44 protein-coding genes are annotated in these 49,062 nt (G+C 68.6%); 12 read left to right on the forward strand and 32 right to left on the reverse strand.

Annotated features, from left to right (window positions below; all coding sequences use genetic code 11):
• Window positions 1–527: 527 nt before the first annotated feature.
• The 19 genes from tyrS to infC all read right to left on the reverse strand — a co-directional run bounded on the left by tyrS (window position 528) and on the right by infC (window position 20,981).
• A complete protein-coding gene (gene tyrS / locus LDQ05_RS09725; protein WP_226436734.1) occupies window positions 528–1,805 on the reverse strand; it encodes a tyrosine--tRNA ligase in 1,278 nt (425 codons plus the stop codon).
• Between the two features lie 7 nt (window positions 1,806–1,812).
• Window positions 1,813–2,430, reverse strand: a complete 618-nt coding sequence (locus LDQ05_RS09730; RefSeq protein WP_372461067.1) for a DNA-3-methyladenine glycosylase — start codon at window positions 2,428–2,430, stop codon at window positions 1,813–1,815.
• A gap of 19 nt (window positions 2,431–2,449) precedes the next feature.
• On the reverse strand, window positions 2,450–2,671 hold the full coding sequence (locus tag LDQ05_RS09735) for a Trm112 family protein (protein ID WP_226436737.1): 222 nt from the start codon (window positions 2,669–2,671) through the stop codon (window positions 2,450–2,452).
• A gap of 38 nt (window positions 2,672–2,709) precedes the next feature.
• Entirely contained in the window at window positions 2,710–5,673 is a 2,964-nt protein-coding gene (locus LDQ05_RS09740) for an AMP-binding protein (protein WP_226436787.1), read from the reverse strand.
• 135 nt (window positions 5,674–5,808) lie between these two features.
• Window positions 5,809–7,251 carry an argininosuccinate lyase gene (gene argH, locus LDQ05_RS09745; protein WP_226436739.1) on the reverse strand — a complete coding sequence of 481 codons (1,443 nt, stop codon included), beginning with the start codon at window positions 7,249–7,251 and terminating at the stop codon, window positions 5,809–5,811.
• A 2-nt stretch (window positions 7,252–7,253) separates the two neighbouring features.
• Window positions 7,254–8,453, reverse strand: a complete 1,200-nt coding sequence (locus LDQ05_RS09750) for an argininosuccinate synthase (RefSeq protein ID WP_226436740.1) — start codon at window positions 8,451–8,453, stop codon at window positions 7,254–7,256.
• Window positions 8,454–8,503: 50 nt separating this feature from the next.
• Window positions 8,504–9,013, reverse strand: a complete 510-nt coding sequence (locus LDQ05_RS09755; protein WP_226436741.1) for an arginine repressor — start codon at window positions 9,011–9,013, stop codon at window positions 8,504–8,506.
• Window positions 9,014–9,015: 2 nt separating this feature from the next.
• A complete protein-coding gene (argF, locus tag LDQ05_RS09760; protein WP_226436789.1) occupies window positions 9,016–9,945 on the reverse strand; it encodes an ornithine carbamoyltransferase in 930 nt (309 codons plus the stop codon).
• 2 nt (window positions 9,946–9,947) lie between these two features.
• On the reverse strand, window positions 9,948–11,153 hold the full coding sequence (locus LDQ05_RS09765; protein ID WP_226436742.1) for an acetylornithine transaminase: 1,206 nt from the start codon (window positions 11,151–11,153) through the stop codon (window positions 9,948–9,950).
• The gene (gene argB, locus LDQ05_RS09770; protein WP_226436744.1) at window positions 11,150–12,082 is read right to left on the reverse strand and encodes an acetylglutamate kinase; all 933 of its coding nucleotides are present in this window, start codon (window positions 12,080–12,082) and stop codon (window positions 11,150–11,152) included. The genes LDQ05_RS09765 and argB overlap by 4 nt, the downstream gene beginning before the upstream one ends.
• Window positions 12,079–13,335 carry a bifunctional glutamate N-acetyltransferase/amino-acid acetyltransferase ArgJ gene (gene argJ / locus LDQ05_RS09775; RefSeq protein WP_226436745.1) on the reverse strand — a complete coding sequence of 419 codons (1,257 nt, stop codon included), beginning with the start codon at window positions 13,333–13,335 and terminating at the stop codon, window positions 12,079–12,081. Before argJ ends, argB begins: the two co-directional genes overlap by 4 nt.
• Window positions 13,332–14,405, reverse strand: a complete 1,074-nt coding sequence (gene argC, locus LDQ05_RS09780; RefSeq protein ID WP_226436746.1) for an N-acetyl-gamma-glutamyl-phosphate reductase — start codon at window positions 14,403–14,405, stop codon at window positions 13,332–13,334. The genes argJ and argC overlap by 4 nt, the downstream gene beginning before the upstream one ends.
• Before the next feature lie 187 nt (window positions 14,406–14,592).
• Window positions 14,593–15,012, reverse strand: a complete 420-nt coding sequence (locus LDQ05_RS09785; protein WP_226436747.1) for a hypothetical protein — start codon at window positions 15,010–15,012, stop codon at window positions 14,593–14,595.
• Between the two features lie 39 nt (window positions 15,013–15,051).
• A complete protein-coding gene (pheT, locus tag LDQ05_RS09790) occupies window positions 15,052–17,538 on the reverse strand; it encodes a phenylalanine--tRNA ligase subunit beta (protein ID WP_226436748.1) in 2,487 nt (828 codons plus the stop codon).
• 56 nt (window positions 17,539–17,594) lie between these two features.
• Entirely contained in the window at window positions 17,595–18,665 is a 1,071-nt protein-coding gene (pheS, locus tag LDQ05_RS09795) for a phenylalanine--tRNA ligase subunit alpha (RefSeq protein ID WP_226436749.1), read from the reverse strand.
• Between the two features lie 81 nt (window positions 18,666–18,746).
• Window positions 18,747–19,559, reverse strand: a complete 813-nt coding sequence (locus tag LDQ05_RS09800; protein ID WP_226436750.1) for a TrmH family RNA methyltransferase — start codon at window positions 19,557–19,559, stop codon at window positions 18,747–18,749.
• 38 nt (window positions 19,560–19,597) lie between these two features.
• Entirely contained in the window at window positions 19,598–19,978 is a 381-nt protein-coding gene (gene rplT / locus LDQ05_RS09805; RefSeq protein WP_226436751.1) for a 50S ribosomal protein L20, read from the reverse strand.
• 68 nt (window positions 19,979–20,046) lie between these two features.
• The gene (gene rpmI, locus LDQ05_RS09810; protein WP_226436752.1) at window positions 20,047–20,241 is read right to left on the reverse strand and encodes a 50S ribosomal protein L35; all 195 of its coding nucleotides are present in this window, start codon (window positions 20,239–20,241) and stop codon (window positions 20,047–20,049) included.
• 65 nt (window positions 20,242–20,306) lie between these two features.
• The gene (gene infC / locus LDQ05_RS09815; protein ID WP_226436753.1) at window positions 20,307–20,981 is read right to left on the reverse strand and encodes a translation initiation factor IF-3; all 675 of its coding nucleotides are present in this window, start codon (window positions 20,979–20,981) and stop codon (window positions 20,307–20,309) included.
• 329 nt (window positions 20,982–21,310) lie between these two features.
• Here infC and LDQ05_RS09820 point away from each other — a divergent pair, with 329 nt between their 5' ends.
• Both LDQ05_RS09820 and LDQ05_RS09825 read left to right on the forward strand, forming a co-directional pair.
• Window positions 21,311–21,688 carry a DUF1844 domain-containing protein gene (locus tag LDQ05_RS09820; RefSeq protein WP_226436754.1) on the forward strand — a complete coding sequence of 126 codons (378 nt, stop codon included), beginning with the start codon at window positions 21,311–21,313 and terminating at the stop codon, window positions 21,686–21,688.
• 47 nt (window positions 21,689–21,735) lie between these two features.
• A complete protein-coding gene (locus LDQ05_RS09825; protein ID WP_226436755.1) occupies window positions 21,736–22,227 on the forward strand; it encodes an RrF2 family transcriptional regulator in 492 nt (163 codons plus the stop codon).
• On the opposite strand, the gene LDQ05_RS09830 is transcribed toward LDQ05_RS09825, so the two are convergent.
• The 3 genes from LDQ05_RS09830 to uvrA form a co-directional block, all read right to left on the reverse strand.
• Entirely contained in the window at window positions 22,200–23,303 is a 1,104-nt protein-coding gene (locus LDQ05_RS09830) for a TIGR04053 family radical SAM/SPASM domain-containing protein (RefSeq protein WP_226436756.1), read from the reverse strand. The two genes, LDQ05_RS09825 and LDQ05_RS09830, sit on opposite strands and share 28 nt — an antisense overlap.
• A gap of 32 nt (window positions 23,304–23,335) precedes the next feature.
• Entirely contained in the window at window positions 23,336–24,787 is a 1,452-nt protein-coding gene (gene hemG / locus LDQ05_RS09835) for a protoporphyrinogen oxidase (RefSeq protein WP_226436757.1), read from the reverse strand.
• 97 nt (window positions 24,788–24,884) lie between these two features.
• On the reverse strand, window positions 24,885–27,923 hold the full coding sequence (uvrA, locus tag LDQ05_RS09840) for an excinuclease ABC subunit UvrA (RefSeq protein WP_226436759.1): 3,039 nt from the start codon (window positions 27,921–27,923) through the stop codon (window positions 24,885–24,887).
• 122 nt (window positions 27,924–28,045) lie between these two features.
• On the opposite strand from uvrA, the gene LDQ05_RS09845 reads away from it, so the two are divergent.
• The 4 genes from LDQ05_RS09845 to LDQ05_RS09860 all read left to right on the forward strand — a co-directional run bounded on the left by LDQ05_RS09845 (window position 28,046) and on the right by LDQ05_RS09860 (window position 32,809).
• Window positions 28,046–28,735 (forward strand): MBL fold metallo-hydrolase, encoded by a 690-nt coding sequence (locus LDQ05_RS09845; RefSeq protein ID WP_226436760.1) that lies wholly within the window; start codon window positions 28,046–28,048, stop codon window positions 28,733–28,735.
• A 270-nt stretch (window positions 28,736–29,005) separates the two neighbouring features.
• Window positions 29,006–29,917, forward strand: coding sequence for a DoxX family protein (locus LDQ05_RS09850; protein WP_226436762.1), 912 nt, complete (start codon window positions 29,006–29,008; stop codon window positions 29,915–29,917).
• A gap of 124 nt (window positions 29,918–30,041) precedes the next feature.
• Window positions 30,042–32,393: a HelD family protein gene (locus LDQ05_RS09855; protein WP_372461066.1), complete on the forward strand. Its 2,352-nt coding sequence runs from the start codon at window positions 30,042–30,044 to the stop codon at window positions 32,391–32,393.
• 8 nt (window positions 32,394–32,401) lie between these two features.
• Complete coding sequence (locus LDQ05_RS09860; protein WP_226436763.1) at window positions 32,402–32,809, forward strand: DUF732 domain-containing protein; 408 nt, start codon at window positions 32,402–32,404, stop codon at window positions 32,807–32,809.
• A gap of 18 nt (window positions 32,810–32,827) precedes the next feature.
• Here LDQ05_RS09860 and LDQ05_RS09865 read toward each other — a convergent pair whose 3' ends face one another.
• Both LDQ05_RS09865 and uvrB read right to left on the reverse strand, forming a co-directional pair.
• Window positions 32,828–33,280 (reverse strand): universal stress protein, encoded by a 453-nt coding sequence (locus LDQ05_RS09865; protein WP_226436764.1) that lies wholly within the window; start codon window positions 33,278–33,280, stop codon window positions 32,828–32,830.
• 206 nt (window positions 33,281–33,486) lie between these two features.
• Entirely contained in the window at window positions 33,487–35,646 is a 2,160-nt protein-coding gene (gene uvrB / locus LDQ05_RS09870) for an excinuclease ABC subunit UvrB (RefSeq protein ID WP_226436765.1), read from the reverse strand.
• An 85-nt stretch (window positions 35,647–35,731) separates the two neighbouring features.
• On the opposite strand from uvrB, the gene LDQ05_RS09875 reads away from it, so the two are divergent.
• Window positions 35,732–36,244, forward strand: a complete 513-nt coding sequence (locus LDQ05_RS09875) for a ribonuclease FAU-1 family protein (protein ID WP_226436767.1) — start codon at window positions 35,732–35,734, stop codon at window positions 36,242–36,244.
• 36 nt (window positions 36,245–36,280) lie between these two features.
• On the opposite strand, the gene LDQ05_RS09880 is transcribed toward LDQ05_RS09875, so the two are convergent.
• From LDQ05_RS09880 to coaE, 3 genes are all read right to left on the reverse strand, one after another.
• Window positions 36,281–36,934, reverse strand: a complete 654-nt coding sequence (locus tag LDQ05_RS09880) for a CE1759 family FMN reductase (RefSeq protein ID WP_226436769.1) — start codon at window positions 36,932–36,934, stop codon at window positions 36,281–36,283.
• A complete protein-coding gene (locus LDQ05_RS09885; RefSeq protein WP_226436770.1) occupies window positions 36,931–38,067 on the reverse strand; it encodes an LLM class flavin-dependent oxidoreductase in 1,137 nt (378 codons plus the stop codon). The genes LDQ05_RS09880 and LDQ05_RS09885 overlap by 4 nt, the downstream gene beginning before the upstream one ends.
• A gap of 95 nt (window positions 38,068–38,162) precedes the next feature.
• Complete coding sequence (coaE, locus tag LDQ05_RS09890; protein ID WP_226436772.1) at window positions 38,163–39,380, reverse strand: dephospho-CoA kinase; 1,218 nt, start codon at window positions 39,378–39,380, stop codon at window positions 38,163–38,165.
• A 210-nt stretch (window positions 39,381–39,590) separates the two neighbouring features.
• Between coaE and LDQ05_RS09895 the strand changes: the two genes are divergently transcribed.
• Window positions 39,591–39,803 carry a hypothetical protein gene (locus LDQ05_RS09895; RefSeq protein WP_226436773.1) on the forward strand — a complete coding sequence of 71 codons (213 nt, stop codon included), beginning with the start codon at window positions 39,591–39,593 and terminating at the stop codon, window positions 39,801–39,803.
• Between the two features lie 260 nt (window positions 39,804–40,063).
• Here the strand turns inward: LDQ05_RS09895 and rpsA are convergent, their stop codons facing one another.
• Window positions 40,064–41,524: a 30S ribosomal protein S1 gene (gene rpsA, locus LDQ05_RS09900; protein ID WP_226436774.1), complete on the reverse strand. Its 1,461-nt coding sequence runs from the start codon at window positions 41,522–41,524 to the stop codon at window positions 40,064–40,066.
• Window positions 41,525–41,845: 321 nt separating this feature from the next.
• On the opposite strand from rpsA, the gene LDQ05_RS09905 reads away from it, so the two are divergent.
• Window positions 41,846–42,709: a class I SAM-dependent methyltransferase gene (locus tag LDQ05_RS09905; protein WP_226436776.1), complete on the forward strand. Its 864-nt coding sequence runs from the start codon at window positions 41,846–41,848 to the stop codon at window positions 42,707–42,709.
• A 125-nt stretch (window positions 42,710–42,834) separates the two neighbouring features.
• On the opposite strand, the gene LDQ05_RS09910 is transcribed toward LDQ05_RS09905, so the two are convergent.
• From LDQ05_RS09910 to LDQ05_RS09925, 4 genes are all read right to left on the reverse strand, one after another.
• Window positions 42,835–43,590 carry an amino acid ABC transporter ATP-binding protein gene (locus LDQ05_RS09910; protein WP_226436792.1) on the reverse strand — a complete coding sequence of 252 codons (756 nt, stop codon included), beginning with the start codon at window positions 43,588–43,590 and terminating at the stop codon, window positions 42,835–42,837.
• Window positions 43,591–43,619: 29 nt separating this feature from the next.
• Window positions 43,620–44,597: an amino acid ABC transporter permease gene (locus tag LDQ05_RS09915; protein ID WP_226436778.1), complete on the reverse strand. Its 978-nt coding sequence runs from the start codon at window positions 44,595–44,597 to the stop codon at window positions 43,620–43,622.
• 13 nt (window positions 44,598–44,610) lie between these two features.
• Window positions 44,611–45,495 (reverse strand): ABC transporter substrate-binding protein, encoded by an 885-nt coding sequence (locus LDQ05_RS09920; RefSeq protein ID WP_372461068.1) that lies wholly within the window; start codon window positions 45,493–45,495, stop codon window positions 44,611–44,613.
• Window positions 45,496–45,604: 109 nt separating this feature from the next.
• Window positions 45,605–46,711 (reverse strand): isocitrate/isopropylmalate dehydrogenase family protein, encoded by a 1,107-nt coding sequence (locus LDQ05_RS09925; protein WP_226436780.1) that lies wholly within the window; start codon window positions 46,709–46,711, stop codon window positions 45,605–45,607.
• Window positions 46,712–46,730: 19 nt separating this feature from the next.
• Here LDQ05_RS09925 and LDQ05_RS09930 point away from each other — a divergent pair, with 19 nt between their 5' ends.
• From LDQ05_RS09930 to trxA, 3 genes are all read left to right on the forward strand, one after another.
• Complete coding sequence (locus tag LDQ05_RS09930; protein ID WP_226436781.1) at window positions 46,731–47,273, forward strand: 2'-5' RNA ligase family protein; 543 nt, start codon at window positions 46,731–46,733, stop codon at window positions 47,271–47,273.
• Between the two features lie 213 nt (window positions 47,274–47,486).
• Window positions 47,487–48,479 carry a GlxA family transcriptional regulator gene (locus LDQ05_RS09935; protein ID WP_226436783.1) on the forward strand — a complete coding sequence of 331 codons (993 nt, stop codon included), beginning with the start codon at window positions 47,487–47,489 and terminating at the stop codon, window positions 48,477–48,479.
• An 80-nt stretch (window positions 48,480–48,559) separates the two neighbouring features.
• A complete protein-coding gene (gene trxA, locus LDQ05_RS09940) occupies window positions 48,560–48,928 on the forward strand; it encodes a thioredoxin (protein ID WP_226436785.1) in 369 nt (122 codons plus the stop codon).
• Window positions 48,929–49,062: the final 134 nt, after the last annotated feature.

Genomic DNA, 49,062 nt, shown 5'->3' on the forward strand with positions numbered 1-49,062 from the left:
AAAGACTCTCGATCAACACCCCGAAGGGCCGATCAGTCATAGACAAAAGAGCCGAATCACTAGCATAAAAACTCAAACTAGCAAAAACACTGACCATCACAGACGGAAGAATGTGACAGTCAGCAACAACCACCCACAAAAGTGGGGTGGTCGCACCAAATAATATTGGCACTGACATTCATCGGCACACTGTTGAGTTCTCAAAGAACACGCACACACCATCACGTTCCGAACCGCATGTTCGAACCGCTCCGGGGCAACCGTTCCAATCTAGCACAGTCGATCTGCGAGGCGCAAAGTCACTCGCGCCACACTCGATTCGACCTTGTTCTCCCGACCTGAACAGTACTGCATCCCCGATTCTCTCGTTTCGGGGTGTCCGTCCCTGTCGCTCGAACGACGACAAAGTTACGCCGCCGCTACCGGGAGGTCAAATCGCCTGGTCAAAGACCCGAACAACGATCCGAGCGGCATCGGACCCGAATGGCCCGACCGCGAATCCTCCCGGCACCGGCTCCGTGGCCCGGTCAGGTCCGCAGGACACGCACCCCGGCGAAGTTGCGCTTGCCTCGACGCACGACGAGCCACCGCCCATGGAGTAGATCGGCGTCGGCCGGCGTCCACTCCTCGTCACCGATACGCGCGTTGTTGACCGATGCCCCGCCTTCCTTGACCGTGCGGCGGGCCGCTCCCCTGCTCTCGCACAGTCCGGTGGCTACGAGCAGGTCCACGATCGACGACGGCTCACCCGGATGGATATCGACCACCGACGCCTCGGTGACGGCGGCCGCGAGTGTCGCCTCGTCGAGATCCGCCAGTTCGCCCCTGCCGAACAACGCGCGGCTGGCGAGTTCGACGGCGCGGGTGTTCGCCTCACCGTGCACCAGCGTGGTCATCTCGGCGGCGAGGCGTTTCTGCGCTTCCCTCGCGTGCGGACGTTCGGCCGTCGCGGTCTCCAGCGCTGCCAGCTCGTCCCGATCGAGGAAGGTGAACCACCGCAGGTACTTGATCACGTCGGCGTCCGCGGCGTTGACGAAGTACTGGTACCACGCATACGGGCTGGTCATCTCCGGATCCAGCCACAGGCTTCCACCACCGGTCGATTTCCCGAACTTCTTGCCGTCGGACGACGTCACGAGCGGAACCGTCAATGCGTGCACGGACGCACCGTCGGTGCGTCGGTTCAGTTCGACGCCGGCGATGATGTTCCCCCATTGGTCGGATCCCCCGACCTGGAGCACGCAGCCGTGCCGACGTCGCAGCTCGACGAAGTCGTTGGCCTGCAACAACATGTAGCTGAACTCCGTGTACGACATCCCGTCCGCCTCGAGGCGACGCTTGACGGTGTCGCGCGCGAGCATGACGTTGACGGAGAAGTGTTTGCCGATGCCCCGCAGGAAGTCGATGGCGCTCAGCTGCCCCGTCCAGTCCAGGTTGTTCGCGACGACCGCGCCTGTCGGGGAATCGTCGACATCGACGAAGCGCTCGAGCTGACCGCGGATCCGGTCCGCCCAGTCCGCAACGGTGTCGGCCGAGTTCATCGTCCGCTCGCCGACGTCGCGCGGGTCGCCGATCATTCCTGTCGCTCCACCGGCCAGCACGATCGGCCGGTGCCCGGCACGTTGGAACCGTTTGAGCGCGAGCAGGGGGACGAGGTGACCGGCATGCAGACTCGGTCCGGTCGGATCGAATCCGGTATACAGCGTGACCGGGCCCGCATCGAGCTCTCGTCGCAACGCGTCGAGGTCGGTCGATTGGGCGATGAGCCCACGCCAGGTCAGTTCGTCGAGAATATGCTCAGTCACTCCCCGATCATCCCACCCCACCGGATACCGCCGGTGCCCGCGGGCTCCTCCGGTATGCGGAGACACCGGCCGCGCCGGTGATCCACAGCCGCCACGGGCGCTCCGCGGCGACGCTGACGCCGACGCGTGGTCCGCAGCTCACCGGGTCGGTGGTGGCGTCGAGTGTCAGCTCGACATCGGCGCCGGCGGCGAAGACGTCCAGGCCGTTGTCGGCGAGTGTGAGACCCAACGCGGCGGCGAGATTGCCTGGTCCGCGCGCCAGGTTCGAGGCCGGTGTCCCCGCGGTTCTCCTGGTCCGGGCGACGGCGGCTCCGTCGAGGACTTCGGCGCCGCGGAGCAGCACGGCGGCGGCGACCCCGTCGGGACCGACGGAGATGTTCGCGCAGTGGTGGATTCCGTAGCTGCGGTACACGTACAGATGACCGACCGGCCCGTACATCACGCGATTGCGATCGGTGGGACCCCGATACGAGTGCGCCGCGGGATCGGGCCAGGGCCCGTCCTCCGGTCCGCCGTACGCCTCGACCTCGGTCACGCGGACCACCACATCGCGCGCCGCGATGCGGGCTCCGAGAAGGGCGTGTGCCGCCTCGAGGGGAGTGAGAGCGGCCAGGTCTTCCGGCATCATCGGGGACGGGCGCCGCTCAGTTCTGTGTCCACCCCGCCGATCCGCGCGCGACGAAGTCCTCGTGCTCCGCATCCGAGACGTCGCGGGCATCGTCGACGAGCAGCACGGGGATGCCGTTCTCGATGGGGTACGCCCTCCGGAGTCGGGGGTTGTACAGCACCGTGTCGTCTACGAGCAGCAGCGGCCCCTTGTCCTGCGGGCACGCCAGGATGCTCAACAACGTGGGATCGACGGCCACGGATGTCCTCTCGACAGGGGGAAACGAACGAGCCCACACTACCGCGCGGCCGGCCCCGCATGGTCCGAGCCCGCCGTCCAGGCTGCTGCGACGGCCTTGGTGAACCGCTTGTAGGTTCCCGTCTCCCGGTCGGCATACCAGGACCGCGCGCTGGGCTTGGGCAGCCCCCGGGAACGCAACGCGTCCACGATCGGCCGATACGACGGACTCAGCGTGATCTGCGGGACGACGTGCACGAGGTCCGGGCGTTCGTCCGCGGGCACCGCATCGAGCGCCGCGGTGATCTCCGCGGCCGTGGGGGCACGGTTTCCTCGCAGGGTCACTGCCGCCACCGCGATGTCCGTCTCGCCCACCGCGACGCCGTAGGAGACAACGAGGTCGATGCGCGGGAGCATTCCGAGGACGTCGACGACCGGCATCGTGAACACCGGTCCGTGTTCGGTGACGACGACGGTGCGCTTGTTGTCGAGCAGCCAGTAGTCCCCGTCGGAATCGCGGCGGAAGAGGTTCTCCGTGGGTACCCACACGTCACCGGGTTCGAAGACGCTGCGCATCACACCCGTCAACGCTTCGGTGGATGCGCTGGGCCTGCCGAGCAACAGTCCGACCTCGTCGTCGGCACAGTCACGCACGAAACCGCGCTCGTCCTCGAGCAGTCGCCCCGCGGCGGGGTCGTACGCGGCGAGTCGAATGTCGACGCTGCCGGGCAGCGGCCGTCCCTTCGCACCGATCTTGGCGCCCGACACGTTCGCGAGGACGACGTCACCCTCGGTCGATGCGTAGAACTCGAGGATCCGGGCCGGGGCGAACTGTTCCATCGTTCGTCGCCACAGTCCGGGGGTCATTCCGGACCCGATGAACAGGCGCACGGGGTGGCTGGCGTCGACGTGCAGCGACGGGCTGTCGAGGATCTCCCGCATCATCGACCAGGTGTAGGTGACCACGGTGACCCCGTAGCGGTGGATCTCGTCGCTGAATCGAGTGGGGTCGAGTTCCCGAGACAGAGCGATCCGTGCACCGCCGGCGAGCGCGCCACCGAGACTCACCAACAGTCCCGACGAGTGGTGCAGCGGGGCAAGGCAGTACATGGTGTCGCCGCGCCCCAGCGCCGCGGCGGTCGCGGTGCCGAACGCGGACAGCGCCCAGCGGTAGTTCGTGATCCGCTTCATCTCGAGGGTGCGTCCGCTTCCGGTGAACAGCACGAAGGCCAGTTCGCGGGCGAGACCCGGGTCGCGCACGTACCACCCGGGGAGTTGGACGCCGGTGAGGTCGTACCGTTCGAGATCGACGACGTCGGCCTCGGGATCGACGTCCAGATCTCGGACATCGCCTCCGCCGAGGACGAAGACCGGCAGCCCCGTTGCGGTGGCGGTGTCGAGGTGTTCCGGGTCGGTGATGATCTTCTCGACGTCACCGAGGTGCAGGGTTTCGGGCAGGTCCGCGCCCGGCGCGAGCAGTACCGACACACCCCCGATGCGGGACACCGCCGCGACCGCCGCCATCGCGCTGGGTCGGGTTCCCATGAGGATCCCGACGTGCATGGCGGGCCGGACACCGTTGTCGACGAGGCCGAGCACGACCCGATCGATCCTGTTGTCGACCTGTCGATAGGTGTAGACCCGGTCGTCGAAGATGAAGACCTCGCGCTGCGCCCCCTTGCGCAGCTGCTCCGACAGGAGTGCACCGACCGAGATTCTGGTCCGCGGCTGGATCTGCCCGAGACGCGCGAGTCGCGGAAGCGCCCGCGCGGCTTCCTCGGAGATGTCCCGCGCGCCGCGCACGCTTCCCGCCGCGATCTGCGCGAGGCCACGCCCGATGTCGGTGCCGACCTCGGCGATGGTGGCCGCAGCGTGCGTCAGTCGGTTCCCGAAACTCACTCCGCTCTCGTCGTCGCGGTGCGGGTCCGGTGGGAGCATGGGGTGGACGCCGACGGGGCGGTCGCCGAGGCCTTCGCGCCACTGCACCCACTCCGCGACCGCGGGCCACGTCTGCTCCCCTGCCACCGTGCCCACGACCAACCCGAAATGGCCTGCTCTGAGGGAGTATTCGTAGGTCTCGGCGCGGGGAGCGGCCCGCCGGATACCGCGGACCGCGAGCGGCTGCCCGATGTCGTCGACCTCGCCGACGAACGCGAGGATCGGGCAGGTGATCTCCGCCAGGCTCACCGGGCGGTCGTTGATGACGAACCCTCCGTTGACCATCCGGTTGTGGGCGATGAACTGTCGTAGCAGTTCGGCGACGGCCGGGCCCGACCACGCGACCCAGCCCTCCGTGTCGAGGAATCGTCGTTGGGGTTCGCGCGGCAGCAATGCCTCTCGGTCGTGGAGTTGCAGCAGGAAGTCGATGCGGGAGCGGACCGTCTTGACCGGGTCGAGAAACTGGAAGCCGGTCCGGGCCATCCACCCGGAGATCGCGAGTCTGTTGAAGACGTGATCGGCCAGGAAGTCCGCGGATCTGGATGCCACGACGTCGGGAATTCCGAACGGAAGCGCCGCGAGGGTGTCGACGGGACTTCCGAAGGTGATGAGGCTGGCGATATCGCGGCTGCGTCGGTACGCCGCGACCTGGTAGCAGAACATCCCGCCCTGCGAGTACCCCGAGAGGTGGATGTCACGACCGGTGTACTCGTGGACGAGGTCGATGATCTCGTCGAGCGCGACGATGTGGTCGGTGAGGGTGCGGCCCCACCCGCCCTCTTCGCGATCCGGTGATCCGAAGTCCACGACCCACGGGTCGAGGCCCATCGCGTGGAGCATGCCCACCGCACCGGTGTCGCGGGTGACGTCGTAGACGTTCGCCGACATCATCATCGGCGGTACCAGAACGACGGGTGCACCGACCGCATCGGCGTCGACGTCGGGGAAGTATCTGCGCAGGCGGTACATCGGTGTGCGTTCGACGATCTGGAACGGGGACCGTGTCGATCCGGTCTCGAGGCCTCCGAACCGGATCACCTCCAGTCCGTTCTGCGCGGTCGCCACCACTCGCCGCAGTGTTCCCATCACCGTCCCACCGCTCAGTGCCACCAGCCGCACCCCTCCACGCGTTCCGCTCTCCATCTGCCTGTCGTTCTACCGACCGGGCCGGTTCCCAGACTGCCACATTCGGGAACCGGCTCGGACGTAGTACCGGTGAGCTCAGCCGCGGATCCAGGAACGCAGCGTCGACGAGTTGCTGCGCACCCGGTGGAGTTGCTCTGCGACGCGCACCCCGGCGGTACCTCCGCGCGCGTTGCGGGAGGCGACGGATCCCTCCACGGTGAGGACCTCGCGCACCTGCGGTGTCAGCGCGGGATCGACCGCGGCGAGTTCCTCGTCGGTGAGGTCCTCGAGACCCACCCCGCGTGATTCCGCGGCCCGCACGCAGGCGCCCGCAGCTTCGTGCGCGACCCGGAACGGCACGCCCTGACGGACCATCCACTCGGCGATGTCGGTCGCAAGGGTGAATCCTGCGGGCGCCAGTTCGGCCATCCGGTCGGTGTGGAACGTCAGGGTCGACACCAGCCCGCTGATCGCGGGCAACAACAGTTCGAGTTGCGCGACCGAGTCGAAGACCGGTTCCTTGTCCTCCTGCAGGTCACGGTTGTACGCGAGCGGTTGCGCCTTGAGGGTCGCGAGGAGCCCGGTGAGGTTCCCGATGATCCGGCCCGCTTTGCCGCGGGTCAGTTCGGAGACGTCGGGGTTCTTCTTCTGCGGCATGATCGACGAGCCTGTCGACCATTCGTCGGCGAGCGTGACGTACCCGAATTCCGGTGTGCTCCAGAGGATCACCTCTTCGGCCATGCGGGAGAGGTCCACCCCGATCTGCGCGAGCACGTACGCGGCTTCGGCAGCGAAGTCGCGAGAGCTGGTCGCGTCGATCGAGTTGTCGGCGGCCGAGTCGAAGCCGAGGTCCGCCGCGATGGCGTCGGGGTCGAGCCCGAGGGAGGATCCGGCGAGCGCACCGGACCCGTACGGGGAGACCGCCGCCCGCTTGTCGAAGTCGCGGAGCCGGTCGACGTCGCGCAGCAGCGGATGTGCGTGCGCGAGGAGGTGGTGCGCGAGCAGCACGGGTTGCGCGGCCTGCAGGTGGGTCTTGCCGGGCATGATCGCGTCCGGGTGCGCGGCAGCCTGCCCGGCGATGGCGTCGACGACGTCGAGGACGCCGTCGCCGATCGTCCGGACGGCGTCGCGCAGCCACATGCGGAACAGCGTGGCGACCTGATCGTTGCGCGACCGTCCCGCGCGCAGGCGCCCACCGACCTCGGGACCGACACGCTCGATGAGACCGCGTTCGAGGGCGCCGTGGACGTCCTCGTCGGAATCGGCGGGAGCGAAGGCGCCGGAAGCGACGTCGTCGGCCAACCGACCGAGACCGTCGAGCATGGTGGTGAGGTCGTCGTCGCTGAGCAGTCCCGCCCGGTGCAGAACCTTCGCGTGGGCGCGGGAGGCACGCACGTCGTACGGGGCCAGCGCCCAGTCGAAGTGGGTGGACTTGCTCAGCGCGGCCATGGCGGCGGCCGGTCCGGATGCGAACCGGCCGCCCCACAGGGCCCCTTCGTTGGTGCCCTGGGTTCGGGCACCGCCGTCATGGCTGCCCATGCCTACAGACCCAGATCGCGCTTGGCGGCGACCTTCGAGGACAGCCCGTGGATCTGGACGAAGCCCTTGGCGTTGGACTGGTCGAAGCTGTCACCCTCGTCGTAGGTGGCGAGGTTGAAGTCGTACAGCGATTCGGGGCTGCGCCGACCGTTGACGGTGATGTGCCCGCCGTGCATCGACATGCGGATGTCGCCGGTGACGCGTTCCTGGGTCTGTGCGACGAACGCGTCGAGCGCGTACTTCAGCGGTGAGAACCACAGGCCGTCGTACACGAGCTCGCTCCACCGCTCCTCGACGCGCCGCTTGTAGCGGCCGAGTTCGCGTTCGAGCGTGACGTGCTCGAGTTCCTGGTGCGCGGTGATCAGTGCGATCGCGCCCGGAGCCTCGTAGATCTCGCGGCTCTTGATGCCGACGAGGCGATCCTCGACCATGTCGAGGCGGCCGACTCCCTGCGCGCCGGCGCGCTTGTTGAGTTGCTGGATCGCTTCGAGGACGGTGACGTGTTTGCCGTCGATCGCGACGGGCTTGCCGGCCTCGAAGCTGATGATCAGCTCGTCGGGGGCCTGCCAGTTCAGGGTGGGGTCCTCGGTGTAGTCGTAGACGTCCTTCGTCGGGGCGTTCCACAGGTCCTCGAGGAATCCGGTCTCCACGGCACGTCCCCACACGTTCTGGTCGATGGAGAACGGCGACTTCTTGGTGACGTTGATCGGCAGTCCGTGCTCACCGGCGAACGCGATGGCCTTTTCGCGGGTCCACGCGTAGTCGCGGACGGGTGCGATGACCTGGAGGTCGGGGGCGAGGGCGCCGAAGCCGACCTCGAAGCGCACCTGGTCGTTGCCCTTGCCGGTGCAACCGTGGGAGACGATGGTGCCGCCGTGTTCGCGGGCGGCCTGCACGATGTGCTTGACGATCAGCGGGCGGCTGATGGCCGAGACCAGCGGGTAGCGATCCATGTACAGGGCATTGGCCTGGACGGTGGGCAGGCAGTACTCGTTGGCGAACTCGTCCTTGGCGTCGACGACGATCGCTTCGACGGCTCCGCAGTCGAGGGCGCGCTGACGCACGACCTCCATGTCCTCGCCGCCCTGGCCGAGATCGATGGCGACGGCGACGACCTCCTTGCCGGTCTCCTTGCCGATCCAGCTGATGGCGACGGAGGTGTCCAGCCCGCCCGAGTAGGCGAGTACGACGCGATCGGCCATTGTGATGATGCTCCTTCGTGCTTGTTCGCAGTGCGTCTGTCTGTGGTGGGTCAGGCGAGTGATTCTATTCTCGCTGCGAGTTCTGCCCCTGTGGTCGGTTCGCGGGCGATGACCGCGATGGTGTCGTCTCCCGCGATGGTGCCGACCACCTCCGGTAATGATGCACGATCGAGCGCGCTGGCCAGATAGTGCGCTGCGCCCGGGGGTGTGCGCAGCACGGCGATGTTGCCGCTCGCGTCGGTGGAGACGAGCAGTTCGCCGAGCAGTTTGGAGAGCCGGTCGGTACCGCCGGTGATCCCGCGCACGGGGTTGCCGTCCTCGGGAACGACGTACACACCGGCGCCGCCGTCGGCCGCGCGCAGCTTGACGGCACCGAGTTCTTCGAGGTCCCGGGAGAGGGTGGCGGTGGACACCTCGATGCCGTCGGCGGCGAGCAGCGCGGCGAGTTCGGTGTGGCTGCGCACCGGGCGGCTGGCGAGCACCGAGACGATGCGCGCCTGCCGTGCGGCCCGGGTGGGGACGCCGGCGCGGTCGTCGGTGTGCCCGGCCGTGGTGTTCACGGTCAGCTCCCGCTCTTCTCGAGCAGCCACACGAGCAGTGCCTTCTGTGCGTGCAACCGGTTCTCGGCCTCGTCCCACACGACGGAGCGATCACCGTCGATGACGTCGGCGGTGATCTCTTTGCCGCGGTATGCGGGCAAGCAGTGCAGGACGATCGAGTCGGGATCCGACAGCGCGAGCAGTTCGTCGTTCAGTTGGAACGGACGGAACGCGGCCTCCCGATCGAGTCCGTCGTTCTCCTGTCCCATCGACACCCAGGTGTCGGTGACGAGCACGTCGGCGCCGGTGGCCCCGGCGCGCGGGTCGTCGGTGACGGTGACGCTGCCGCCGGTCTGCTCGGCGCGGGCACGGGAATCGGCCACGACCTGCGGGTCCGGGGTGAAACCGGCCGGTGCGGCGATCGTCACGTGCAGCCCGGCCGTGACACCGCCGAGCATCAGCGAGTGCGCCATGTTGTTGGCTCCGTCACCGAGGTAGGTCATCCGCAGTCCGGCGGTGCGGCCCTTGTGTTCGCGGATGGTCTGCAGGTCGGCGAGGACCTGGCACGGGTGGAAGGTGTCGGTGAGCGCGTTGACCACGGGTACGGCGGAGTGGGCGGCGAGGGTATCGACGCGGTCCTGTCCGTAGGTGCGCCACACGACCGCCTTCGTGAACCGGGAGAACATGCGGGCGGTGTCGGCGAGGGATTCTCCCTTGCCGATCTGGGTGGAGCCGGCGTCGACGACGATCGGGTGTCCTCCGAGCTGGGCGATGCCCGCGTCGAACGAGAATCGGGTGCGGGTGGAGGTCTTGTCGAACAGCACGGCGACGCTGTACGGGCCTTCGAGCGGGCGGCGTACGAGCGGATTCTTCTTCAGCTCGGCGGCGAGTTCGAGGACCTCGGTCTGCTCGGCCGGGGTGAGGTCGTCGTCGCGCAGGAAATGTCGGACCATGGTCACTTTCCTCCTGCCTGTGCGGGGTCGGATTCGACTGCGGTGTCGAGGATCGCGGGCAGTGCCGTCACGAACGTCTCGGCCTGTTCCTCGGTGAGGATCAGCGGCGGTGCGAGACGGATCACGCCGGGGGCTGCGGCGTTGACGAGGAAACCGGCGTCGCGGGCCGCGGTCTCGACCGCGGCGGCCTTCTCGGCGGTCAGAACGATGCCGCGCAGCAGTCCGGATCCGCGGACGTGGTCGACGAGCGGGTGTCCGAGTTCCTCGATGCCTGCGGCAAGGGACTTGCCGACGGACTCGACGTGATCGACGAGGTTCTGCTCGTCGATCACCCGCAGCACTGCCAGCGCGGCCGCCGCACACACCGGATTGCCACCGAAGGTGGTGCCGTGTTTCCCGGGCCGGAACAGGTCCGCGGCGGGTCCGGTCGCGATCACCGCGCCGATCGGCAGTCCCCCGCCGAGGCCCTTCGCGAGGGTCATCACGTCGGGGACGATCCCGGCTGCCTGGTGGGCGAAGAAGGTGCCGGTGCGGGCGACTCCGGTCTGGACTTCGTCGAGCACCAGCAACGCGCCGCGTTCCGCGGTGATGCGCCGAGCAGCGGCGAGGTAGCCGTCGGGGGGCACGACGACACCGGACTCGCCCATGATCGGTTCGAGGAACACCGCGGCGGTGTTCTCGTCGACGGCCGCGTCGAGAGCGTCGAGGTCACCGTAGGGGACGAATTCGACACCGGCGGGCATCGGTTCGAAGGGTGCGCGTTTGTCTGGTTGCCCGGTGAGGGCGAGCGCCCCCATGGTCCGTCCGTGGAACGCCTTCTCCGCGGCGATGATCTTGGGCCGGCCGGTGAGCCGCGCGATCTTGAACGCGGCCTCGTTGGCCTCGGTGCCGGAGTTGCAGAAGAACACCCGGCCGTCGTGCCCGAAGTGCGCGAGCAGCCGTTCGGCGAGATCCAGGACGGGCGGTGAGGCATAGAGATTGGAGACGTGACCGAGCCGGTTCAGCTGGGCCGTGACGGCCTCGATGATCGCCGGGTGCCGGTGGCCGAGGCTGTTGACGGCGATACCGCCGAGCAGGTCGAGGTACTCCCGGCCGTCGGCGTCCGTCAGGACGGCTCCGTCACCGGCGACCAGGGCCAGTTTCGGCACACCGTAGTTGTGCATGAGCTTGTCCGCCCAGCGCTGCTGGAGGTCAGAGGTGCCGGTCATGCGTGTCCTTCCTCACCGGGCACGACCATCGTGCCGACGCCTTCCTCGGTGAACAGTTCGAGCAGTACGGAGTGCGGCTGTCGGCCGTCGATGACGTGGGCGGTGGGTACGCCACCGACCACGGCCCGCAGGCACGCTTCCATCTTCGGGACCATCCCCGCGTCGAGGGACGGCAGCAGCGCGGTGAGCGCCGCCGTGTCGATCTCGGAGGTGAGCGAGCTGCGATCGGGCCAGTCGGTGTAGAGCCCTTCGACGTCGGTGAGCACGACGAGTTTCTCGGCGCCCAGGGCCTCGGCGAGCGCCGCCGCCGCGGTGTCGGCGTTGATGTTGTGCACGACCCCGTCCGCGTCGGGAGCGATCGTCGACACGACCGGGATACGTCCGGCGGCGATGAGGTCGAGGACTGCGGCGGGGTCGACGCTGGTGACGTCGCCGACGAGCCCGATGTCGGTGTCGGAGCCGTCGACGACGACGGTGCGGCGGGTCGCGGTGAACAGTCCGGCGTCCTCACCGGAGATGCCGACGGCGTACGGGCCGTGACTGTTGATCAGACCGACGAGTTCACGTCCGACCTGGCCGAACAGGACCATGCGGACGACGTCCATCACCTCGGGGGTGGTGACGCGGAAGCCTCCGCGGAACTCACCTTCCATCCCGAGGCGCTTCAGCATCGCATTGATCTGGGGTCCGCCGCCGTGCACGACGACGGGATGGATGCCGACGGTGCGCAGAAACGCCATGTCGGCGGCGAAGGCCGCTTTGAGGGTGTCGTCGACCATGGCGTTGCCGCCGTATTTGACGACGACGACCTTGTCGCGGAACTTCTGCAGCCACGGCAGCGCCTCTGCGAGAACGAACGCCTTCTGGTGGGACGTCAGTGCTGCGATCACGTCGTCGGTCACGTGTCCTCCCGATGCCCGGCCGGTCATGACGAGTACGCCGAGTTCTCTTCGACGTAGGCGTGCGACAGGTCGGTGGTGCGGATCGACACCTCTGCGTCGCCGACGGCGAGATCGATGTCGAGAGCGATGTCGATGCCGGTGAGGTCGACGTCGCGGGCACCGGGTGCGCCGGCCCCGTCGATGCACACCGGGCTGCCGTTGAAGGAGACGGCGATCCTGTCGGGGTCGAGCGTGATCGGCGCGACACCGATCGCCGCGAGGACCCGGCCCCAGTTGGGGTCGGATCCGAACAGCGCGGTCTTGACGAGGCTGTCGCGGGCGACGGTCCGCGCTCCGATCAGCGCGTCGTCCTCGCTGGCCGCACCCCGCACGGTGACGGTGACCCGCTTCGTGACACCTTCCGCGTCCGCCATCATCTGAGCAGCGAGGTCGTCGCACACGGCGAGGACCGCGGCGTCGAGTTCGTCCTGGGAGACCGAGATTCCGCTGGCACCGGACGCGAGGAGCAGCACCGTGTCGTTGGTGGAGGTGGCACCGTCGATGTCGAGGCGGTCGAAGGTGAGCCGGGTGGCGTTGCGCAGCGCCTGGTCGAGTTGCTCACCGGAGGCGACGACATCGGTGGTGACCACGCAGAGCATGGTGGCCAGGGCCGGGGCGAGCATCCCGGCGCCCTTGGCCATCCCACCGACGTTCCATTTGTCGGTGTGGTGCAGCGCCGCCTGTTTCGGGACGGTATCGGTGGTCATGATGGCGTACGCCGCGTCGGTGCCACCGGAGATGCCGCCGGCGAGTTCGTGCACGATCTCCTCGACACCGGCGAGGACCTTGTCCATGGGCAGCCGGTCGCCGATCAGTCCGGTGGAGCACACCGCGACCTCCCCGGCGCCGGTTTCGGTGCCCCAGTTGCTCAGGGCCGCGGCGACGGCCTCGGCGGTTGCGTGGGTGTCCTGGAAGCCGCCGGGCCCGGTGCAGGCGTTGGCGCCACCGGAGTTGAGGATCACGGCACGCAACGCGTGGGAGGTGAGGACCTGCTGCGACCACAGCACCGGGGCCGCTTTGACCTTGTTGGTGGTGAACACGCCGGCCGCGGTCAGCTCCGGTCCCTCGTTGAACACGAGGGCGAGGTCGGACCTGCCGCCGGTCTTGATGCCCGCGGGGATCCCTGCGGCACGGAACCCGGCGGGGCCGGTCACGCCCTGGGTGCGGACGAGCCGACCGCCGGCGACCTCGACGGCGTCCGCGTAGACGTGCTCGGCGTGCTTGTCGGTGTTGTCGGTCACGGTGCCACTCCCACGGCGGGCAGGCCGGCGGTCTCGGGGAGACCGACGGCGAGGTTCATGGACTGGACGGCACCGCCGGCGGTGCCCTTGGTGAGATTGTCGATTGCGGCGATCGCGACGAGCATTCCGGCGTCGGTGTCGACGGTGACGGCGACCTGCGCGACGTTGGATCCGACCACGGCACCGGTCGCGGGCAACACGCCCTCGGGCAGCAGCTGCACGAACGGTTCGTCGGCGTATGCCTTCTCGTAGACCGCGCGGATCTCGTCGACACCGGCTCCGGTGCGCGCGGTGCAGGTCGCGAGGATGCCTCGGGGCATCGGCGCGAGAACCGGGGTGAACGACACCGATACGGGCGCGCCGGCGAGGGCGGCGAGGTTCTGGGCGATCTCCGGAGTGTGCCGGTGGGCACCGGCGATGCCGTAGGCCCGCACCGAGCCCATGACCTCGGAGCCGAGCAGGTCCACCCGCGGCGACTTGCCGGCACCGGAGGTCCCGGACACGGCGACGACCTGCACGGCCGGTTCGACCAGCCCGGCCGCGACCGCCGGAGCGAGCGCGAGCGTCGCCGACGTCGGATAGCAGCCGGGCACCGCGATCCGGGTGGCACCGGCGAGCAGGTCTCGCTTGCCGGGCATCTCCGGCAGCCCGTACGGCCAGGTTCCGGCGTGCTCGCTGCCGTACCACCGCGTCCAGTCGTCGGCGTTCTCGAGTCGGAAGTCGGCGCCGCAGTCGATGACGACCGTGGTGTCGGGGAGTTGCTCGGCGAGGGCGGCGGAGTGCCCGTGCGGCAGACCGAGGAAGACGACGTCGTGCCCGGCCAGCGACTCGAGGTCGGTGGGCGCGAGCACTCGATCGGCGAGCGGATGCAGGTGCGGATGGAATTCGCGCAGTGACGCACCGGCGTTTCCGCCGGCGGTGAGCGCGCCGATCACCAGCGAACCGTCCTGGTGAGCGGGGTGCGCAAGGAGCAGACGCAGAACTTCGCCGCCCGCATAGCCGCTGGCTCCCGCCACCGCGACCCGGAGCGGCGACTGCGGAGTCGCCGTGAATGCCGGTGAGTTACCCATGCGATTGATTATGCACCGTCGTGCAAACTAATTCACCCTGGGGTTCGTTTCCCGCCTCCGGCGGCCCGAGCGAATGTATCGCTCGCTCGACTCGATCGACTGAGCGATACATTCGCTCGGCGGCGGGCGGAGCCCGAGGGCGACGGGCACAGCGGGACCGGCCGGCGGGACCGGCCGGCGGGGCGGGTCAGCGACCCATCGAACGGCGGATCTCGGCGAGTTTGTCCGCGGCAGCCTTCTTGCGGTCCTCGTACTGCTCCTCGAGGGTCCGGCCCGATTCCGACTCGCGTGCCAGCTCCTCGGATCCGATGGCCGTTCCCACGCGGCGCTCGATCTTCTCCCGCACCGAATCGAAGGTCGGTACACCCGACGCGGTGTAGCCGGTGACCTCCTCGATCGTCGGCGTCACCGGCCCCGGTCCGACACCGGTGATGTCGGGCTCGGGACTCGGTTCGGGAACGATCGGCGGCACATCCGGAATGTCGGGGGCCGGGGGTACGTCCGGCACCGACGGCGTCTCCGGACCCGCCGGCGTCACGTCGGGGACCGGTTCATCAGGCCGGTCCGGATCCGGCTCCCGGCCCGGGGTCGACTCGTCCGTGGTCATGACCCCAGGCTACGTCCCCGCGACCATCCGACGCACCCGTCAGCTCCGCAACTCCGCGCCCACCGCTGCTGCCGCAGCCGCCACGGCGGCATCGCGCGCCTCGCTCGCTTCGTCCTCGGTCAGCGTCCGGTCGTAGGCGCGGAACCGCAGCGCGAACGCCAGGGACTTGCGCCCCTCCCCCACCTGCGCGCCGGTGAACACGTCGAACAGACGAACGTCCTCGAGCAACTCACCGCCGCCGCCCCGCAACGCGGACTCCACGCTCGCGGCGGGAACGTCGTCGGCGACGACCACCGCGACGTCCTGCAACACCGCGGGGAAGGGCGACACCACCGGCGCGGGCAACGATTCGACGATCGGCAACGCATCGAGATCCAGTTCGTACGCGCAGGTGCGCGGCGGAAGCCCGGCACGTTCGAGGACCGCCGGGTGCAGTTCCCCCGCGTGCCCCACGACGGCACCGTCGACGAGCAGTTCTGCGCAGCGTCCCGGATGCCACGGCAGGTACTGCGCGGCCCGGCGTTCGAGGGACACCCCGGCCGCACGTGCGACGACATCGGCCGCGGCGAACGCGTCCGCCGCTTCCACCGCCCGACCGGCACCCCACGGACCGGACGGCTCACGCAGCCCGGTCAGCACACCACCGATGTGGACGGGCTGCGCCGGGAGGGACGCGTCGAGTCGCGCGATCTCGTCGTCCGTGGGACGCCGGTCGACGGGCAGCGCATCGACGCGACCCGTGTCGGGGCCCGGACACACCACCTGCGCGATCGAGAACAGCGACAGATCGCGCTGACCACGGGACACATTGCGGGCGAGCACCTCGAGCAGTCCGGGCACGAGGGTGGTCGCCAGTTCGGGACGGTCGGATTCGAGCGGGTTGAGGACACGGGTGGTGCTCCGGCGTGGATCGTCCGCGTCCAGCCCCCACGTGTCGAACACTCCGGCGGGCAGGAACACCGGGGCGAGCACCTCGACGTGTCCATCGTTCGCGAGCGACCGGCCGACCGCGCGACGTCGTTTCTGGCTCGGGGTCAACCCCCGGCCTGCCGGGGCCGCGGGCAGCACCGACGGGATCAGATCGAGCCCTTCGAGACGCAGCACCTCCTCGACGAGGTCGGCGGGCTGGGTCAGGTCGGGACGCCAGGTCGGTGGTGTCACCACGAGCTGACCGTGTCCGTCGTCGCCGACTCCCACCTCGACGGCGCATCCGATCTGGGTGAGGCGGCGGGCGGCGGTACCGTTCGCGTAGGCGACACCGGCCACCCGGTCCGGCAGATCGATGTCCATGTGGATCGACGGCATCGAGGTGGGCACCGCGATATCCGTCAGGGTGGGCTCCACTCGGCCCCCGGCGATCGAGGTGAGCAACGCTGCGGCGCGGTCGAGCGCGGGCAGCGCCACTTCCGGGTCGACGGTGCGTTCGAATCGCTTGCCCGCTTCGCTGGTCAGCTTGTGCCGGCGGTTGCCGCGGAACACCGCAAGCGGATCCCAGGTGGCCGCCTCGAGCAGCACGTCGACGGTGTCGTCGCCGACCTCGGTGGTGGCACCGCCCATGATTCCGGCCAGCGAGATCACACCGCTGTCGTCGGTGATGACGACATCCTCCGGATCGAGGACACGTTCGACACCGTCGAGGGTGGTGAGCTTCTCGCCCGCCTTCGCACGGCGGATCACGAGTTCACCCTGCAGCGTCGCCGCGTCGAAGGCGTGCAGCGGCTGGCCGAGTTCGAGCATCACGTAGTTGGTGACGTCCACGGCCGGGGAGATCGGGCGGACACCGGCGGTGAGCAGGCGGCGCTGCAACCACCACGGCGACACGGCCTTCGGGTCGATCCCGGTGACCTTGCGCGCCGCGAACCGGATCGCGCCCGATTCGGGTTCGAGCCGGATCGGGTACGCCTCACCACCGTCGGACGGCAGCGGTGCGACCAGCGCGGGGTCGGTGAACTCGAGGTCGAATCCGCAGGCGAGTTCGCGGGTGAGGCCGCGGACGGAGAAGCAGTAGCCGCGATCGGGTGTGATGTTCAGTTCGATCAGGGTGTCGCCGAGACCCAGCAGGTCGTTGGCGTCGTCACCGGGCTGCGCCGACCCCGGTTCGAGGACCAGGATGCCGGAATGATCGTGGCCGATGCCCAGTTCGGCAACGGAGCAGATCATGCCGTCGGAGATCTTCCCGTAGGTCTTGCGGGAGGCGATCGCGAACCCACCGGGCAGGACCGCGCCGGGCAGCGCGGCGACGATCAGGTCGCCTTCGGCGAAGTTGCGGGCACCGCACACGATTCCGCGGGGTTCGGCCTCCCCCACCTCGACCCGGCAGAACCGGATGGGCTTCTTGAAGCCTTCGAGTTCGGTGATCTCTGCAACCCGGCCGACGACCAGGTGTTCGACGCGGGCCGGGGTCTCGATGTCCTCGACCTCGAGACCGACCCGGACGAATCCCGCGTCGAGTTCCTCCGCGGTCACGTTCCACCCCGGGGTGGAACGCTGCAGGATCTCCGCCAGCCAGGATTGCGCTACTCGCACGTGAGCTCAGCTTTCTCGTTCGATGTCGGTCTTCGGCAGGTGTCGGTGTCCGGCGGTCAGCCGGCAGTGCCGAACGGCAGGGTGAACCGGATGTCACCCTCGACGATGTCGCGCATGTCGGAGATGCCGTTGCGGAACTGCAGGGTGCGTTCGAGGCCCATCCCGAAGGCGAAACCGCTGTACTCGTCGGGGTCGATGCCGGAAGCGCGAAGCACGTTCGGGTTGACCATGCCGCAGCCACCCCATTCGACCCAGCCGGCGCCACCCTTCTTGTTCGGGAACCACACGTCCACCTCGGCCGACGGTTCGGTGAACGGGAAGTAGTTGGGCCGCATCCGCGTGGTGGTCTCGGGGCCGAACAGGGCGCGGGCGAACGCGTCGAGGGTTCCCTTCAGATGCGCCATGGTCAGGCCCTTGTCGATCGCGAGCCCCTCGATCTGCGAGAACACGGGCGTGTGGGTGGCGTCGAGTTCGTCGGTCCGGAAGGTCCGCCCGGGGCACACCACGTAGATCGGGATGTCGCGCGAGAGCATCGTGCGGACCTGAACCGGCGAGGTGTGGGTGCGCAACACCTGCCGGGACCCCTCCGGCGCGACGTGGAAGGTGTCCTGCATCGTGCGGGCCGGATGGTCGGGCAGGAAGTTGAGAGCGTCGAAGTTGTAGTGCTCGGTCTCGACCTCGGGGCCTTCGGCGATCTCCCAGCCCATCGCGACGAACACGTCGGACACCTGGTCGGAGATGATGCTGATCGGATGCCGTGCGCCGAGCGCGCGCCGGCCCGCGGGCAGGGTGACGTCGATCGCCTCGGCGACGAGTACGGCGGCGTCGCGTTCGGCCTGCAGTCGTTCCTTGCGGGCGTCGAACGCGGCCTGCACGGCACCGCGATGCGCGTTGACACGCTTGCCGGCGTCGGCACGCTCGGGACCGGGCAGGGATCCGAGCGCCCGCTTCGCGAGCGACACCGGAGCCCGATCGCCGAGGTGATCGATCTTGGCCTGCGCGAGCGAGTCGAGATCGGTGGCGGCGTCGAACGCGGCGAGGGCGGCCTTCTCGGCCGCGGCGAGTGCGTCCTCGGTCAGGGCGCTGGGATCGACTGCCGGCGGGGTGCCGCCCTCTTTCTTGGCCACGACCGGTGCAACTCCTTCTTCGTGCGAACGGATCTTCGTCGGTGGGTGACGTCGGGTGCGGCGCAGGCCGCACCCGAAATCCTATGCGATGGGGCCGGGTGCCCTGTGCTGCACCCGGGCGCTGGCATACAGGCAGATCGCGGCGGCGGTCGCGAGGTTCAGCGATTCGGCACGGCCACGGATGGGGATGCGCACCCGATGGTCGGCACGCGCGGCGATCTCCGGGTCGAGTCCGTGCGCCTCGTTACCGAACAGCCACGCCGTGGGTGCGGCGAGCAGGTCGTCGGCGTCGTCGAGGTCGACGTCCCCGTCGGCGGCGGTCGCGAGGATCTGCACGCCGGCGTCCCGGACGGTGTCGAGAACCAGACCCGTGTCACGCTCGCGGGCCAGCGGCAGGTGGAACACGCTGCCGGCCGACGATCGCACACACTTGCCGTTGTGCGGGTCGACGCTGTCGCCGGCGAGGACGACCGCATCGGCACCGACGGCGTCGGCGACCCGGATGACGGTGCCGGCGTTACCCGGTTCCCCGATCCCCACGGGGACGGCGAGAAGCCGCGGATTCGCACTCAACGCGACGTCGAGGGTGACGTCCACGGTGTCGCAGACCGCGACGAGCCCCGGCGGGGTGACCGTGTCGGACAGGCGCGCCGCGGCACGGTCGGTGACCGTCGACACGCGGACACCGAGGTCACGGGCCCGAGCAACGACGTCGCGGTACCGGTCGGCGGCAGCCGCCGTGACGAACACTTCGTGGACGGTGGCGGAGCCGAGCGCCTCGCCGACGGAGTTCTCTCCCTCGGCAAGGAACCGTCCCGCCTTGCGGCGGTCGGCGGCGCGGAGCAGTTTGACAGCGGAAACGACCCGCGGTGTGCGCTCGGTGAGCGTGTCCACGGGCCGTTCCTGTGCTGTGTCGTCGTTCAGCGTCGCGCTCAGGCAGCGGGAGCGTTGACGTCGGCCGGCAGCGCGGCCTTGGCCACGGCCACCAGGCCGGCGAACGCCTCGGCGTCGGACACGGCGATCTCCGCGAGGTTCTTACGGTCCACCTCGACACCGGCGGCCTTCAGGCCCTGGATGAACCGGTTGTAGGTGATGTCGTTGGCGCGGGCCGCGGCGTTGATGCGGCTGATCCACAGCTTGCGGAAGTCCCCCTTGCGGGCGCGACGGTCGCGGTAGGCGTAGGTCAGCGAGTGAAGCTGCTGCTCCTTGGCCTTGCGGTACAGGCGCGAGCGCTGCCCGCGGTAGCCCTTGGAGGCCTCGAGAATCGAACGGCGCTTCTTCTGGGCGTTGACGGCCCTCTTCACGCGTGCCACTGGTATGTCCTGTCAGGTTCGGGGGACGAGATGCGTCGTCGTCCCCGGGGTGGATCGGTCGGGAATGCTCAGATGTCGAGCAGGCGCTTGATGCGGGGCACGTCGGCGGCGGCGACCTCGGCCTTGCCGTCGAGGCGACGGGTCACGCGCGAGGACTTGTGCTCGAGCAGGTGGCGGCGACCGGCCTTCTGGCGCAGGATCTTTCCGCTACCGGACACCTTGAATCGCTTCGCGGTGCCGCTGTGGGTCTTCGACTTGGGCATGGGGTCCTCAGTTCTGTCGTGTGTACATCGGTGCTCCCGCAGCACCGGATGTGCTGCCGGAGCGGTCAGCTGGTCTGTGTGCCGCCGGCCTCGGGTGCCTGCGCGGCGTCGGCAGCAGCGGGCTTCGCGGCGGGCTTCGCCGGTGCAGCGTTCGCGGCCTGCTGGGCCTTGACTCGGGTCTTGGCGCCCTTGTGCGGGGCCAGCACCATGGTCATGTTGCGGCCGTCCTGCTTCGGTGCGGTCTCGATGAACCCCAGTTCGGCGACGTCGGCTCCGAGGCGCTGCAGCAGCCGGAACCCGAGTTCGGGACGGGACTGCTCGCGGCCGCGGAACATGATGGTCACCTTGACCTTCGACCCGGCCTCGAGGAATCGGACGACGTTCTTCTTCTTCGTCTCGTAGTCGTGGTCGTCGATCTTGGGACGGAGCTTCTGCTCCTTGATCACGGTCTGCTGCTGGTTCTTGCGCGATTCGCGCGCCTTCTGCGCAGCCTCGTACTTGAACTTGCCGTAGTCCATGATCTTGCAGACCGGCGGACGGGCGTCGGGGGCCACCTCGACCAGATCGAGGTCGGCTTCGTATGCCAGGCGGAGTGCATCTTCTACACGCACGATTCCGACCTGTTCCCCTCCTGGGCCGACGAGTCGGACCTCGGGAACTCGGATGCGCTCGTTGATGCGGGTCTCAGCGCTGATGGGGCCTCCTAGGTAGAAACTGCGGTGTGGTCGTCGTGACCGCACCGCAACAGGCGGACCCGGATCCCCGGACGAAAAAACCCCGCTCCGATGCCGAGGCACCGCGCGGGGTCCGTACCGACCGGTCACGTACACACGGCCGATACCGTGAACACGTCCACCCCGTCACGGGGCGGACATCACGACGGATGTCGCGATGGACCGGACCACTGGGCCGCGTCGAGACGCCGCCAGAGGTGGGAGTCGGACTCCACTTGCTGCCCGCGCGGATGTGCGCAGGCGGTCGTGGGATCGAGTCTAGCAAACCGGCACGTCGACCTCGAATCGTGTGCCCCGTCGCCCGCGGGTTTCCCGGGTGGTGGGATGCTGCACTCATGAGCGACAACCCGGACACCCCCGCGGTCGACCGCGACGGTATCGCCGACGGCGACGGCGTGCGCGAACTCGCCGAGATCCCCGCAATCGAGGTCATCAGCCGCGCCGCGGTGATGCTGATGAGTTCGGCCGCCGAGAAACTCGGACTCGCCGACGAGGATCCCGACGCCGGCACGCACCGCGACCTGGACGAGGCTCGGCGGGTGATCACCGCGCTGGCGGGGCTGATCACCTCGTCCCTCGAGTATCTCGGGCCGCACGCCGGCCCACTCCGGGAGGGCCTGCAGGCCCTGCAACGCGCGTTCCGCGAGGCGTCGGTGGTCCCCGACGAGCCCGGCAAGGGCCCCGGCGAGAAGTACACCGGCCCGGTGTACTGACCGCTCCCCTCACCCGGCCGGGCTCCACCCGGCGGTACGTTCGATACATGCGCGTGCAACTCGGGAAGCGGGGCGACTACGCGGTCCGCGCCGTGGTCGCCCTCGCGCGCCCCACGACCGCAGCCGACACGGACGGCTCGTCGCGGCGCAAGACCCGCGAGATCGCCACGGAGATGTCGATTCCGCTCAACTACCTACCGCAGATCCTCGCGCGGCTGGTCGCCACCGGCGTGATCGACTCGATCGCAGGACCGAACGGCGGTTACCGCCTCGCCCGGCCCGCCGAGCGCATCACGCTGCTCGAGGTCGTCGACGCGGTCGACTCCGATGACGAACCCCCACGCTGCATCCTCGAGGGCAGGCCCTGCGGGTGGGAGCAGGAATGCGCTCTCCACCGCTACTGGTCGAGTGCGCAGGGCGCCTTCCGCCGCAGCCTCGAATCGGTCACGTTCGCCGACATCGCGGCGGTCGATGCGATGCTGACCGGGCAGCCCCGCGGGTCCGGTCCCGATCAGTCGCGCGTCGCCGACGGCTCGTAGACGCACGCCGGGTCGGCCGCCAACAGGTCGCCGGTCACCGCGTACGCATGCGAACGGGACCCCCCGCACACCTGCCGGTACTCGCATAGGCCGCACTTCCCGCCGAAACCGTCCGGGTCGCGCAGTGCCCGCATCACCGGCGAGGTGCGGTAGATGTCGTCGAAGTGTTGTTCGCGGACCGATCCGGCCACGACCGGCAGAAATCCGCTGGGATACACGTCCCCCAGGTGGTCGATGAACGCGAAACCGCGACCGGCGTTGACGTCCATCGGTGGGCGGGCGGGACGGGTTCGCACCCCGCCGGACGCAGAGGTGGCGACGCGCAGCCGTTCCCCGAGTGGGCCCGGCCGGTGGACCGTGCCCGCCGCCCGCTGCAGCGCCACCCGCCGAAAGTGCGGTGCCTCGGTGGTCTTGATCGCCACCTGATCGCCGACGTCGTGCAGCCAGTGCAGCACGTCCTCCACACCGGCGGGATCCAGCGGACCGAGCCGGGAGCCGCGCCCGGTCGGTACCAGGAAGAACACCGACCAGAGCGACGCACCGAGGTCCACCACGGTCGCGAGGATGTCCGGGAGTTCGTGCGCGTTGCCCGCGGTGACGGTGGTGTTGATCTGCAGCCGGTAGCCCACATCCTTCACGGTCCGCGCGGCCTGCAACGTGCGGTCGAAGACCCCGTCGATGCCCCGGAATCCGTCGTGACCGGCCGCGGTCGCCCCGTCGAGGGACAGCGAGACGGCGGTGGCTCCCGCGTCGTGTAGCTCCCGCAGCACCGGTTCGGTCAACCGCGGTGTCACCGACGGCGACAGGGCGACGTGCAGGCCGATCCCCGTCCCGTATCGCACGAGTTCGGGCAGGTCGGGGCGCTCGAAGGGGTCGCCGCCGGTGAGCACGACGATGGGCCGTGGTGTACCGAATGCCGCGATCCGATCGAGCAACCGGAAGCCTTCCACCGTCGTCAACTCGAGTGGGTTGCGCGCGCGGATGGCGTCGGCGCGGCAATGAGCGCATGCGAGGGCACACGCCCGGGTGACCTCCCAGATCACGATGAACGGCCGCTCGTTCGGATCGTGTCGCATGGTCCGTACGGTGCGCGCGGGACGTGTGGGGATCACGGACATTCGGAAACTCCCGGTTCGTCGTCGAGGTACCGGTGCGCGGATGCTGCGCCGGAGTCGAGGTGGGCCGTGACGCGACCCGCCGCCGCCAGGCCCGAACGGATGCACGAGGTCAGGCCGATGCCGCGGTGGCCGGCGCCCGCGAGCACCAGTCCGGGGTGCTCGGACAGGTGCTGCTCGGCGAGGTCGATGCGGTCGCCGTGTCCGGATTCGAGCTGGGTCGAGGTGTGTGGCCACCGCTGCACGTGGACGGCGGTCGGTACGGCGTCGAATCCGGTGATGGCGGTGAGGTCCGCCAGCAACCGACCGGTCAGCTCCGTGTCGTCGAGGTCGCCGATCTGCGGTCCGGTGATGCGCCCGGCGGAGAGCCGGACGTACACGTCGGGTCCGTCGTCGAGGTGTGCCCATTTCGCGCTGAGGAAGGTTGCGGCCTTGAGCAGGTACGGTTCGCGGGAGGAGACGAGCAGACCGGTTCCCGGCAGGGCGGCGACGCCCGCGGTGCGGGGGAACGCGGCGATCACTGTGTTGACGGAGGCGGCGCGGACTCCGCCGAGTTCGGTGGCTGCTGCCGCGCTGGTCCGAGCGAGGATTCGGGCTGCGGCACGGGGTCCGACGGCCAGGACGACCGCATCGAAGTCCCGGTCGGCGAAGTCCCGGTCGTCCCCGCCTGTGTCGTCCCGGTCGATGTCGAGGCGATGGCGCGGACCCACAGGGTGCACCGAACGCACGGAGTGACCGGTGCGGATGTCGAGTCGGGAGTCTGCGGCGAGCCGGTCGACGAGTTCACCGAGCCCCTTCGGGAAACTCACCGACTCGGGCACCGGGCCACGGCTGCGGCGACCCGGTCGGCGCGCCAGCAGCAGGGAACGGTGTCGGGCCGCGGTCGCGGCCAGTTCCGGTAACGCCGCGCCGACGCTGATGCGGTGCACGTCACCGCCGTGCAGGCTGCCGAGCAGTGGGTCGACGAGACGTTCGACGACCTCGTGGCCGAATCGGTGGCCGATCAGGTCGCCGACCGAGACGTCGCCGTCCAGCGGCCCGCGACGAACGAGCGGTTCCATCGCGGCCCGCAGGACACCGCACGGAGACAGGGTTCGGGCGCCGAGCACCGGCAGCAGCTTCGTCGGCCCACCGGGTCCGACTCCGGCGGGAAGTCGGCGGAGCCGGCCCGCGGCGTACACCCAGGTGTGCGAGTCGCGGGCGGTGCACAGTCCGGCGGTGAGGTCGGGGTCGTCGTCGAGGCCCGGGATGGTCGCACCCATCCGGTGCAATGATTCGGCGCCGACATCGATGGCGTGGCCACCCACCCGGACGGTGCGGACCTGCCCGCCGAGCCGCTCGGAGGATTCGAACACCACCGGGTGCAGGCCCGAGCGCGCCAGGGCTCGACCCGCGATCAGTCCGGTGACGCCACCCCCGATCACGGCCACGGTCTGTTTCGGCATCGCTCACTCCCGATAGAACTATTAGTTCGATGCTAATAGTTCCGTCGGGAGGCAGCGCCGTTCCGTGATCGACCCCACCGCGGGAGGTGGCGCCGGGTCACCGCACCGGGACGGTCGCCTCCTTCGGCGGCACCTTTTTCGCGGTGGCCTTTTTCGTGACCGCCTTTTTCGCGACCGTCTCCTTCGCGGCAGTCTTCTTCGCGGCGGTCTTCTTCCCGGTTGCTGCCTTCCGGGTTGCCGCCTTCCCCGCGACCGTCGTCACCGGTACCGGTTGCCCCTCCTCCGCCAGCGCCTCCCGCAGAAATCTGCCCGTGTAGCTCGACTCGACGCCCGCGACGTGTTCGGGCGTGCCGCAGGCCACGACGGTGCCGCCACCCGAACCGCCTTCCGGCCCCATGTCGATCACCCAGTCGGCGGTCTTGATGACGTCGAGGTTGTGCTCGATGACGATGACGGTGTTGCCCTTGTCGACCAGACCGTTGATCACGCCGAGGAGCTTGCGGATGTCCTCGAAGTGCAGTCCGGTGGTGGGTTCGTCGAGCACGTACACGGTGCGCCCGTTGGATCGCTTCTGCAGTTCCGCCGCAAGCTTGACCCGTTGTGCCTCACCACCGGACAGAGTCGTCGCGGGCTGACCGAGCCGCACGTAGCCGAGCCCGACCTCCACGAGGGTTCTGAGGTACCGATGGATGGAGGTGACCGGCTCGAAGAACTCGGCGGCCTCCTCGATGGACATGCCGAGGACCTCGGCGATCGTCTTGCCCTTGTAGTGCACCTCGAGTGTCTCGCGGTTGTAGCGGGCGCCGTGGCACACCTCGCACGGCACGTAGACGTCGGGCAGGAAGTTCATCTCGATCTTGAGGGTGCCGTCACCCGAACATGCCTCGCAGCGCCCGCCCTTGACGTTGAACGAGAACCGTCCGGGTTGGTATCCGCGCACCTTCGCCTCGGTGGTCGCGGCGAACAGGGTACGGATCTTGTCGAAGACACCCGTGTACGTGGCGGGGTTCGAACGCGGTGTGCGCCCGATCGGCGACTGGTCGACCTGTACGAGCTTGTCCAACTGGTCGAGTCCCTCGACCCGGGTGTGCCGCCCGGGCACCTGGCGGGCCCGGTTCAGTTCGTTGGCCATCACGGTGGCGAGGATCTCGTTGACGAGCGTCGACTTGCCGGAGCCGGACACCCCGGTGACGCAAGTGAGCACACCGAGCGGGAACGCCACGTCGATGCCGCGCAGATTGTTCTCGCGGGCGCCGACGACGGTGACCTCTCGGCCGGCGTCCACGCCGCGGCGTTCACCTGGCACCGGAATGGCCTCACGACCAGAAAGGTAAGCACCGGTGAGAGATTCGGTGTTGTCGAGCAGATCCTTGTAGGTTCCGCTGTGCACGACACGGCCGCCGTGCTCACCGGCGCGCGGGCCGATGTCGACGACCCAGTCGGACGTGCGGATGGTGTCCTCGTCGTGTTCGACGACGATGAGGGTGTTGCCGAGATCCCGCAGCCGGGTCAGGGTGTCGATCAACCGCCGATTGTCGCGCTGGTGCAGGCCGATGGACGGTTCGTCGAGCACGTACAGCACGCCGACGAGCCCGGATCCGATCTGGGTGGCGAGCCGAATCCGTTGCGCCTCACCACCGGACAGTGTCGCCGCCGCCCGCGACAGCGTCAGGTAGTCGAGCCCGACGTCGAGCAGGAAGCCGAGCCGGGCCTGGATCTCCCTGAGGACCTGTCCGGCGATCGCGGCCTCTCGCGAACCGAGCGTCAAGGCGTCCAGGAAGACGGCGCAGTCGGCGATCGAGAGTTCACACACCTCGGCGATCGACTTCGCGCCGAGGTCACCGGCCGTGACGGTGACCGCGAGGATCTCGGGTCGCAGTCGGGTACCTGCGCAGGCCGGACACGGGATGTCGCGCATGTAGCCGTCGTAGCGTTCCTTCATCAGCTCCGACTCGGACTGCTCGAGCCGACGGTGCAGGAACGGCAGGACGCCCTCGAACTCGGCATAGTAGGAACGCACCCGCCCGTACCGGTTCTTGTATCGGACGTGGACCTGTTCGTGGCTACCGTTCAGAACGGCCTTGCGGACCTTCGTGGGCAACTTCTTCCAGGGGGTGTCGATGTCGAACTCCATGACATCGGCGAGACCCGTGAGCAAGCGCGTGAAGTACTCGGAACTCTGCCCCATCGACCACGGTGCGATCGCACCCTCGGCGAGGCTGCGATCCGGGTCCGGGACGACGAGATCGACATCGACCTCTTTCCGGATCCCCAGACCCGCGCATTCGGGGCACGCACCGTACGGGGAGTTGAACGAGAACGATCGCGGTTCGAGATCGTCGATGGCGAGCGGGTGCGCGTTGGGACAGGCGAGGTTCTCGGAGAAACGCCGTTCGCGCCCCGGATCGTCCTCGTCGAGATCGACGAAGTCGAGCACGACGACACCTTCGGCCAGCCGCAGCGCGGTTTCGATCGAATCGGTCAGCCGCTGTTTCGCCGAAGCCTTCACTGCGAGACGGTCGACGACCACCTCGATGTCGTGCTTCTCCTGTTTCTTCAGCTTCGGTGGGTCGGACAGCGGGTGCACCACACCGTCGACACGCACACGCGAGTAGCCCTGAACGGTGAGTTGCTCGAACAGGTCGACGAACTCCCCCTTGCGGGTGCGCACGACCGGCGCGAGGATCTGGAATCTCAGCCCCTGTTCCATCGCGAGGACCTGATCGACGATCTGCTGCGGGGTCTGTCGCGCGATCCGTTCACCGCACACCGGGCAGTGCGGGGTGCCGGCGCGTGCGTAGAGCAGACGCAGATAGTCGTAGACCTCGGTGATGGTGCCGACCGTCGATCGTGGGTTGCGGTTGGTGGACTTCTGGTCGATCGACACCGCCGGCGACAGGCCCTCGATGAAGTCGACGTCCGGCTTGTCCATCTGCCCGAGGAACTGCCGCGCGTACGCCGACAGGGACTCGACGTAGCGCCGCTGACCTTCGGCGAAGATCGTGTCGAATGCGAGGCTCGACTTGCCCGATCCGGACAGGCCGGTGAACACGATGAGGCTGTCGCGCGGCAGGTCGAGGTCGACTCCGCGCAGGTTGTGTTCGCGCGCGCCTCGTACGATCAATCGATCCGCCACACCGATTCCTTCCTCATCGACCGAGCCCCCGACGGGCCCTGTGCCATCGTAGGCGCGAGCACCGACAGGTTCCGGTGCGCCGCTGGTCACCTCCCGTATCCGCGCGGCGGTACGGTTCAGACATGACAGAGCAGCCCGTGATCATCGACGAGTCCTACACCGGCGACGTGACCCCCGGCGGCCCGGCACACCGCCGCACCGTTCCCGGCGCCACCATCGTCAAGCTGGCGGTGGGCGCGATGAACAACAACGTGTACCTCGTCACCGACGAGGCGACCGGCCGATCGGTCCTCATCGATGCCGCGAACGAACCCGACACTCTCGTGTCGTTCCTGCGCGACAACGCACCGGGACTCGACCTGATCGTCACCACCCACCAGCACTGGGATCACTGGCAAGGACTCGAACAGGTTGTCGCAGCGACACGGGTGCCCACCGCCGCGCATCCCCTCGACGCGGGGCCGCTGCCCGTCACACCCGACCGCTTGCTGAACGAGGGCGACACGGTGCAGATCGGCGAGACCTCCCTCGAGGTGATCCACCTGGCGGGGCACACCCCCGGTTCGGTTGCGCTGGTGCTCACCGAACGCGGCACCGGCCGACACCACATCTTCACCGGCGACTCGCTGTTCCCGGGGGGCATCGGGCGGACAACGAATCCTGAAGAGTTCACCTCGCTGCTCGACGACGTCGAGACGAAGCTGTTCGGCCGATTCGGCGACGACACCGTCATCTACCCGGGGCACGGCAAGGACACCACGTTGGGTCTCGAACGCCCGTTCCTCTCCGAATGGCAGGAGCGCGGCTGGTGACCGTCGGGTCCCGTATTCGGACGGTGTGATGGCTGAGCGAGCAGGCACCGATCCACCAGGCAAGTGCGCGTTGGAGTTCACGCACGATGCCGGACCGGGTCGGTCCCGCCCACTCGCTTGTGGGTCGGTTGGATTGCCGGGGCCGCAGAGTTCGGTATTTCATGCTTTTCCGTCTCGTCCGAATTCGACCGCGAGGGGAATATCCGGCGCCGGGGCGGGTACCCGTGCCAGGGTGGGACACGCCCACCGCACGACAGAAACGGGGTCGACATGATCGTCAGGAGACTCGCCCGACCGATGCTCGCGTCCATCTTCATCGTCGGAGGTATCGACGCGCTGCGGAAGCCCACCGCGAAGGTGGCTGCAGCACAACCCGGACTCGACCGGATGCTCGACGCCGTCCCCGCGTCGGTGGCCGACCGCCTCCCCTCCGCACCCGAGAACATGGTGCGGATCAACGGGGCGATCCAGGTGGGCGCCGGGACGCTGCTCGCCCTCGGAAAGGCCCCGCGGATCGCCGCACTCACGCTGGCCACCAGCGTCGTCCCCACCACCATCACCGGGCACGACTTCTGGAACGTCGACGACCCCACCCAACGCGCACAGCAGCGCACCCAGTTCCTCAAGAACATCGGACTGCTCGGCGGACTGCTGCTCGCCGCGGTCGACACCGAAGGCAAACCTTCACTGGGCTGGCGTGGACGCCAGGCGGCCGAGCACGCCCAGCAGAGCCTCGTCGCCGCACTTCCCCACGTGGGTTCCGATCACGGCGACAACCAGCGGGCCGAGGTCCGACACCTCGTGGACGCAGCGACCCGACAGGCACCCGAACTCGCCGAACGCGCCCGCGAACGCGGCACCGAACTGCTCGATGCGGCCCGCGAACGCGCCCCGGAACTCGCCGAATCCGCCCGCGAACGCAGCACCGAACTACTCGCCCTCGCCAAGACCCGAGCACCCGAATACACCGACGCCGCACGCGCACACGGATCGTCGTGGTGGGACACCGCCCGCGAGCGAGGATCCGAGTGGGCGCACCGCGCCGAGGAGAAGGCCGCCGAGCGAGCCTTCGACCTGACCGAGAAGGCACGCGACCTGACCGATCGCGCCCACGATCTCGGAGAGAAGGCCCGGGAGGACGCCGGACAGGCGCTGGCACGTCGACGGCCGGACACCCGCTGATCGGGTGGCCGCACCCGCGCCCACGACATCCGGATTCTGCACGGACGCTCGCCGCGAACTAGACTTCTCGGACGCTTCGATCGGCACCGCCCCCATCCGATCGGCACGACCCCGAGGAGTCCATGTGCGCGGCGACGGCGCGTCCCATCCCGACATCGAACAGGAACAGTCCTACCTGTCGATGCTGTACACACACCTCGATGAGCTGCGCGACTACGCGCAGACCCGGTTGAGCCGAGTCCTGCTCGAGTCGGGCGGCACCCCGCAGGCGCGCAGTGAGCGCGAGTCGTTCACCCAGATGTACACCGACGACCTCACCAAGTACGACGCCGCCGAGCACGGGCTGTGCTTCGGGCGAGTCGATGTCCGGGTCGACACGTCCGACACCTCCGCCACCTCCGACGGTCGTTCGGGTGGCTCCACCGACGGTGAGACGGGCGGGACCGGAATCGAAGCGCGATACATCGGCCGAATCGGAATCCTCGACGAGGACAACGACTACGAATCGCTGCTCCTGGACTGGCGTGCGCCGCTGGCCCGTCCGTTCTATCTCGCCACTCCCGCGACTCCCGACGGTGTGACGATGCGCCGCCACATCCGCAGCCGCAACAGGACCGTCACCGCGCTCAACGACGAGTACCTCGACCTCGACGCCGCGCGTGAACATGGTGAGGTCGTCGCAGCCGGCGGGGTCGCCGGCGAGTCCGCGCTGCTCGCCGCACTCAACGCGGCCCGGACCGGGCAGATGCACGACATCGTCGCGACCATCCAGTCCGAGCAGGACGCGATCATCCGATCCGAACACAAGAGCGTCCTCGTCGTCCAGGGTGGTCCGGGTACCGGCAAGACCGCGGTCGCGCTGCACCGCGCCGCCTACCTGCTGTACACCTACCGCAAGCAGCTCGCCAAGAGCGGCGTGCTCATCGTCGGCCCCAACTCGACCTTCCTCGACTACATCGGTCAGGTCCTGCCGTCCCTGGGCGAGACGGGAGTGCTGCTGTCGACGATCGGGGATCTGTATCCCGGAGTGCGGGCCACGGTCGAGGACTGCGACGCCGCCGGAGCGATCAAGGGTTCGCTCGACATGGTCGACGTGCTCAAGAAGGCCGTCCGGGACCGACAGGAGCTACCGTCCACGCCGGTCGAGCTGACCTTCGACACCTACCGGCTGTCCCTCGACCGGAAGGTCGTCACGCGGGCCCGTGGCCGGGCCAGATCGTCTCGGCGACCGCACAACCTGGCGCGGCCCATCTTCGTATCGGCAGTGATCGAGGCACTCGCCGACCAACTCGCCGCCATCATCGGCACCGACCTCGTCCACGGCGGAAACCTCCTCAGCCGGGAGGATCTCGACGACATCCGCTCGGAGATGCGTGAGGACCCCGACATCGTCGCCGCGATCGACGCATTGTGGCCGGACCTGACACCGCAGCGGGTCCTCGCCGATCTCCTCGGGTCCCGGCGACGCCTCGAATCGGCGGCCCCGAAGCTCGACGACGAACAGGTCACTGCGCTGCACCGACCCGGACGCCACCTCGGATTCAGCGCTGCGGACGCTCCGCTCCTCGACGAGTTGGCCGAACTCCTCGGTGTCGACGACGCCGCCGAACGGGAGCGGGCGGCACGGGCGTGGCGTCGGCAGATCGCTGACGCGCAGGGCGCTCTCGACATCCTCACCGGATCCGCCCCGCAGGATCTCGAGGACGACCTGGATCCGGAACTGCTGATGGCGTACGACCTGATCGACGCCACGCAACTCGCGGAGCGACAGGACCTGGGCAGGCACCACACCACAGCCGAACGCGCGGCCGGTGACCGGACATGGACGTACGGGCACGTCATCGTCGACGAGGCCCAGGAGTTGTCGGAGATGGCCTGGCGGATGCTCATGCGCCGCATCCCGAACCGGTGGATGACGCTCGTCGGGGACACCGCGCAGACCGGCGATCCGGCAGGGAACACATCGTGGCAGCGGATTCTCGAACCGTACGTCAAGAACAGGTGGCGCAAAGCCGAGTTGACGGTCAACTACCGGACCCCGGCAGAGATCATGGAGATCGCCCACTCCGTGCTCGCCGAGATCGATCCCGACCAGGCGCCGCCACGGTCGGTACGCGAATCGGGTGTCCGGCCGTGGGCACGCCGCGTCACCGACGACCTCGGGAGCGAGGTGCGCCGCGTACTGGACACCGAGACGGGTCCGGGGCTGACCGCAGTGCTCGTGCCGCCCCGGCTGCGCACCGAATGGGAAGTGCTGGCCTCGGATTCGGTGAGGGTCGCGACGGTCCGCGAGGTCAAGGGACTCGAGTTCGACGCCGTGATCCTCGTCGAACCGTCCGAGATCCTCGCCGAATCCTCGCGGGGGCTCAACGACCTGTACGTCGCGTTGACCCGCGCGACACAGCGACTCGGGATCCTGCACACGAGTCCGTTGCCGCACGTGCTCGACGGCGTCCGGGACACGGCACCGTGCTGACCGGGCGAGTGAGCGCGCGCGGCGCCGTACGCCGGGGTGCCGCCGGACTGTGCATCGGGGCGGTGCTGCTGCTGGCGGCGTGCTCGTCGAGCGACGGCACATCCGATTCCGCCGAGGCTGCGGGTGCCGTGTCCCCCACCACCACTCGCGCCGAGACCATGGCGCCGGTACTCGACGATCGGGGTCTCCGATTCAAGGAGGCGCTCAGCGCCGAAGGTCTTGTCGCGGACGTGCCCGACGAGACGCTGCTGGCGCTGGCGCGGGGCCTGTGCGACCAACTCGCGGCCGGAGTCCCCGAGGAGCGGGTGCTCGAACTCGCGCGGCCGGTCGCTGCCTACGCCGCGTCGGCGTCGGACACGACAGGCGACGACGCGGCCCACAGCTACGTGAACGCGGCACGCGAACACTATTGCTGACCGCGATGCCGCGGCCCGTCAGCGGACGGTGTGCACGACGAGAACGTCGGTCGTGGACTTGCGAGCCACGTCGGAGGGCACCGAACCGAGCAGTCGTCCGGTGAGGGTGTTCAGGCCGCGGTTCCCGATGACGATCAGATCGGCGTCGACCTCGTCGACGAGGGTGAGCAGCGAGTCCACGGGTGCCCCGACGATCGGGCGTTCGACGACGTTCTTCGCCCCGACCGCATTGGCCTTCTCGCGTGCGGTGCGGAGAATCTCGTAGGTCGGCGCCGACCCGGTGACCTGGTACGCCTCGTCACCGAGGACGTCGGCCGCGCGGGCGGTGTCCTTGGGATCGGCCGGGTAGTACGCGCACGCGATCACGAGGGTGGCGTCGGCGTCCTGCGCCAGCGACGCGGCCTTCTCGACGGCTCGGTACGACGATTCGGAGCCGTCGGTTCCCACGACAATGGTCCGGTACGCACTCATTCAGTCCTCCATCGGCGATGTCTTCGGCATGCACGGCCGGGCGAGAAGGACGGTCGACCGGCCACCCCACCCGATATCGGTTCGACACTAGCGGTCACACTCGCGTGGGTGGTGCGTTTGGGTAGGACACCACAGCGCGCCCGGTGAGCGCCGACGATCACCGACGAAGGTTTCTGTTATCTCACGTCACATCAATGTCGCGGATGTCACTGCAGGCCTGCGGCATCCATGCCGCGCAACTCCTTCTTGAGGTCGGAGATCTCGTCGCGCAACCGCGCGGCGAGTTCGAACTGGAGATCACGCGCCGCCTGCATCATCTGGTCGGTGAGCTGCTGCACGAGATCGGCCAGTTCGGCCCGCGGCATCGACGACGTGTCGCGGCCCTCGACCACACCGGAACTGCCGCCGCGCCCGGCCGCGCCCTGCGCCCGACGACCGCGGGAAGCATTCCTGCCGGAACCTCCGACCTCGATGCCGTCCGTGTCGTCGGCCTCCTGGTACACCTGGTCGAGGATGTCGGCGATCTTCTTGCGCAACGGCTGCGGGTCGATGCCGTGCTCGACGTTGTACGCGATCTGCTTCTCTCGACGCCGTTCGGTCTCCTCGATCGCCTGTGCCATCGAGTCGGTGATCTTGTCGGCGTACATGTGGACCTCGCCGGAGACGTTGCGCGCCGCGCGACCGATGGTCTGGATGAGCGACCGCGTCGAACGGAGGAACCCCTCCTTGTCGGCGTCGAGGATCGCCACGAGCGACACCTCCGGCAGGTCGAGCCCCTCACGCAGCAGATTGATGCCGACGAGCACGTCGTACTCGCCGAGCCGCAACTGCCGCAGGAGTTCGACCCGGCGCAGCGTGTCGATGTCCGAATGCAGGTAACGCACCCGGATGCCGAGTTCGAGGAGGTAATCGGTCAGATCCTCGGCCATCTTCTTCGTCAGCGTGGTCACCAGGACGCGCTCGTCGCGGTCGGTGCGTTCCCGGATCTCGTGCACGAGATCGTCGATCTGCCCCTTGGTGGGTTTGACGACGACCTTCGGGTCGACGAGGCCGGTCGGGCGGATCACCTGTTCGACGACCTCACCGCCCGTCCGTCCCAGTTCGTACGCGCCGGGTGTGGCGGACAGGTAGACGGTCTGGCCGATCCGGTCGGAGAACTCCTCCCAGGTGAGCGGCCGGTTGTCGACGGCCGACGGCAGCCGGAACCCGAACTCGACGAGGTTGCGTTTACGAGACATGTCGCCCTCGTACATGGCACCGATCTGCGGCACCGTGACGTGGGATTCGTCGATGACGAGCAGGAAATCCTCGGGGAAGTAGTCGATCAGGGTGGCCGGCGCCGACCCCGCCGCGCGACCGTCGATGTGCCGCGAGTAGTTCTCGATGCCGGAGCAGAAGCCGACCTGCCTGATCATCTCGAGGTCGTACTGGGTGCGCATCCGTAGCCGCTGCGCCTCGAGGAGCTTGCCGCGGTTCTCCAGGTCGGCGAGTCGCTCCTCGAGTTCGGCTTCGATGCCCGCGACGGCGCGTTCCATGCGTTCCGGCCCGGCGACGTAGTGCGTCGCCGGGAAGATCCGCAGCGAGTCGACCTTCCGGATGACGTCCCCGGTGAGCGGATGCAGATAGTAGAGGGCGTCGATCTCGTCGCCGAAGAACTCGATGCGGACGGCGAGTTCCTCGTAGGCGGGGATGATGTCGACGGTGTCGCCCTTGACCCGGAAGGAGCCGCGCGTGAAGGCGGTGTCGTTGCGGGTGTACTGGACGTCGACGAGCAGCCGGAGCAGGGCGTCGCGGGGCACTTCCACCCCCACCTCGAGCTGCACGGACCGGTCGAGATAGGACTGCGGAGTACCCAGACCGTAGATGCACGACACGGACGCGACGACCACCACGTCGCGCCGTGACAACAGTGCCGACGTCGCCGAGTGGCGGAGCCGCTCCACGTCGTCGTTGATGGAGGAATCCTTCTCGATGTACGTGTCGGTCTGCGCGATGTACGCCTCGGGTTGGTAGTAGTCGTAGTACGACACGAAGTACTCGACGGCGTTGCCGGGCAGCATCTCACGCAGTTCGTTGGCGAGTTGCGCCGCGAGAGTCTTGTTGGGTGCCATCACCAGGGTGGGCCGCTGCATCCGTTCGATCAACCACGCCGTGGTCGCCGATTTGCCGGTGCCGGTGGCCCCGAGCAGCACCACGTCCTTCTCCCCCGCCTTCAACCGGTGCTCGAGCTGGTCGATCGCGGCGGGCTGGTCGCCCGCCGGCTCGTACTCGCTGACGACCTCGAACCGCCCGTCGGTACGTTCGATGTCGCCGACCGGGCGGAACTCCGAGTGCGCGACGACGGGATGCTCGCTTGCGAAGGCCATGCACACCAGGGTAGGCCGTTCCCCCGACACGCCACCTCGATCGGAGGTCGGCCCGCGAGTGGGCGGAGCGCGGTAGGTTGCGATCATGGCGTCCCGGCTGCATCCGATCAAGGTGGAACGCTTCGACGTCACCGCCCGCACCAACACCGACCCCAAGGGCATCGAACGCCCCGTCGAGCGGTATCGGGTACTGCCCTGTGGCCTGTACATGGGGCGCACGGCCGATCACCGCCAGTTCGACTATCTCGAATCGTGGTTGCTGCCGTCCGTACGCCTGCGGGTGTCGATCTTCCATTTCCGTCCCGGTTTCGAACGGGATCAGGACCGGTACCTCGACGTCGGCGAGTTCTGGCGGGACGGCGACGTGTGGCACTCGCGCGACCATTACCTGGACCTCGTGGTGCGCACGGGTCGCGGTACGGAGGTCGAGGACGTCGACGAGTTGTTCGCGGCGGTCGCCGCGGGCGTGCTCGACACCGACGATGCCGAACGCGCCGTCGCCACCGCGCTCACCGCCGTGGACGGCATCGCCGCACACGGTCACGACGTCGACGCGTGGCTCGCCTCCCGCGGAATGCCCCTCGAATGGCGTGACTGATGCACCCGCAGGCGGTGGACGTCCTGCCCGTGCAGGTCAGTCCAGTTGCGCACGCATCAGCGATTCGAAGGTGCTTCCCGCGGTCGACACGCCGTTGCCCGACGACGCCGTGCGGCGCGGCGCGGTCGGCACGAATCCCTCCACGGCGGCGCGGTCGGTGACGACGGCGGCAGCGAATTCGTCCGCGGCGCGCCGGATCCGGTCGCCGAGTTCGGGCCCGACCGCACCGAAATCCTCGGTCGCCGCGAACACACCGGTGGGCACCACCGCGGCGCCGAGGAACGCGAACAGCGGTCTCATCGCGTGGTCCAGCACGAGCGAATGCCGTGATGTTCCGGCGGTGGCAGCGACGAGGACCGGCATTGCGCGCACTGCGTCGGCGTCGAGGGCGTCGACGAACATCTTGAACAGACCGCTGTAGCTGGCGGTGAACACCGGTGTGACGGCGATCAGTCCGTCCGCCGTCGATACGCGTTCTCGTGCCTGCACCAGCGCCGGTGTCGGCACGCCCGTCGTCATCGTCATCGCGAGATCGCCGGCGAGGTCGCGGATCTCGAGCACATCGACGACGATGTCCTCTCCACGCGCGCCCACCGCCGCGCGGGTCGCGTCGGTGAGCCGATCGGCGAGCAGCCTCGTCGACGACGGTTGCGACACGCCCGCGGTGACCACGGTGATGCGCCGCGTCATCGTCGTGCCTCCACCGTCTCGTCGAGCTTCGCGGGGGCGACCAGACGGTGTGGAGAATCCGGTCCCGCGGCCGTCAAGGAGGCGTGTGTCGGCGGATCGGACGGCACGTGGGCGGGCCGTCGCCGCTCGAACTCGGTGCGCAGCACCGGCACCACCTCGCGACCGAGGATCTCGATCTGCTCGAGAACGACGTCGAGGGGCAGTCCGGCATGGTCCATCAGGAACAGCTGCCGCTGGTAGTCGCCGGCGTAGTCGGCGAATCCCAGGGTTCGTTCGATCACCTGCTCGGGGGTCCCGACGGTCAACGGCGTCATCGATGAGAACTCCTCGAGGGACGGCCCGTGCCCGTAGACGGGGGCGTTGTCGAAGTATGGCCGGAACATCTTCTTCGCCTCGCCTTCGGTCTCGGCCATGAAAACCTGACCGCCGAGCCCGACGATCGCCTGATCGGCTGCGCCGTGCCCGTACTGTTCGAAACGGGCTCGGTAGAGGCGGATCATCTGCTGGATGTGTTCGCGGTGCCAGAAGATGTTGTTGTGGAAGAAGCCGTCGCCGTAGAACGCGGCCTGTTCGGCGATCTCGGGCGAGCGGATCGAGCCGTGCCACACGAACGGGGGTGTGTCGTCGAGGGGCATCGGGGTGGAGGTGTAGCCGTGCAGCGGGGTGCGGAACTTCCCCTCCCAGTCGACGACCTTCTCGCGCCACAGACGACGCAGCAGGTGGTAGTTCTCGATGGCCAGGGGGATGCCCTGGCGGATGTCCTTGCCGAACCACGGGTAGACGGGTCCGGTGTTGCCCCGTCCCATCATCAGATCGACGCGCCCACCCGAGAGGTGCTGGAGCATCGCGTAGTCCTCGGCGATCTTCACCGGGTCGTTGGTGGTGATCAGGGTGGTCGCGGTGGACAGCAGCAGGTTCTCGGTGCGCGCCGCGATCCAGCCGAGCATGGTCGTCGGCGACGACGGAACGAACGGCGGGTTGTGGTGCTCGCCGGTGGCGAAGACGTCGAGGCCGACCTCCTCCGCCTTCAGCGCGATCTTCGTCATCGCGTCGATGCGTTCGTGTTCCGTCGGGACACGCCCCGTGAGGGGATCGCGGGTGACGTCGCCGATGGTGAAGACTCCGAATTGCACGACCGTACCTCCGTCAAATAATTGATTCGTCAACTATCCCAACGGGAGTGTCGGCGGAAGTATTCCGGTCGGCGGTTCGACTCCGGAGCACAGCGCTATCCGCGCCGGTCCGACTCCTCCGACCAGGCCCGCGCCCGGTGATACGCCCGGTCGAACCACGGCGCCTTCGATTCGCCGTACACGGCGGCCGCAACCGGCGGATCCGATTCGTGGGCAGCGGCATCGGCGGCAGCCCGCTTGACGGCCGCGAACTCCGCGCGCGCCTGCGGATCCGCACGCAACCAGTCGCGCAGCACCAGCGCGAACGTCTGCCCCGGCCAGCCGTCGACGCGGATCGCGATCCCGGCGGGTCGCCCGGGATCGGCGCTGCCGTGCAGCCGCATCGACCACACGGCCGGGTCGGTCTCGCCGCCGGCCCCATACGACGGCTTCGGCTCCTCGTGCGTGACACCCTCGATACGCGGGAAACCCGCGGCCGCCAGCGGTTCGGCGAGCGCATCCGCATCGTCGATATCACGAACCGTGATCTGGATGTCGACCGCGTCCACCGCTTCGAGACCCGGCACGGCGGTGGAACCGACGTGGTCGATCCGCACGGCCCGACCACCGCACGCCAGCGCGAGGCGCGCGATCAACCGTGCAGCCTGCGCATCCCAGTGCTCCCGCGGCGGAACGAGTACGGGTGCGGCGTCGACGGCCACACGGGTCCGGATGTTGCGTTCGAACGGGACGAGCCTGTCGTGCCAGAGCGCACGGACCCGGTCGACGATGGCATCCGGCTCCCCGGTGTTGTCGAGCCACACGTCCGCGACCTCGCGTCGCTGCCGCTCGGTCGCCTGAGCTGCGATGCGCGCCCGGGCATCGTTCTCCGGCATGCCGCGCTGCTCCACGAGGCGGCGCAACCGCTCCTCCTCCCCCGCATGGACCACCGCGACGAGATGGAATGCCGGGGCCATACCACCCTCCACGAGCAGCGGAATGTCCTGGACCAGGATCGCGTCGTCGGCGGCGGAGTCGACGAGCTCGGCGGTCCGTCTACCGACGCGCGGATGCGTGATCGCGTTGAGGACCGCGCGGGCCTCGTCGCTGGCGAATGCCTTGGCGGCGAGCGCCGGCCGATCGAGTGAACCGTCGCCGCGCAGAATCTCCTCACCGAACGCGTCGACGAGCTCGGCCAATCCCTCCGTGCCCGGCTCGACGATCTCCCTCGCGATCACATCGGCGTCGACGAGCACCGCACCGAGCGCGACGAGCTCCTTCGCAACGGTCGATTTTCCCGCGCCGATTCCTCCGGTCAACCCCATTCGCAGCACACCGCCCAGTCTTGCACCGACCGCCGCGGCGAGGACACCCGACCCGCCGCTGTCACGCGCCGATCACGAGGCGATCACAGACCGGTCGCAGTGGTGAGAGGACGCGAAACACCCCTCTCACCTGCGCCAAATGCCGGAGTACAGTCGTGCCGTCGGATATCGTCGAGTATGCGTCCGACCGTTCGATCCACCACCCCGAGAAGGCAGGTCATGCGTTCGTCCTCTCTTGCACCCGGTCGGCATCGCCTCGGAATGGACCACGGTGTGCACTGCATCCTCATCCCCGAGGTCGCTGCCGCTCTCGCCGACCACCGGCGCAACTGGTTCACCACGTTCCTGAGCAACGCGCGGCACAGTCACGCCGCGATGCGCAAGCGTGCGGCCGCGCTGCCGGCGCAGTGGGCCACCCCCGCCGTGGGCTGATCCCCGACGGCACACCGGCACGATCGACGACGCCGGGCGAACGCCCTCCCGCCCACACGAGCCCCTCTCCGCGTCTCCCCCACCCCTCCCCGTCCCCGTCTGCGTCCCCACAGTCCGAGCGAATGGTATTGCTCGCTCGAATCAATCGAGCGAGCGATACATTCGCTCATCCGGGGGGCGGTCGCCCATCGGGTCGGAACAGAAAACGGGAAGGCCCCCGCACATGAAGTGCGGGGGCCTTCCCGTCGTGTACGTGCCTATCAGGCGTTGCCCGACAGCTTCTCGCGCAGTGCAGCGAGCTGGGCATCGCTGGCGAGCGAACCACCCGCGGACTCGGTGGCCGTGTCGGCACCGGAGTCGGACGAGTAGTTGCTTCCGGAGACACCGGCCGCTGCCTCGGCGGCTTCGTCCGCAGCCATCTTCTCGATCTGAGCCGTGTGCATCTTGTGGCGACGCTCCGCCTCGGCGTAGCGGGACTCCCACTCCTCACGCTGCTTCTCGAAGCCCTCGAGCCATTCGTTGGTCTCGGGATCGAAGCCCTCGGGGAAGATGTAGTTGCCCTGCTCGTCGTAGCTGTCGGCCATGCCGTACTTCGACGGATCGAACTCGGCGGTGTAGTCCTCGTTGGCCTGCTTCAGCGACAGCGAGATGCGGCGACGCTCGAGGTCGATGTCGATGACCTTGACCATCGCGTCGTCGCCGACGGACACGACCTGGTCCGGGACCTCCACGTGGCGCTCGGCCAGCTCGGAGATGTGGACCAGACCCTCGATGCCCTCCTCGACGCGCACGAACGCACCGAACGGAACGAGCTTGGTGACCTTGCCCGGAACGATCTGACCGATCGCGTGGGTGCGGGCGAACTGACGCCACGGGTCTTCCTGCGTCGCCTTGAGCGACAGGGAGACGCGCTCGCGGTCCAGGTCGACGTCGAGAACCTCGACGGTGACCTCGTTGCCGACCTCGACGACCTCGGACGGGTGATCGATGTGCTTCCAGGACAGCTCGGAGACGTGCACGAGGCCGTCGACACCGCCGAGATCGACGAAGGCGCCGAAGTTGACGATGGAGGACACGACGCCCTTGCGGACCTGGCCCTTCTGGAGCTGGTGCAGGAACTCGCTGCGGACCTCGGACTGGGTCTGCTCGAGCCACGCGCGGCGCGACAGCACCACGTTGTTGCGGTTCTTGTCGAGCTCGATGATCTTGGCCTCGATCTCCTTGCCGACGTACGGCTGGAGGTCGCGGACACGACGCATCTCGACGAGCGATGCCGGCAGGAAGCCGCGCAGACCGATGTCGAGGATCAGGCCGCCCTTGACGACCTCGATGACGGTGCCCTTGACGGCCTCGTCCTTCTCCTTGAGCTCCTCGATCGTGCCCCAGGCGCGCTCGTACTGAGCACGCTTCTTGGACAGGATCAGCCGGCCTTCCTTGTCCTCCTTGGTGAGGACCAGAGCCTCGACCTCATCGCCCACCGAGACGACCTCGTTGGGGTCGACATCGTGCTTGATGGAGAGCTCGCGGGACGGAATGACGCCTTCGGTCTTGTAACCGATGTCGAGCAGCACCTCGTCGCGGTCGACCTTGACGATGGTGCCTTCCACGATGTCGCCATCGTTGAAGTACTTGATCGTGGCGTCGACGGCGGCGAGGAAATCCTCGGCGGAGCCGATGTCGTTGACGGCTACCTGCGGCGAGGTGACGGTGGTGGAGGCCATATGTTGAATTGCTCCGGACGGGTTGTGGGTCGGTTGGTGAACTTCGGTCGGACACACGATCCACGTCGCACACCACGGCGTGACCGGGAACGATCACGACGATCGGGCGAGACGAGGTTCGCGACGGGTGCCGCCGGACGACCATGGGAGCCGAGCAACGGACACTCGCGGTCAATAGGCTACGCGCCTTTGTGGTAGCTGGGCAAACCACCCTCGCGCGGCGTGCACCGGGCACGACCGCCGAGCGATTTCGTCCCCGCCGAACCTCCGCGCCCACGGCCCGGACGCCCGCACCGTCACCCACGTCCTAGGCTGGTGTCCATGTCCGACTCGCCGCTACCCCCCGACGACCGCCACGCGACGGCGAACTCGCTGCTCGGTACGGCGAAGGTGGGGCGGATGCGGCTCGACTCGGAGGACTCCGAGCGGGCCAGCCGACACTGGTGGGATGCGGACGCCGGCGACTACCACCTCACGCACGGCGAGTTCCTCGGCGCCGACTCGACGGACGGCGAGTTCGTGTGGTGCCCGGAAGGACTGCACGAAGGTGACGTTCGCCTGCTCGGCGACGTGACGGGGCGCGACGTCCTCGAACTCGGGTGCGGTTCGGCGCCGTGCGCGCGCTGGCTCGCCGGCCGGGGCGCGCGGGCGGTCGGCCTCGACCTGTCCGCCGGGATGCTCGCGCGCGGTACGGATGCGATGAACCGCGGCGGGCCGCGGGTTCCGCTGGTGCAGGCCGGTGCCGAGAACCTACCGTTCGCCGACGCGAGTTTCGACGTCGTGTGTTCGGCGTTCGGGGCGATCCCGTTCGTCGCCGATTCGGCGCGGGTCATGCGCGAGGCCGCGCGGGTGCTGCGACCAGGCGGCCGGTTCGTGTTCTCCGTCAACCACCCGATGCGGTGGATCTTCCCGGACGATCCCGGCGAACGCGGGCTCATCGCGATGTTCCCCTACTTCGATCGCACACCGTACGTGGAGGTGGACGACGGCGGCGTCGCCACCTATGTGGAACATCACCGGACGGTCGGCGACCGGGTGCGAGAACTCGTCACCGCCGGTTTCGAGGTGTACGACATCGTCGAACCCGAGTGGCCCGAGCACCTCGACCGGGAGTGGGGGCAGTGGAGCCCGCTGCGCGGAGAGATCTTTCCGGGCACCGCGATCTTCTGTGCCCGCAAACCCTGACCGGAGGATCGACGACCCCGCTACCGATCCGGCCGTTCACGACGACCGCACCCGTGGCGAACGACCGACACGGTGGCGAACCACGTCGGAACGCAGTGTTTCGGCCCGCCCACCCGGGAAAAGTTTCAGCTCGGCACCCGGGAGAGGAATTCGCGGGTGCGCTCGTGCTGCGGATTACCGAGGACGTCCCGCGGCGTCCCCGCCTCCACCACCACCCCGCCGTCCATGAACACGAGTTGGTCGGCGACCTCGCGGGCGAAGCCCATCTCGTGCGTCACCACGACCATCGTCATCCCACCGGCGGCGAGATCACGCATGACCTCGAGAACCTCCCCCACGAGTTCGGGGTCGAGCGCCGACGTCGGCTCGTCGAACAGCATCAGTTTCGGATCCATCGCCAGCGCCCGCGCGATCGCGACCCGCTGCTGCTGACCACCGGAGAGCTGAGCGGGGTAGGCATCGGCCTTGTTGCCCAGACCCACCCGGTCGAGGAGTTCGCGGGCACGATCGACCGCGACGGCGCGCTTGACCTTCTTCACCAGGACCGGGGCCTCGACGACGTTCTCCAGAACGGTGCGGTGCGGGAACAGGTTGAAGTGCTGGAACACCATCCCGATGTCGCGGCGCTGCTTCGCCGCCTGCCGCGGATGCAACTCGTGGAGTCTGCCGCCGCGTTCGGCGTAGCCGACGAGGGTGTCGTCGACGTAGAGCCGTCCCGCATCGACACGTTCGAGGTGGTTGATGCAGCGCAGGAACGTCGACTTGCCCGAACCGGACGGGCCGATCAGGCACGTGACCTCACCGCGCTGCACCTCGAGGGAGATGCCCTTGAGCACCTTGACGGCTCCGTAGTGCTTGCACACACGGTCGGCGCGGACCATCGGGGTATCGGCCGACGTCTCCGATCCGGTCACTTCCGTTCACCTCCGGGGATCGTCGGGTTCGCGTCCGGCTGGATCACCACGGGCTTGCCCTCCGCGTCGGCGATGGCCTGCAGCTGACGCGCGGTGAGTTGCCGGCTCATCCCCTTCGAATAGTGCCGTTCGACGAAGTACTGGCCGATCATCAGCACACTGGTGATCGCCAGATACCAGGTGGCGGCGACGAGGAACAGCGGAATCGGCTGGAAGTTCGCACCGGCGATGTCCCGGGCCCGCGCATACAGTTCGAGGGTGTACGGGACCGCCGCGACCAGCGAGGTCGTCTTGAGCATGCTGATCAGCTCGTTGCCGGTCGGTGGGATGATCACCCGCATCGCCTGCGGCAACACCGTGCGCCGGATGGTCTGCGACCACGACATGCCCAGCGCCGTCGACGCCTCGAGTTGGCCTTCGGGCACGGACCCGATTCCGGCGCGCACGATCTCGGCCATGTACGCGGCCTCGTTGAGGGCCAGACCGAGGACGGCGAACAGGAACGCCGCGTTGAGCGATTGCAGGTCGATGTGGAAGAACTGGTGTACGAACGGGATTCCGATGTCGAGCTGTTTGTAGATCGACGGGAACAGACCCCACAGCACCAGCTGCACGTACACGGGGGTACCGCGGAAAACCCACAGGTACAGCCACGCCACCGATTTGAGGACGGGGTTCGGCGACAGCCGCATCACCGCGAGGATCACACCGAGCACCACCGCGAGCGCCATCGCCAGCGCCGTCAGCTGCACGGTCTTCCACGCGGCTTCGGTGATGCGCCGGTCGAACAGATACTGCCCGTACACGTCCCACCGGTACGCCTCGTTGGTGGCCGCGCCCCACAGGAGCAACGCCAGTGCGATCACGACGAGTGCACCGGCGATCCAGCGACCGGGCCGGCGCAACGGCACCGCGCGGATCGGTTCCGGCTCGGTGTCCGGTACGGCGGGGTCCGGCCGGGTGTCCTGACTCATCGGTTCACTTCCCTCAACTCGTCGCCGCGTTGATCTGCGACGTGGTGATCGAACCCTCGTCGAGGCCCCAGCGGTCGACGATTCGGGCGTAGAGGCCCGTGTCGATCAGGTGCTGCACGGCCTGCTGCACGACGGGTCCGAGCGGTGCCCCCTTCGCCACGACGAACCCGTAGGGTGCCGCGTCGAACACCTCTCCCGCCGGCTCCAGGCGTCCCTCGCTGCGTTCGATGACGTAGGCGGTCACCGGAGAGTCTGCCGACAGTGCGTCGACCCGCCCGAGGATCAATGCGTTGGCCGCCTCGTCCTGACTGTCGTACTTGACCTTGTCGATCGGCGGGCGCCCGGCGTCGATGCAGGCCCGGCTCTTCGCGGGGACCTCCTCGATGTCCTCGATCGTGGTGGTCTGCACGGCGACGCGTAGCCCGCACGCATCGTTCGGGTCGATCGGTTCGCCGACGCGTTGCGCCCACTGGATGCCGGCACTGAAGTAGGTCACGAAGTCCACCGACTGCTCGCGTTCGAGCGTGTCGGTGAACGAGGACGAGCCCAGGTCGAGGGTCCCGGCCTGGACGGCGGGGATGATGCGGTCGAAATCGGCTTCCTCGAACACGGCGTCGACGCCGAGGACGTCACCGACGGCCTCGACGAGTTCCACGGCGAACCCGACGATCGCACCGTCGTCGGCCTTGAACTCGTTCGGCGCGTACGGCACGTTCGATCCGACGCGGAGACGCCCCGACTCCGCGATCGCGGGCGGTAGTTGCTCCGCGATCGCGTCGACCCGCTCCGCACGTACTCGATCACCGGGCGGCACCGTCGATTCGGTGTTGACGACGCATCCGGTCAGGGAGCCGAGGGTCAGGAGCGTCGCGAGGACCACACCGACGGCTGTGAGCACCCGGTGTGGCCGCGACGCTCGGGTTCCTACTGGCCTCTCCACAGTCGAACAGTAGACCGCACACCCCGGCGGTGTCCGAAATTCGCGGGCCGGAGGGCGGCGGGACCTGCTACGACGCGATCGCCTCGATCACGGCGTCGGTGAACGCGGTCGTCGACGCCGTACCACCGAGGTCGGCGGTGGCGAGCCCACCGCCCACGCATCGATCGACGGCCGACTCGACGGCGCGGGCGGCGTCGGCCAGGTAGCTGGGACCCGACACGGCGAGGCGCTCGAGGAGCATCGCCGCGGACAGGAACAGCGCGGTCGGATTGGCGACATCACGGCCGGCGATGTCGGGGGCCGCGCCGTGCGCGGCCTGCGCCATCGCCTTCCGGGCGGACGCGTTGATCGACGGTGCGGTACCGAGCGAACCGGCCAGTTCTCCGGTGAGATCGGACAGGATGTCGCCGAAGAGGTTCTCGGTGACGAGCACGTCGAACCGGGCGCCGTCCCGCACGAGCAGCGCGGCAGCCGCGTCGACGTGCAGTTCGTCGATCGTCACGCTCGGGTACATGGCTCCGACCTCGCGACACACGTCACGGAACAACCCGGTGGTGAGAGTGAGCACGTTCGCCTTGTGCACGACGGTGACGTGTTTGCGTCGACGCGCGGCGAGGTCGAAAGCGGTGTGGGCGATCCGTTCACAGGCGGCGCGAGTGATCACACCGACAGCGAGCGCCACGTCGGGGGTGGGCATGAACTCACCGCTGCCGACCGCCATGTTGCGGTCCGCGTAGAGACCTTCGGTGTTCTCCCGGACGATCACGAGATCCATCCCGGGGCAGGTGGCGCGGACGCCGGGGAGGGTGCGGGCGGGCCGGATGTTGGCGTAGAGGTCGAATCGCTTCCGGATCGCTCCACCGGGCGCGGTGCCGCCGCGGTACCGGTCCGGGTAGGAGGCGTTGTCGTGCGGGCCGAGAATCCAGCCGTCCAGGTCACCGAGGGCATCGAGGGTGCGTTCGGGCAGGGGCGCACCGTCGGTGACGATCGCCTCGGCACCGAACGGCAGCGTCACCCACTCGATGTCGGGGCCACCGGCGACCGCGACCGCTGCGTCGACGACGCGGCGCGTCGCGGGCACGATCTCCCGTCCGATACCGTCGCCGACGAGCAGACCCAGCCGGTGGTGCGCGAGCGGTGCGGACGGTTCGGTCGTTGCGGTCGCATCGGTCATGGGACCATCCTGGTTCACCGTGGTGCAGTCCGTGGAAGTGGTCCTCGACGACGAACTCGACTCGGCGGTGCGCGCGCAATGGGCGCGCCTGCACGAGGCGGGTCTGGACAGTCAGGGTCGCATTCGCGCCGAAACCAATCGTCCGCACGTGACGTTGTTCGTCGCGCAGGCGGTTCCGCCCGAACTCGACGAGACGATCCGCGCCGCGGTCGGGTCCCTTCCCGTCCCGATCCGCCTCGGCGGCATCGTGGTGTTCGGTTCCCGCCGCGTGACGCTGGCGCGGGCGGTGGTGCCGTCGGCGGACCTGCTCGCGGTGCACGCGCGGGTCTACGACGCGCTGCGCGGATGTCCGGGTGTCCCGGAGCACATCCGCCCCGGCGACTGGACACCGCACGTGACACTCGCCCGGCGGGTGCCGGCGCACGACCTCGGCCGCGCGGTGGTCACCGCGGGGACACGGCACGCGGGCGAGTCGGGTTCGGTGACGGCGGTCCGACGCTGGGACGGCACCGCGAAGCGGGAGTGGTTCATCGCCGGCACGCCCGGTCCGGCCCGTGCCTGACGGCGGTCAGAAACGGAAGTCGCCGAACTGGGTGCTGTCGGTGTGCGTGTCGGGGGTGAGTCCGGCGAGGGACAGCGCCACCAGGGCGAGCAGCACGGCGAGGACGGTCAACGCGATCATGTGTCCAGCGTCGTCCTCGATCCCCCGACCCGACAGTGGCAGAAATGACAGAAGGTATGTCTTTTCCGCCACAACGCGAGCACACTGGAGGAGGTGATCGAGAAGGTCGTCGTCCCGCTGCTCCCCCACGTCGAAGCGTTCGAACTCGGTATCGCCTGCGAGGTCTTCGGAACCGACCGTGCCGACGACGGCCTGCCCGTCCACGACTTCACGTTGATCGCCGGGTGCGAGGACCCGATCGTCACCCGCCACGGCTTCTCGATCGGGGTGCCGCACGACCTCGACCGACTCGACGACGCCGATCTGATCGTCGTACCACCGGGCGGTACCGGGCTCGGCTCCGACGGCGACGACGTCGTCGACCCCGACCGGCTCACACCGCTGTTCGCGAAGCTGCGGGCGGCGGTGGATCGGGGCACACTCGTCGCGAGCCTGTGCACGGGTGCGTTCACACTCGCGGCGGCGGGTCTGCTCGACGACCGTCGCTGCACCACCCACTGGAGATACACCGACGTACTCGCCGAGCGATTCCCCGCCGCCCGCGTCGACCCCGGTGTCCTCTACGTCGACGACCGACCGGTGCTCACGAGCGCGGGCAGCGCCGCCAGCATCGACCTGTGCCTGCACATCGTGCGTTCCACCGCGGGAACACGGGTCGCGAACACCATCGCCCGGCGCATGGTGGTCCCGCCGCACCGCGACGGCGGCCAGGCCCAGTACGTCGAGATGCCGCTGCCCGAATGCAGCGCCGACGCGCTGGCACCGCTCATCGACTGGATCGCCGAGAACATCCACCTCGAGCTGACCGTGCCGGTACTCGCGGCGCACGTGCACATGTCCGAGCGGACGTTCGCGCGCCGGTTCACCGCCGAGACCGGCACGACGCCGGCCCGCTGGATCCGTGACCAGCGGGTCCTCGCGGCGCAGCAGTTGCTCGAGAGCACCGACCTGCCCGTCGACGTCGTCGCCGACCGTGTGGGGTTCGGTACGGCGGCGGTGCTGCGCCGGCACTTCCTGAGGCTGCGGCGCACCACGCCGCAGGACTATCGACGCACGTTCCGGGCGGCGGAAGCCACCCCGCTGTAGGGCCGGTCGCGTAGCGTGGCGGAAGAAAACCCGGCGGCCCGATGTTGTATCCGTCGACACGCCCGACCGAAAGGACCACCGTGGCAACCCAGACCCTGAATCAGGCCAACTTCGACGAGGTCGTCACCGGTAACGACATCGTCCTCGTCGACTTCTGGGCCGACTGGTGCGGACCCTGCAAGCAGTTCGCCCCCACCTTCGAATCGTCGTCGCAGAAGCATCCGGACGTGGTGCACGCGAAGGTCGACACCGAGGCGGAGCAGGCGATCGCTGCAGCCGCGAACATCCGCTCGATTCCCACGATCATGGCGTTCCGCGAGGGCATCCTCGTCTACAACCAGGCCGGGGCGCTGCCGCCCGCAGCCCTCGAGGACCTCGTGACGCAGGTCAAGGCCCTCGACATGGACGACGTGCGCAAACAGATCGAGGCGCAGCAGTCCCAGGGTTAGACGAACACCCAGGGGTGGACGACACCCGCGCCGCGACTGGGCGCGTCGGGTTCTGGCCGCCGCCGAGAACGAGCGGGGGGTCTTCGACTTCGAGGGCGCGATGGTGGACGGCCCGATCCTCGAGCACGCCGAAC

This window comes from Rhodococcus yananensis (assembly GCF_020515525.1).
Taxonomy (GTDB): Bacteria; Actinomycetota; Actinomycetes; order Mycobacteriales; family Mycobacteriaceae; genus Rhodococcus; species Rhodococcus yananensis.

What these genes read in the sequence shown, in the direction of transcription:
- LDQ05_RS09730 (WP_372461067.1), bottom strand. Translation starts at nt 2,430, where the DNA reads ATGCCGGAAGACCTGGCCGCTCTCACTCCCCTCGAGGCGGCACACGCC.
- LDQ05_RS09740 (WP_226436787.1), bottom strand. Translation starts at nt 5,673, where the DNA reads ATGGGAACACTGCGGCGAGTGGTGGCGACCGCGCAGAACGGACTGGAG.
- argH (WP_226436739.1), bottom strand. Translation starts at nt 7,251, where the DNA reads ATGGGCAGCCATGACGGCGGTGCCCGAACCCAGGGCACCAACGAAGGG.
- LDQ05_RS09750 (WP_226436740.1), bottom strand. Translation starts at nt 8,453, where the DNA reads ATGGCCGATCGCGTCGTACTCGCCTACTCGGGCGGGCTGGACACCTCC.
- argF (WP_226436789.1), bottom strand. Translation starts at nt 9,945, where the DNA reads ATGGTCCGACATTTCCTGCGCGACGACGACCTCACCCCGGCCGAGCAG.
- LDQ05_RS09765 (WP_226436742.1), bottom strand. Translation starts at nt 11,153, where the DNA reads ATGACCGGCACCTCTGACCTCCAGCAGCGCTGGGCGGACAAGCTCATG.
- argB (WP_226436744.1), bottom strand. Translation starts at nt 12,082, where the DNA reads ATGACCGGCCGGGCATCGGGAGGACACGTGACCGACGACGTGATCGCA.
- argC (WP_226436746.1), bottom strand. Translation starts at nt 14,405, where the DNA reads ATGGGTAACTCACCGGCATTCACGGCGACTCCGCAGTCGCCGCTCCGG.
- LDQ05_RS09785 (WP_226436747.1), bottom strand. Translation starts at nt 15,012, where the DNA reads ATGACCACGGACGAGTCGACCCCGGGCCGGGAGCCGGATCCGGACCGG.
- rpmI (WP_226436752.1), bottom strand. Translation starts at nt 20,241, where the DNA reads ATGCCCAAGTCGAAGACCCACAGCGGCACCGCGAAGCGATTCAAGGTG.
- LDQ05_RS09820 (WP_226436754.1), top strand. Translation starts at nt 21,311, where the DNA reads ATGAGCGACAACCCGGACACCCCCGCGGTCGACCGCGACGGTATCGCC.
- LDQ05_RS09825 (WP_226436755.1), top strand. Translation starts at nt 21,736, where the DNA reads ATGCGCGTGCAACTCGGGAAGCGGGGCGACTACGCGGTCCGCGCCGTG.
- LDQ05_RS09830 (WP_226436756.1), bottom strand. Translation starts at nt 23,303, where the DNA reads ATGCGACACGATCCGAACGAGCGGCCGTTCATCGTGATCTGGGAGGTC.
- hemG (WP_226436757.1), bottom strand. Translation starts at nt 24,787, where the DNA reads ATGCCGAAACAGACCGTGGCCGTGATCGGGGGTGGCGTCACCGGACTG.
- LDQ05_RS09845 (WP_226436760.1), top strand. Translation starts at nt 28,046, where the DNA reads ATGACAGAGCAGCCCGTGATCATCGACGAGTCCTACACCGGCGACGTG.
- LDQ05_RS09850 (WP_226436762.1), top strand. Translation starts at nt 29,006, where the DNA reads ATGATCGTCAGGAGACTCGCCCGACCGATGCTCGCGTCCATCTTCATC.
- LDQ05_RS09865 (WP_226436764.1), bottom strand. Translation starts at nt 33,280, where the DNA reads ATGAGTGCGTACCGGACCATTGTCGTGGGAACCGACGGCTCCGAATCG.
- uvrB (WP_226436765.1), bottom strand. Translation starts at nt 35,646, where the DNA reads ATGGCCTTCGCAAGCGAGCATCCCGTCGTCGCGCACTCGGAGTTCCGC.
- LDQ05_RS09875 (WP_226436767.1), top strand. Translation starts at nt 35,732, where the DNA reads ATGGCGTCCCGGCTGCATCCGATCAAGGTGGAACGCTTCGACGTCACC.
- LDQ05_RS09880 (WP_226436769.1), bottom strand. Translation starts at nt 36,934, where the DNA reads ATGACGCGGCGCATCACCGTGGTCACCGCGGGCGTGTCGCAACCGTCG.
- LDQ05_RS09895 (WP_226436773.1), top strand. Translation starts at nt 39,591, where the DNA reads ATGCGTTCGTCCTCTCTTGCACCCGGTCGGCATCGCCTCGGAATGGAC.
- rpsA (WP_226436774.1), bottom strand. Translation starts at nt 41,524, where the DNA reads ATGGCCTCCACCACCGTCACCTCGCCGCAGGTAGCCGTCAACGACATC.
- LDQ05_RS09905 (WP_226436776.1), top strand. Translation starts at nt 41,846, where the DNA reads ATGTCCGACTCGCCGCTACCCCCCGACGACCGCCACGCGACGGCGAAC.
- LDQ05_RS09910 (WP_226436792.1), bottom strand. Translation starts at nt 43,590, where the DNA reads ATGGTCCGCGCCGACCGTGTGTGCAAGCACTACGGAGCCGTCAAGGTG.
- LDQ05_RS09915 (WP_226436778.1), bottom strand. Translation starts at nt 44,597, where the DNA reads ATGAGTCAGGACACCCGGCCGGACCCCGCCGTACCGGACACCGAGCCG.
- LDQ05_RS09925 (WP_226436780.1), bottom strand. Translation starts at nt 46,711, where the DNA reads ATGACCGATGCGACCGCAACGACCGAACCGTCCGCACCGCTCGCGCAC.